43 protein-coding genes and 2 other RNA genes (1 of these 45 only partly in view) are annotated in these 57,671 nt (G+C 66.2%); 10 read left to right on the forward strand and 35 right to left on the reverse strand.

Annotated features, from left to right (window positions below; translation table 11 throughout):
* Positions 1-141: 141 nt before the first annotated feature.
* Both ACN0WF_RS01565 and ACN0WF_RS01570 read left to right on the forward strand, forming a co-directional pair.
* Positions 142-1,068 carry an ABC transporter ATP-binding protein gene (locus ACN0WF_RS01565; protein ID WP_417771008.1) on the forward strand — a complete coding sequence of 309 codons (927 nt, stop codon included), beginning with the start codon at positions 142-144 and terminating at the stop codon, positions 1,066-1,068.
* A complete protein-coding gene (locus ACN0WF_RS01570) occupies positions 1,065-1,826 on the forward strand; it encodes an ABC transporter permease (RefSeq protein WP_417771009.1) in 762 nt (253 codons plus the stop codon). The genes ACN0WF_RS01565 and ACN0WF_RS01570 overlap by 4 nt, the downstream gene beginning before the upstream one ends.
* Before the next feature lie 64 nt (positions 1,827-1,890).
* Here the strand turns inward: ACN0WF_RS01570 and ACN0WF_RS01575 are convergent, their stop codons facing one another.
* Together ACN0WF_RS01575 and ACN0WF_RS01580 are read right to left on the reverse strand one after the other, a co-directional pair.
* Complete coding sequence (locus tag ACN0WF_RS01575) at positions 1,891-2,685, reverse strand: thymidylate synthase (protein WP_417771010.1); 795 nt, start codon at positions 2,683-2,685, stop codon at positions 1,891-1,893.
* A 144-nt stretch (positions 2,686-2,829) separates the two neighbouring features.
* Entirely contained in the window at positions 2,830-3,333 is a 504-nt protein-coding gene (locus ACN0WF_RS01580; protein WP_417771011.1) for a YHS domain-containing (seleno)protein, read from the reverse strand.
* Positions 3,334-3,478: 145 nt separating this feature from the next.
* Here ACN0WF_RS01580 and ssrA point away from each other — a divergent pair.
* The 4 genes from ssrA to ACN0WF_RS01600 all read left to right on the forward strand — a co-directional run bounded on the left by ssrA (position 3,479) and on the right by ACN0WF_RS01600 (position 5,111).
* Positions 3,479-3,845: a transfer-messenger RNA gene (ssrA, locus tag ACN0WF_RS01585) on the forward strand.
* A 179-nt stretch (positions 3,846-4,024) separates the two neighbouring features.
* Positions 4,025-4,600, forward strand: a complete 576-nt coding sequence (locus ACN0WF_RS01590; protein ID WP_417771012.1) for an SspB family protein — start codon at positions 4,025-4,027, stop codon at positions 4,598-4,600.
* A 53-nt stretch (positions 4,601-4,653) separates the two neighbouring features.
* A complete protein-coding gene (locus ACN0WF_RS01595; protein WP_417771013.1) occupies positions 4,654-4,863 on the forward strand; it encodes a DUF4169 family protein in 210 nt (69 codons plus the stop codon).
* 14 nt (positions 4,864-4,877) lie between these two features.
* Complete coding sequence (locus ACN0WF_RS01600; protein ID WP_417771014.1) at positions 4,878-5,111, forward strand: ribbon-helix-helix domain-containing protein; 234 nt, start codon at positions 4,878-4,880, stop codon at positions 5,109-5,111.
* Between the two features lie 7 nt (positions 5,112-5,118).
* On the opposite strand, the gene ACN0WF_RS01605 is transcribed toward ACN0WF_RS01600, so the two are convergent.
* From ACN0WF_RS01605 to ACN0WF_RS01620, 4 genes are all read right to left on the reverse strand, one after another.
* A complete protein-coding gene (locus tag ACN0WF_RS01605) occupies positions 5,119-8,973 on the reverse strand; it encodes an AsmA-like C-terminal region-containing protein (protein ID WP_417771209.1) in 3,855 nt (1,284 codons plus the stop codon).
* A 42-nt stretch (positions 8,974-9,015) separates the two neighbouring features.
* Positions 9,016-10,431, reverse strand: coding sequence for an FAD-binding oxidoreductase (locus ACN0WF_RS01610; protein WP_417771015.1), 1,416 nt, complete (start codon positions 10,429-10,431; stop codon positions 9,016-9,018).
* Positions 10,432-10,620: 189 nt separating this feature from the next.
* Positions 10,621-11,844, reverse strand: coding sequence for a chloride channel protein (locus tag ACN0WF_RS01615; RefSeq protein WP_417771016.1), 1,224 nt, complete (start codon positions 11,842-11,844; stop codon positions 10,621-10,623).
* Positions 11,845-12,191: 347 nt separating this feature from the next.
* Positions 12,192-14,006, reverse strand: coding sequence for an aminopeptidase P family protein (locus ACN0WF_RS01620; RefSeq protein WP_417771017.1), 1,815 nt, complete (start codon positions 14,004-14,006; stop codon positions 12,192-12,194).
* Positions 14,007-14,282: 276 nt separating this feature from the next.
* Here ACN0WF_RS01620 and ACN0WF_RS01625 point away from each other — a divergent pair, with 276 nt between their 5' ends.
* Positions 14,283-14,501, forward strand: coding sequence for a hypothetical protein (locus ACN0WF_RS01625; protein ID WP_417771018.1), 219 nt, complete (start codon positions 14,283-14,285; stop codon positions 14,499-14,501).
* A 122-nt stretch (positions 14,502-14,623) separates the two neighbouring features.
* Here ACN0WF_RS01625 and ACN0WF_RS01630 read toward each other — a convergent pair whose 3' ends face one another.
* The 24 genes from ACN0WF_RS01630 to ACN0WF_RS01745 all read right to left on the reverse strand — a co-directional run bounded on the left by ACN0WF_RS01630 (position 14,624) and on the right by ACN0WF_RS01745 (position 49,868).
* Positions 14,624-15,514 (reverse strand): 50S ribosomal protein L11 methyltransferase, encoded by an 891-nt coding sequence (locus ACN0WF_RS01630; protein WP_417771019.1) that lies wholly within the window; start codon positions 15,512-15,514, stop codon positions 14,624-14,626.
* A 146-nt stretch (positions 15,515-15,660) separates the two neighbouring features.
* Positions 15,661-18,123: an ATP-dependent helicase gene (locus ACN0WF_RS01635; RefSeq protein WP_417771020.1), complete on the reverse strand. Its 2,463-nt coding sequence runs from the start codon at positions 18,121-18,123 to the stop codon at positions 15,661-15,663.
* Positions 18,124-18,299: 176 nt separating this feature from the next.
* Entirely contained in the window at positions 18,300-20,627 is a 2,328-nt protein-coding gene (locus ACN0WF_RS01640; RefSeq protein ID WP_417771021.1) for a methyl-accepting chemotaxis protein, read from the reverse strand.
* A 154-nt stretch (positions 20,628-20,781) separates the two neighbouring features.
* Positions 20,782-22,950 carry an NAD-dependent DNA ligase LigA gene (gene ligA, locus ACN0WF_RS01645; RefSeq protein ID WP_417771022.1) on the reverse strand — a complete coding sequence of 723 codons (2,169 nt, stop codon included), beginning with the start codon at positions 22,948-22,950 and terminating at the stop codon, positions 20,782-20,784.
* Positions 22,951-23,072: 122 nt separating this feature from the next.
* Positions 23,073-24,752: a DNA repair protein RecN gene (recN, locus tag ACN0WF_RS01650; protein ID WP_417771023.1), complete on the reverse strand. Its 1,680-nt coding sequence runs from the start codon at positions 24,750-24,752 to the stop codon at positions 23,073-23,075.
* Positions 24,753-24,830: 78 nt separating this feature from the next.
* Positions 24,831-25,697 (reverse strand): outer membrane protein assembly factor BamD, encoded by an 867-nt coding sequence (locus ACN0WF_RS01655; RefSeq protein WP_417771024.1) that lies wholly within the window; start codon positions 25,695-25,697, stop codon positions 24,831-24,833.
* A 369-nt stretch (positions 25,698-26,066) separates the two neighbouring features.
* Positions 26,067-27,023, reverse strand: coding sequence for a UDP-3-O-acyl-N-acetylglucosamine deacetylase (gene lpxC / locus ACN0WF_RS01660; RefSeq protein ID WP_417771025.1), 957 nt, complete (start codon positions 27,021-27,023; stop codon positions 26,067-26,069).
* A gap of 289 nt (positions 27,024-27,312) precedes the next feature.
* Complete coding sequence (gene ftsZ / locus ACN0WF_RS01665; RefSeq protein WP_417771026.1) at positions 27,313-29,145, reverse strand: cell division protein FtsZ; 1,833 nt, start codon at positions 29,143-29,145, stop codon at positions 27,313-27,315.
* 113 nt (positions 29,146-29,258) lie between these two features.
* Positions 29,259-30,581 carry a cell division protein FtsA gene (ftsA, locus tag ACN0WF_RS01670; protein ID WP_417771027.1) on the reverse strand — a complete coding sequence of 441 codons (1,323 nt, stop codon included), beginning with the start codon at positions 30,579-30,581 and terminating at the stop codon, positions 29,259-29,261.
* Positions 30,578-31,459, reverse strand: coding sequence for a cell division protein FtsQ/DivIB (locus ACN0WF_RS01675; protein ID WP_417771028.1), 882 nt, complete (start codon positions 31,457-31,459; stop codon positions 30,578-30,580). The genes ftsA and ACN0WF_RS01675 overlap by 4 nt, the downstream gene beginning before the upstream one ends.
* A gap of 20 nt (positions 31,460-31,479) precedes the next feature.
* On the reverse strand, positions 31,480-32,409 hold the full coding sequence (locus ACN0WF_RS01680) for a D-alanine--D-alanine ligase (RefSeq protein WP_417771029.1): 930 nt from the start codon (positions 32,407-32,409) through the stop codon (positions 31,480-31,482).
* Entirely contained in the window at positions 32,402-33,385 is a 984-nt protein-coding gene (murB, locus tag ACN0WF_RS01685) for a UDP-N-acetylmuramate dehydrogenase (protein WP_417771030.1), read from the reverse strand. Before murB ends, ACN0WF_RS01680 begins: the two co-directional genes overlap by 8 nt.
* Positions 33,382-34,800, reverse strand: a complete 1,419-nt coding sequence (gene murC, locus ACN0WF_RS01690; protein ID WP_417771031.1) for a UDP-N-acetylmuramate--L-alanine ligase — start codon at positions 34,798-34,800, stop codon at positions 33,382-33,384. Before murC ends, murB begins: the two co-directional genes overlap by 4 nt.
* On the reverse strand, positions 34,797-35,939 hold the full coding sequence (gene murG, locus ACN0WF_RS01695; protein WP_417771032.1) for an undecaprenyldiphospho-muramoylpentapeptide beta-N-acetylglucosaminyltransferase: 1,143 nt from the start codon (positions 35,937-35,939) through the stop codon (positions 34,797-34,799). Before murG ends, murC begins: the two co-directional genes overlap by 4 nt.
* A gap of 7 nt (positions 35,940-35,946) precedes the next feature.
* A complete protein-coding gene (locus ACN0WF_RS01700) occupies positions 35,947-37,104 on the reverse strand; it encodes an FtsW/RodA/SpoVE family cell cycle protein (RefSeq protein ID WP_417771033.1) in 1,158 nt (385 codons plus the stop codon).
* On the reverse strand, positions 37,104-38,504 hold the full coding sequence (murD, locus tag ACN0WF_RS01705) for a UDP-N-acetylmuramoyl-L-alanine--D-glutamate ligase (RefSeq protein ID WP_417771034.1): 1,401 nt from the start codon (positions 38,502-38,504) through the stop codon (positions 37,104-37,106). The genes ACN0WF_RS01700 and murD overlap by 1 nt, the downstream gene beginning before the upstream one ends.
* 5 nt (positions 38,505-38,509) lie before the next feature.
* Positions 38,510-39,595 carry a phospho-N-acetylmuramoyl-pentapeptide-transferase gene (gene mraY / locus ACN0WF_RS01710; RefSeq protein ID WP_417771035.1) on the reverse strand — a complete coding sequence of 362 codons (1,086 nt, stop codon included), beginning with the start codon at positions 39,593-39,595 and terminating at the stop codon, positions 38,510-38,512.
* A gap of 13 nt (positions 39,596-39,608) precedes the next feature.
* Positions 39,609-43,547, reverse strand: a complete 3,939-nt coding sequence (locus ACN0WF_RS01715) for a UDP-N-acetylmuramoyl-L-alanyl-D-glutamate--2,6-diaminopimelate ligase (RefSeq protein WP_417771036.1) — start codon at positions 43,545-43,547, stop codon at positions 39,609-39,611.
* A gap of 79 nt (positions 43,548-43,626) precedes the next feature.
* Entirely contained in the window at positions 43,627-45,339 is a 1,713-nt protein-coding gene (locus ACN0WF_RS01720; RefSeq protein ID WP_417771037.1) for a peptidoglycan D,D-transpeptidase FtsI family protein, read from the reverse strand.
* A 4-nt stretch (positions 45,340-45,343) separates the two neighbouring features.
* Entirely contained in the window at positions 45,344-45,703 is a 360-nt protein-coding gene (gene ftsL / locus ACN0WF_RS01725) for a cell division protein FtsL (RefSeq protein ID WP_417771038.1), read from the reverse strand.
* 4 nt (positions 45,704-45,707) lie between these two features.
* Positions 45,708-46,748: a 16S rRNA (cytosine(1402)-N(4))-methyltransferase RsmH gene (gene rsmH / locus ACN0WF_RS01730; RefSeq protein ID WP_417771039.1), complete on the reverse strand. Its 1,041-nt coding sequence runs from the start codon at positions 46,746-46,748 to the stop codon at positions 45,708-45,710.
* Positions 46,745-47,212 (reverse strand): division/cell wall cluster transcriptional repressor MraZ, encoded by a 468-nt coding sequence (mraZ, locus tag ACN0WF_RS01735; RefSeq protein WP_417771040.1) that lies wholly within the window; start codon positions 47,210-47,212, stop codon positions 46,745-46,747. Before mraZ ends, rsmH begins: the two co-directional genes overlap by 4 nt.
* A 713-nt stretch (positions 47,213-47,925) precedes the next feature.
* An RNA gene (gene rnpB / locus ACN0WF_RS01740) (RNase P RNA component class A) lies at positions 47,926-48,321 on the reverse strand.
* Between the two features lie 32 nt (positions 48,322-48,353).
* A complete protein-coding gene (locus tag ACN0WF_RS01745) occupies positions 48,354-49,868 on the reverse strand; it encodes a PLP-dependent aminotransferase family protein (RefSeq protein WP_417771041.1) in 1,515 nt (504 codons plus the stop codon).
* Between the two features lie 88 nt (positions 49,869-49,956).
* Between ACN0WF_RS01745 and ACN0WF_RS01750 the strand changes: the two genes are divergently transcribed.
* Both ACN0WF_RS01750 and ACN0WF_RS01755 read left to right on the forward strand, forming a co-directional pair.
* Positions 49,957-50,646 carry a pyridoxamine 5'-phosphate oxidase family protein gene (locus tag ACN0WF_RS01750; RefSeq protein ID WP_417771042.1) on the forward strand — a complete coding sequence of 230 codons (690 nt, stop codon included), beginning with the start codon at positions 49,957-49,959 and terminating at the stop codon, positions 50,644-50,646.
* A 5-nt stretch (positions 50,647-50,651) separates the two neighbouring features.
* Positions 50,652-51,299, forward strand: a complete 648-nt coding sequence (locus tag ACN0WF_RS01755; RefSeq protein ID WP_417771043.1) for an FMN-binding negative transcriptional regulator — start codon at positions 50,652-50,654, stop codon at positions 51,297-51,299.
* A 112-nt stretch (positions 51,300-51,411) separates the two neighbouring features.
* Here ACN0WF_RS01755 and ACN0WF_RS01760 read toward each other — a convergent pair whose 3' ends face one another.
* From ACN0WF_RS01760 to fumC, 5 genes are all read right to left on the reverse strand, one after another.
* Complete coding sequence (locus ACN0WF_RS01760; RefSeq protein ID WP_417771044.1) at positions 51,412-51,912, reverse strand: lytic transglycosylase domain-containing protein; 501 nt, start codon at positions 51,910-51,912, stop codon at positions 51,412-51,414.
* Between the two features lie 258 nt (positions 51,913-52,170).
* On the reverse strand, positions 52,171-52,932 hold the full coding sequence (locus ACN0WF_RS01765; RefSeq protein ID WP_417771045.1) for an N-acetylmuramoyl-L-alanine amidase: 762 nt from the start codon (positions 52,930-52,932) through the stop codon (positions 52,171-52,173).
* Between the two features lie 40 nt (positions 52,933-52,972).
* Entirely contained in the window at positions 52,973-53,671 is a 699-nt protein-coding gene (locus ACN0WF_RS01770) for a TerB family tellurite resistance protein (protein ID WP_417771046.1), read from the reverse strand.
* A 14-nt stretch (positions 53,672-53,685) separates the two neighbouring features.
* Positions 53,686-54,387: an SDR family oxidoreductase gene (locus tag ACN0WF_RS01775; RefSeq protein ID WP_417771047.1), complete on the reverse strand. Its 702-nt coding sequence runs from the start codon at positions 54,385-54,387 to the stop codon at positions 53,686-53,688.
* Positions 54,388-54,509: 122 nt separating this feature from the next.
* A complete protein-coding gene (gene fumC, locus ACN0WF_RS01780) occupies positions 54,510-55,910 on the reverse strand; it encodes a class II fumarate hydratase (protein WP_417771210.1) in 1,401 nt (466 codons plus the stop codon).
* 140 nt (positions 55,911-56,050) lie between these two features.
* Here fumC and ACN0WF_RS01785 point away from each other — a divergent pair, with 140 nt between their 5' ends.
* Positions 56,051-57,671, forward strand: the 5' portion of a protein-coding gene (locus ACN0WF_RS01785; RefSeq protein ID WP_417771048.1) for a putative bifunctional diguanylate cyclase/phosphodiesterase. Its footprint extends 665 nt past the window's final position; 1,621 of the gene's 2,286 nt are visible here — the first part of the coding sequence; it begins with the start codon at positions 56,051-56,053; the stop codon falls past the right edge of the window.

A 57,671-nucleotide genomic window follows, 5' to 3' on the forward strand; every position in this document is an offset into this window, starting at 1 on the left:
TCCCCCATGCGGCCTGTTGAACGCGGTTCGGCTTCCTATATTGTCGCGACAACACACAATCGGGATGACGCATGCCCGGAGCCTTCAGCAAGGCTTCGCGCCGTCGTCGCGCTCCGATCCACCCTTGCTTCAAGGCCAGCCATGCCGCCGATTCTCTCCGTCTCGGACCTGTGCAAGACATATGACACAGGCTTCGAGGCGCTCAAGCACATCAACCTGGACATAGAGCCTGGCGAGATCTTCGCCCTGCTCGGCCCCAATGGTGCCGGCAAGACCACGCTGATCAGCATCATCTGCGGCATCGTCAACGCCACCAGCGGCAAGGTCACCGTAAACGGCCACGATATTGCCACCGAGTTTCGCGCTGCACGCGCCGAAATCGGGCTGGTGCCGCAGGAGCTGACCACCGACGCCTTCGAGACCGTGCTCGCCACGGTCAACTTCAGCCGCGGCCTCTTCGGCAAGCGCAAGGACCCCGCTCTTGTCGAGCGGGTCCTGCGCGACCTGTCGCTCTGGGACAAGAAGGACAACAAGCTGTTCCAGCTGTCCGGCGGCATGAAGCGGCGTGTTCTGATTGCCAAGGCGCTCGCCCACGAACCTCGCCTCCTGTTCCTCGACGAACCGACCGCCGGCGTCGACGTGGAACTGCGCAAGGACATGTGGCGGGTGATCCGGCGCCTGCGCGACACGGGCGTCACCGTCATCCTGACGACCCACTACATCGAGGAGGCAGAGGATCTCGCCGATCGGGTCGGCGTGATCAACAAGGGTGAGATCATCCTCGTCGAGGACAAGGACGAGCTGATGCGCAAGCTCGGCCGCAAGGAGCTGATCCTGCAACTGGCCGAGCCGCTCGCCACCCTGCCGGAAAGCCTGGCCGGGCGGAATCTCGAGCTCACCGACGACGGGCAGTCGCTCGTCTACACGTATGATGCCCAGGGCGAACGCACCGGCATTACCGGCCTTCTTTCCGATCTCCAGGCCGCAGGCATCCGCTTCCGCGACCTCGACACACGACAGAGCTCCCTCGAGGATATCTTCGTCAATCTGGTGAGGGCACCGCAATGAACTTTCATGCAATCAAGGCCATCTACCGCTTCGAGATGGCACGCACGGGCCGCACCCTGTTCCAGAGCATCGTCTCGCCGGTGCTGTCGACCTCGCTCTATTTCATCGTGTTCGGCGCTGCCATCGGCTCGCGCATCTCGGAAGTCGACGGGGTGAGCTACGGCGCCTTCATCGTGCCGGGCCTGATCATGCTCTCGCTGTTGACGCAGAGCGTCTCGAACGCCTCTTTCGGCATCTATTTCCCGCGCTTCACCGGCACGATCTACGAGGTTCTGTCAGCGCCGATCTCCTACATGGAGATCGTCATCGCCTATGTCGGAGCGGCGGCGACCAAATCCATCCTCGTCGCACTCATCATCCTGGCGACGGCCCATCTCTTCGTGCCGCTGGAAATCCAGCATCCGTTCGGCATGTTCGCCTTCATGGTGCTGACGGCGATCACCTTCTCGCTGCTCGGGTTCATCATCGGCATCTGGGCGGACAATTTCGAGAAGCTGCAGTTCGTGCCGCTGCTGGTGATCACGCCCCTCGCCTTTCTCGGCGGCAGCTTCTACTCGATCTCGATGCTGCCGCCCGCCTGGCAGACGGTGACCATGTTCAATCCCGTGGTCTACCTGATCAGCGGCTTCCGCTGGAGCTTCTACGGCAGGGCCGATGTCGACCTCGGCACCAGCCTGATGATGACCGCTCTCTTCCTGGCCATCTGCCTCGCTGTCATCGCCTGGATCTTCAAGACGGGCTACCGGCTCAAGTCCTGATCAAACAAACGACGGGCGTCCCATGGGGGCGCCCGTTGTGCTTTCGCCATTGCCTGAAGGCTGCTCAGACGGCGACCGCCGCCTTGATGTGCGGATGCGGATCGTAATCCACAAGCGAGAAATCCTCGAAGCGGAACGCGAAGAGATCATCGATCCGCGTATTGATCTCAATGCGCGGCAGCGTGCGGGGCGCGCGCGAAAGCTGCTCGCGCGCCTGATCCATGTGGTTCAGGTAGAGATGCGCATCGCCAAACGTGTGGATGAACTCCCCTGGCGCATAGCCCGTCACCTGCGCCACCATCATGGTGAGGAGCGCATAGGAGGCGATGTTGAACGGCACCCCGAGGAACACATCGGCCGAGCGCTGGTAAAGCTGGCAGGAAAGCCGGCCATCGGCGACGTAGAACTGGAACAGGGCATGGCAGGGCGGCAGCGCCATCTCGTCGACCAGCGCCGGGTTCCAGGCAGAAACGATCAGCCGGCGACTGTCCGGGCTGCGCCGGATCAGCTCGAGAACATTGGCGATCTGGTCGATCGAGTGGCCGTCGGGTGCAGGCCAGGAGCGCCATTGGTAGCCGTAGACCGGCCCCAGGTCGCCGTTCTCGTCGGCCCATTCGTCCCATATGCGGACGCCGTTTTCCTTGAGGTAGCGAATATTGGTATCGCCGGCGAGGAACCACAGCAGCTCGTGAACGATGGACTTCAGGTGCAGCTTCTTCGTCGTCACCATGGGAAAGCCCTCGGCGAGATCGAAGCGCATCTGGTGCCCGAAGACCGATCGCGTGCCGGTTCCGGTCCGATCGGTCTTTTCCGCTCCCTCATCGAGAATGCGTTGCATCAGGTCGAGATATTGCCGCACGTCACAGTCCGTCCGCTTGTCCGAGGGCTTCCGCCGATTCCATCTGGGCTGGATGGTCGCCCACGGCCGCAGGTGCTGCAAGGGGCATGAGCACCCGCGATGCCGCTTTCCACGCCGCCGGCGACAGATCCCGCCGTCATTGGCTCACCTGCCGGCCAGATCCGGCCAGTTGTTGCGCGCCTTTTTTATGAAGCCCGAAATGTCGGTGCGCCATCTGGTCTGAACGCTATCGTCGTAGTTGAGGTAGAGCGTCCCGTCGACAATGTCCCAGTTGGCCGGATTGCCGCGCGCAAGCGATCCCTGCGCAACCGCCCAGGCGCAATAGCCGCCAAAAGCCGGCGCATAGCGTTGCGGGTCGGCCTCGAAGGCGGCGCGGTTCGCCTCGCTGGAAAAACGCCACTGCGCGCCCCGGTAGCGGAACACAATGGCCGGCGATCCCTCGACCGCTCTGCCTTGCGTGAAATAGGCGACCGGATCGTAGCCCCCGACAGCCGTTCCTTCCACGAGGCCGGTGTAGATCGGGCCGGTGTCCTCCCCCCCGAAACCGAACCAGCCCGCCGCCCGCGCAATCGCGATCGCGGCGACAGCCGCGATCACCACGCCAGCCAGCACGAGGAAAAAGACATTTCGCCGAACGGCAAGGGTCATCGGACGTGCTCCTTACACCAATGCGCGTGGCGTTCGCCGCACCGCGCTCGGCGATCCTAAACCCGTGGCGCAAGGCATCCCAGTTACGTCGGATCACAAGCGCGCGACCATCCGTCGCCCACAAGCAGTGCGAAGCGGGTTCCAGCCCCTTTTCAGCCGGCTCAAGTGCACCTATATTGCGAAGTGTCGGTGCAAGCCGACTATGACGATAAACGGACTGCGAAATAAGCCTATCGGACCCGGGGGCGGTACCCGGCGCCTCCACCCAAGCTCACCGGACCATGCGGTGGGGTGAGCTTCGGCGGGGGCGAAATAGGATCGACGAGGGTGTAAAGGCTGTTCTTTCGTTCGGCATGGTTCCGCCGTTATCGGGCCGTCTCAATAGTTGCAAATGACAACTATGCTATGGACAACGCTGTCGCCGCGTAATGCGGTGCCGGTAGTCCTTTAAGCCCTGTGGGGTAGCACCTACAGGCGGGGTCCGGAGGCACCTGGCAACAGAAGCCTCCACTTCTTTTCTTTCGCCCGCTCGATACGGGGCGTTCGCCCAGGACGCCAAGAGACACCGCCGACGGGAAATATGACGCTTGCCTGTCGAGAGTTGGGTGCTTCCTGTCGTGCAGGCCTTTTCAAGTCGAGCGCCGCGCGCCATGGTGGCGCCAACACCGATTCACTGCGACAGTTGCGAGCGATGGCCGAAGATCTGATCCGTTACGACATCGTCATCCAGGATGCGCTGCGCGGCGCCGTGCGCAAGATCCTGACCGAGGTGGCCCGTATCGGCCTTCCCGGTGAACACCATTTCTACATCGCGTTCGATACAAACGCGCCAGGCGTGCGCATCTCGCCCCGCCTGCACGAACGCTACCCGAAGGAAATGACGGTCGTTCTCCAGCACCAGTTCTGGGACCTGACCGTCACCGACCACGCCTTCGAGGTGGGCCTGTCCTTCGGCGGCGTGCCGGAGAAGCTCTTCGTCCCCTTCTCCTCGATCAAGGGGTTCTTCGACCCTTCCGTGCAGTTCGCGCTCGAATTCGAGCCCGGCAAGACGGCCGAGGAACTGCCGGAAGAGCTGGTCGAGGCGGCCCGCGAGCAGGAGCGCGCCGAGGCGATCCTGAGCGAGGTCGAACGCGAGACGGACAAGGCCGCTGCGACCGCGGCGGACGGCGCAACCGACACGAAAGCCGACGGCTCGACAGACGAGGACAGCAAGACGGAAGGCAGCGCGGATGTCGTTTCGCTCGATGCCTTCCGCAAGAAGACCTGATCTGATCGGTTGCCTCCGTCCCGAAAGGGCTCGGATATCACCGGGATAGCGCGATGAGCGGCGAAATCGTCAATCTCAGACAGGCCCGCAAGGCCCGTGCCCGCGCCGAGCGCGAGACGAAGGCTGCGGAACACCGCGTCCTCTTCGGGCGCACAAAGGCGGAGAAACGCCAGGACGCGCTGGAAGGCGACCGTCGCGAGCGCCATGTCGAGGGACATCTGCGCGAGACCGACACGCCGGATCCATCCGGCAAGACCTCCTGAGCCGGACGCCGTCCGTGTCCCTCGTCAAGCGCTCGCTCACCCTTCACGGTCACCGTACCAGCCTCGCGCTCGAGCCAGAGTTCTGGGGCGCGCTCGACGACATGGCCGAGGCGCAGGAGTTGAGCCTCCCCGCGCTGGTTGCCAGCATCGATGATGCCCGTCACATCGATCCGACCGGAGCCGACGCCTCCCTGTCGTCGGCCCTTCGCGTCGCAGCGCTTCGTCACTTCAGGAAATCGTCGCGATAGACCAGCTTCACCGGTCGGGCGTAGCGCCCACATAGACCGGAGGGTCGAGCGGCGGCAGCAATTGCATCGGCGCGCCCTCGCCAGCCCCGCGCTTTGCTGCCGAACCGGTGGTCTCGGGCGGGTTCGCCCTGTCGATGTCCTCCAGCGCGCGGCGAATGCGGTCGCCGAAGCCGGCGGCCGGCGAGGTGGCTCCCTGCCTCTGCGGCGCCGCGCGCTGCTTGCGCTGCGCTTCCTTTTCCGCCGCCTCGCGCGCGGCCTTTTCCTTCGCCGCCCGGTCCTGCTCGGCCTTCTGTGCCGCCGCCCGTTCCGCCGCCGCCCTGGCAGCCGCTTCCTCTTCCACCGCCCGGCGCGCATCCTCCTGGCGCTTGAGCTCGCGCTCTTGCGTCTCGCGCTCCTTGCGACGTTCGATCTCGCGCTGCCGTCGCAGCTCGCGCATCAACCGGTCGCGCTCGCCGATCTCCGCCTGCAAATCCTCGACGCGGCGCACCTCCTGCTCGAAGGCACGCAGGGTTAAAAAGGCCGTGAAGGGGGCAATATCGATGCCCCGCTCGGGCGCTGCAAGAGCCCCGGAGAAGACCAGCCCGACCTGCGGCTCCGCACCGGTAACCGCGTTCTCGCCCGGCTCGACCTTCAACGCGATCTCGCTTTGCAGGGTCTTTTCCTTGAGGTCCACCTGCGCGCCGCCGAAGACATTGGCCGACTTCGTATCGAGACGCAGCGTGTTGACCCGCAGCACGCCGCCGGCGATCGATCCGCTGGCCTCAAGCGCCTCGAAGGGCAGCACCCCGGCGTCCAGATGGCTCGCGAAAGCCTGGCGGATGGTGTCGTCCTCCAGCTTCATGCCGGCATCGACCGCCCGGATCACCAGAGCGAAGGCGTTCGGGTTGATCCTGCGGATCTCGCCATCCGAAACGCCGAGCGTCATGCCTCCGGCCAGTCCGGAGACGATGCCCGCGAGCGACCGCCCCGTACCCTCCGCATCGACTGTCAGGTCGAGGCGCCCGGTCGCAACAGCGCGCCCGCCGCGCCGCCAGACGAGCTCCGCAAGGTCCGCGCCTTCGAGTTTCGCCGACCCTGTCAGGCTCGCCTGCCCCCCGGACCTCTTGACCGCGTAAGCACCGGAGATCGCACCATCGGCGAATTTCCCGCCCGAAATATCGAGCGCGAGCGCCTCGGGCGTCAGCGTCAACCGGCCTTCGAGATCGACGATCTCCGGAAGGCCGGCCATTGCAAGCGCGCCAACCGAAAGATCGACGCCGATATCGAGATCCGGCAGCAGCGGCTGACCGAAGGCCGTGGTCGACCAGACGCCCGTCTCGGCGGAGGTCATCTCGTCCGGGCCAAGCACCAGATCTGTGGCGGCGGCAAGATCCAGCGTCGAAAGAACCAGACGGCCGCGCACCCGCGGCGCCATGCCCGTCGTCTTCCGACGCAGGTTGACGTCCAGTGCGCCATCGACCTCGGCCTCGGCGAAACGCCCGGCGATATCCTTCAGTGTGAAAGTGTCGCCCTTGCCCTCGAGCCCGGCGACGAGATCGACCGCACCGCTGCCCGTCGTCAGGGACGGCAGGCGTCCCGACAGGATCGCAAGCGACATGAGATCACGCGCCTTCGCGGTGACATCGGCCGAATAGACCGCCTCGCCGTCCTTCGGCAGGGTGATCTCGCCAACCGCGGCAAGGGATGCCTCCTTGCCGAGGTAGAAGCGCGCGGATCCCTCCAGCGCGTTCTGGGCGCGACCGGAGAGACTGAGCTCCAGCCGGGCATCGCCAACCGCGGCAACGGGCAGCACCGAAAGCCCGACCTGCGCCAGGAAGCCCGCGCCGTCCGCCGCGCTCAACCCGGCGCTCAGATCCAGGCGCGCCGCGCGCCAGGCGTCCAGCCGCCCGTCCAGGCCGGCGGAAATGTCGACAGCAGTGCCCCCCGCCGTGCCTCTGGCCGTGACGCCGGCAAGTGTCGTCGCACCAGCTCCCGCCCCGCTTGCTTCGCCGGTGAAGACGAGCTCAAGCCGCGCCGGCGACAATGCCTCGGCCCGGCTGGCGAGAAAACGTGCCGCCCCGGCCTCGGGAACCAGCGCCGAGAGAAGTCCGGCGACACCATCGAGCCGGTCCGCGTCGACGGAAACCGTCATCTTTCCCGAAGGTGTCGACGACAGGGAGGAAATCTTGCCCTCGGCAGCAATCCGCGCGCCGGCGAGATCGTCGATCGACAGCGTATCGATCGACAGCGTGTCGTTCGCGTAAAGGGCCTTCAGCGTCGCTCCCGAAGCGCTGAAGGCACCGGCCTTGACCTTTTGCGCGAAGATTCGCGCGGAGATCTCTCCGGCGATGTCCAGCCCCTTGTCCTTGCCACCCAGGAAAAGGCCGACGAGCAGACGCGCCTGATCTGCGTCCAGAAGTTCCGCATCGAGATCCGCTTCCAGCCGAGGCGGACCGCCCGCCGGCAACCGGTAGGAGATCGCGCCCCGCCCCGACTGGCCGGCGATCTCGAAGGACATATCCGTGAGCGACACGCCGTCAGAGGCTGCGGCCACCCTTGCATCGACCGCGAAGGGCTCGACGACGGCACCGGCGACACCGCCCTTTCGCCACCAGTCGGCAAAAAGATTGGGTTGGACGACCGAGGCGGCGAAACTGCCCCGGAACGCGGCTTTCGGGGTGAGTTCGATATCGCCCCGGGCGAGAAACTCGGTTCGCCCGGGCAGCTGTCCCTCGAGCGTGCGCACGCGCCAGCCGCTCGCCAGCCGGTCCGCCTCAAGCCGCACGTCCTGGATGAGGCCGCCGCCGGAGATCACCCCCGGCACGGCCAGCTTCACGGTCCCGGCGATGGCGGGATGCGGCAGAGCCTGCAGCGCGTCGAGAACGATGCCGCCGGCCTCCCTCGCCGATAGCGGCTCCTGGGGCCCGCGACCGGAGATCCGGTCGAGATCCAGCTGCTTGGCGCGGGCTTCGAGATCGAACCTGTAGGGCTCGGCAAGCGACACCGCGAGCGTGCCCTCAAGCGACACGGGACGCTCTTCCGGCCCGAAGGAGAACCGTGCCTCCTTCAGGTTCAACGTGGTCATGTCGAGCGCGAAGGCGCCCTCGCTCCGCCAGGCTTTCGTCTTGTCCTCATCCACCGTGACGGAGGCCAGCGTATAGCCACCCTCATAGGCGGGCCGGCCATCGTCGATGGCAAGTCGCCCGTCCATGACGAGGTCGACCGGCGTCGACACGGGAATGACGCTGGCGCGCAGCCGGAGCCCGCCCTCCGCGTCGCGACGGCCGGTCGTCAGCATCACGGTTGCCCGCTCGCCGCCCAGGGATGCCATGCCGTCGATCTTGAACGGTCCGAGCAACGAGCGCGCCGCAACGGTCAGATCGACATCCTCGATCCGATGGGTGCGCCCGCTGCGCGCATCGATGATGCTGAGTCGGCCGTCGCGGATCGTCGCCTGCTCGAGCATGACAAGGTCGGGGTCGAGATCGCGGATCAGCCCCGCGCGGTCGCGCGCGGTGAACCAGTCAAGACGCCCCTGCTCATCGATGGAAAGCCGCAGGCTGGGCGCGTCCATCGTCATGTCGATGACCCGGATCTCGCCCTTCAGCAGAGGCGGCAGCTCCACCCGCATGGTGAACCGGGAAACCGCGAGCAGCGGGTCTTCGGGTTCGCCGACGCGCACATCGGTGAAGGTCAGCGTCGGCGTGGGCAAAAGCCGCATTTCGGCCTCGCCCATCACCGCGACGCGGTGGCCGAGCATCTGCTCGCCATAGCGCTCGAACGTGGTCCGATAGGCGGTCCAGTCGACAAGGAACGGACCGACGAGAGCGGCCAGCAGCACGGCGATGAGCGTTACGCCGATCGTGATGTAGATCGAGTTCAGCGCTCTTCTCCCTCGTTCGAGCCGGCGTCCGGCCGCCCGGCCCTAGTCTGTCTTGAGGATCTTCCCCGGATTGAGAATGCCATGCGGATCGAGCGCGCGCTTGATCGTGCGCATCACGTCCAGCCCCGCCCCGTGTTCACGGTCGAGATATTTCATCTTTCCCTGGCCCACGCCATGCTCGCCGGTGCAGGTGCCTCCCATCTCGATGGCGCGCCAATTGAGGCGCTCGACGAAGGCTTCGGTCGCCTCGATTTCCTCCGGCTTCTCGACGTCGACGAGCACCAGGACATGGAAATTGCCATCGCCGACATGGCCGACGAGCGGAGCAATCAGCCCACTCTCCTCGATGTCGCGGTAGGTCTCGCCGATACAGTCCGCCAGCCGCGAGATCGGCACGCAGACATCGGTCGAAACGCCCTTGCTGCCCGGCCGCAGGCCAAGCGAGGCCCAGTAGGCGTTGTGCCGCGCCGTCCAGAGCTTGTTGCGATCCTCGGCCTGCGTCGCCCAGACAAAGGTTCCGCCGCCGTTCTCGCCGGCGATCTCGCCGAACAGCTCGCTCTGCTCGCGCACCCCCGCCTCGGTGCCGTGAAACTCGACGAAAAGCGTCGGCGTCTCCTCGAAATCAAGCTTCGAATACGCATTGCAGGCGCGGATCTGCAGCGTATCGAGAAGTTCGATACGTGCGACCGGCAGCCCAAGCTGGATCGTCTGGATCACCGCGTTGCAGGCGCTTTCCAGATCCGGGAACGGGCATACGCCGCCCGACATGGCTTCCGGAATGCCGTGCAGGCGCAGCGTCACCTCGGTGATGATGCCGAGCGTGCCCTCGGAGCCGATCATGAGCCGCGTAAGATCGTAGCCGGCCGATGACTTCTTCGCCCGCCCGCCGGTATGCACGATCCGTCCGTCGGCCATCACCACCGTGAGCGCCAGGACCGCATCCTTCATGGTGCCATAGCGCACCGCGTTGGTGCCGGAAGCACGCGTCGCGGCCATACCGCCAAGGCTTGCGTCGGCGCCCGGATCGATCGGGAAGAAAAGCCCCGTGTCGCGCAGATATTCATTGAGCTGCTTGCGGGTAACGCCCGCCTGCACGACGCAGTCGAGGTCTTCCGCATGAACCTCGAGCACCTGGTTCATGCGCGACAGATCGACGGAAATGCCGCCTGCGGGCGCATTCACATGCCCCTCGAGCGAGGACCCAGTGCCGAAGGCGATGACCGGAACGCGATGTTCTGCGCACACGGAAACGACCTCGGCCACCTCTTCCGTCGTCTCGGCGAAGACGACGCCGTCGGGCGCCTGATTCGGCAACCAGGTCGTGGTGTGCGCATGCTGCTCGCGCACCGCCTGTGCGGCGGAGAACCTGTCACCGAAGCGCTGGCCCAGGATCTGAAGGACAAGCGCGATTCCCGCTCCATTGCGGTGGACTTCGGCCTGAAGGGTGGCAAGGGACATTGAGAAACTCCCAGGAATGACGCTGCGTGCCGTCCGGCGCGCTGCCGGTCGGGATCGGAGGCACCATCGCCCCGCACGTCCCACCCGGACCGGATTTCCCGCAGACTAGCAAAAAACCATAATCCGGGCCAAAGACTTCCGACCCGCACCAGTCCCCGCCCGAAGACAGCGACAAGGTGCGGGCCGGGCCTAACGGACCGGCCGTGTCGAGGTCGATTCCACCCATTTCACGAAGATGCGCGCCTGTGCCTGATAGACGCCTTCCTTGCACATGACCTTGGACGCCGCGTTGGCGATCAGCGCGCAGGCCATCAGCGGCAACAGCATGTGATTGTTGTCGGTCATCTCCATGACGATGACGAAGGCGGTGATCGGCGCCTGCACCACGCCCGTGAAATAGGCGACCATCCCCAGAAGCACGATCACACCGATCGGCACATTGGGGAAAAGCAGCGAAAGATCGGCGCCAAGGCCCGCCCCCACCGACAGCGACGGCGAAAAGATGCCGCCGGGAAGACCGCTGATCGCCGAGGCGACGGTCGCCAGAAACTTGAGCGGCGCATAGATGAAGGAGAGTTCCGACCGTCCGTGCAGGGCCTCGCGTGCGGCCTCGTATCCCGTGCCGTTCACCGCGCCGCCGGTCGCCAGGCCGCAGAGCGCGACGACCATGCCGCAGATCACCGCGAAGGCCACCGGGCGCGCCTTGATGAAGCGCCCGATCCGCCCGGGGCAGCCAAGCGTCACCAGAAGCAGGACGCGCGAGAAGGCACCGCCGCAGATCCCGCCGATGACGCCGATCACGGGAACGGCCAACCAGCCCCAGCCGAAATGCAGCACGTCGTGGGTCGTGCCGAAATAGATGTAATTGCCGAACACCGTCAGCGGCACCATGCCGGCGAGAATCACCGTTCCGATGATCAGGCCGCTGGTGCGCATCTCGAACGACCGGCTCATTTCCTCGATGGCGAAGACGATACCGGCAAGCGGCGTGTTGAACGCGCCGGCGATGCCCGCGGCCGAGCCGGCGAGGATAAGTCCCTGCTGCCGTCGCGGCGAAATCCGCCCGGTGAGGAACATGATCGCGGCGCCAATCTGCACCGTCGGCCCCTCGCGCCCCGTTGACGCTCCAACGGCAAGACCGGCCGTGGTCATCAACAACTTGCCGACCGCAGATCGCAACCCGACGAGCTTGACGCGGTCCCGAGGGCTCTTCAACTGACGCGCGGCGATGGCCTGAGGGATGCCGGAGCCCTGCGTTCCCGGGAAATAGCGGTTGGTCATCCAGACCACCAACCCGAAACCGACAGGCGTGACGAAAAGCCCGCTGTAGGGAGATATCTCGAGAAAAGCCCGAAAGACGTCCTGCGCCTTGTCGGAAATCACCGCGAGCGCCATGCCGCTCAGCCCGACCATGAGGCCGCCAACGCCGAAGATGATCCTTCGCTGCCACTTCCGCGACAGCGCACGAAGGTATCTGACGGGGTGAACTAGGAGATATCTATAAGCCATAGGCTCCTTGTCCCCGTCTTGCGGCCGGATCGGCCCAGGGACAAACGCTTTCTAGGGGTTTCGGATCGAATTTGACGCGCTGCCAGCGCCACATGCGAGCTAGCTTGCGGTATACTTGGAATTCCTCCCGGAATCCATATCAAGATGCTGGTTTTAAAAACGCGAAACCTCCGTTCCGCGTTTCCACGACCCGAGACGTCGTCTTGCAGCACGCAGCCGCCGCGCTTGTGGCGGCAGCGTGCTGCGGTGTGTCAAAGCGGGGCCGTCACAGCCTCGAGCCAGGTCCGCGTCTCAGCGTCCACCAGCGGCCCGATGTCGGCCAGCACGCGCGCGTGATAGGCATCGAACCATGCGCGCTCTTCGCCCGTCAGCATGTCTCCCAGGACCAGACGCCGGTCGATGGGCGCGAGCGTCAACGCCTCGAAGCCAAGCATCGGCCGCTCGCCGCCTTCGATCATCGCGGCCGGGGTGACCAGTTCGAGATTCTCGATGCGAATGCCATGCGAGCCGTCGCGGTAATAGCCAGGCTCGTTGGACACGATCATGCCCGGTTCCAGCGCGACATGACCGGTCTTGGCGATGCGCTGCGGCCCCTCGTGCACAGAAAGATAAGACCCCACGCCGTGCCCGGTGCCATGGTCGAAGTCGAGCCCGGCCTTCCACAGCGCGATGCGGGCCAGCGCGTCGAGCTGCGCACCGCTCGTTCCCGCTGGGAACCGCGCGGTGGCGATGGCGATATGCCCCTTCAGCACCAGCGTGAAATGGCGCTTCATATCCTGCGTTGCGGCACCGACCGCAATGGTCCGGGTGATGTCGGTCGTACCGTCCTGATACTGGCCGCCGGAATCGATCAGGAACAGACTGTCCGGCGGGATCTGCAGGTTGGAGCGCCGATCAACGCGATAGTGGCAGATGGCCGCATTGGGGCCCGCAGCCGAGATGCTGTCGAAGGAGATTTCCTTCAAGGCACCGGTTTCGGCGCGGAACGACTCGAGCTTCTCGGCAACCGCGATCTCGTCGAGAGGTCCCTCGGCCACCGCGCCGTCGAACCAGGCGAGGAACCGGCAGAATGCAGCGCCGTCGCGCAGGTGCGCCGCCCGCGCGCCAGCAATCTCGGCCGCGTTCTTCACAGCCTTCGCCCGCGTCACCGGGTCCGCCCCGGTCACGACCCGGCCGCCAGCCGCGGCAACCGCCTCGCCCAGAGCGGCTCCGGTCCAGTCGGGATCCAGCATGACCGCCGCACCACTGCCACCAAGCTCCGCCAGCGCCGGTATCAGCGCCTCGGGACCATCGATCACGGCAAGTGCTTCCAGATGATCGCGCGAGACGTTGGTGAGCTTGCGCGCGTCGATGAAGATGCGCGGGCGCCCTTCCGCCGGCAGGACGGCGAAGGATAGCGGCAGAGGCGTATGCTGCACGTCGCTGCCGCGGATATTGAAGAGCCAGGCGATGGAATCGGGCTGGGTCAGCACGAAGGCATCTGCCCTTGCGGCGGCCACCGCCCGCGCCATGCGGTCGATCTTGGCCGCGGCTTGCTCGCCGGCGAACGCATCAGGATGCACCGTGACGGTTCCAAGCGGCGACGCCGGCCGGTCGGACCAGACCGCATCGAGCGGATTGTCGTCGACGGCAACCAGTTCGGCTCCCGCGTCCGCACAGGCATCGGCGAGGCGCCTGGCGCCATTGATCGTGTGAAGCCGAGGATCATAGCCGATACGCGCGCCTGGCTTCACCGTTTCGGCGAGCCATGTCGCGGGTGGGGTCTCGATCAGGTGCTGCGGCGCGAAGACCGAGGTATCGACCTGCTCGCGCACCTGGATGGTGTAGCGACCGTCGACGAAGATGGCCGCCTCCCGGGCGAGAACAACGGCCATGCCGGCGGAACCGGCGAAACCCGTCAGCCATTCCAGCCGGGCCTCGCTCGGCGGCACATATTCACCCTGGTGGGCATCGGCGCGCGGCACCAGGAACCCGTCGAGACCGCGGCGGGCAAGCTCATCCCGGAGCGCCGCGCACCGCGCGGAACCCGTACTGGGATCAATCATCGTGTCGAAGGACTGGAACATGACGAGACGCTAGCGAGAAAACGAGGTCCGCGAAAGGGGAAACACGGTCTCACAGCCCCGGCTTTGCACGCGTTCTGTGCAGCGGATGCACAGCTGCTGTGCGCCTTGCACAGACTTTGGATGTTGCATCGCAAAATTTCTAATTCGCACATGCAGCAATCGCAGCACTGCCATGCACTTATCGCACTTTTCGCAGAGCTCGGTTCCCCCCATATTGGACTTGTGAGTTTGAGGGAGGAACCTCTCTAGAAGAGACCTCGAACCGGAGTAAAGATCATGGCCATTGCCACCACGACTGCACTTGCCGGCGTATCGCACGGCACCTCGAAGAGCCTGTTCCGCAAGGCCATGGATTCCATGGTTGCGGCGCGCGAGCGCCAGGCTCGCCGCTATGTGAACGGCTATCTGCTCTCGCTCGATGATGCGACGCTTGCCGCCTACGGCTACGAGCGTGCCGAGCTTGAGCGTCAGGGCGGATTGTCCGCGGCGTTCTGATCCGGCGCAAGGCGCGCTAAGCGCCCTGCACCCGGCAGACAACAAAAGAACCCGGCCTTGCGCCGGGTTTTTTTGTGCCTGAACGCCGCCCGGACCACCCGGGCCGGCGCGCCGCGTGTGCGTCACACAAGGTGACGCCCACGCATCAGCGTCAACGTCAGCCAGCCGTCGCGGTCCTGCCTGCGCACCAGGCGGAACCCCTGCGCACCATAGGCAAAGAGGATACGCGGTCCGTCCTCGACCCGCAGCCCGGACAGCACCAGCGTCGCATCATGCGCCATGCGCCGGGACAGACCATCCGCCATGCGCATCAGCGGCCGCGCCAGAATGTTGGCGACGACAAAATCGAAGGGCCCCTCCTCGTCGAAGACCCGGGCGTCGACGCCCGCCGCCGTCGCCACCTTCAGCAAGGGGCCGGCGAGATTCGCCACCGCATTGGCGCGCGCGGTTTTGGTCGCCACCGGATCGATGTCGGTTGCAAGCACCTTCTGCCGGGAAAGCCGTGCCATGGCGATGGCGAGCACGCCGGTCCCCGTACCCAGATCGAGCATGCGCGCATAGCGCCGCCGCGTCAGCAGCCGATCGATCTCGATCAGGCAGCCCGCCGTTGTGCCGTGATGCCCTGTCCCGAAGGCCAGCGCGGCCTCGATCTCAATGGAGACGCCATTGTCGGGCCGTTTGTCGCGGTCATGCGCCCCATGCACGAAGAAACGTCCCGCGCGCACCGGCTTCAGCCCTTCCAGGCTCTTGGCGACCCAGTTGATGTCTTCAAGCTCGACCGCCTCGACAGGCGCGGCGAAGGCATCCGCGCCAAGTCGGTCGCGCACCAGATCGGACGCCTCGCCGGCACTCATGTCGAAGAGCAGGATCTCCGCCGTCCAGTCGCGGCCGTCGGCGGACGCCTCGAACACGGTCACCGGGTTGCCATCGTCCTCGAAGTCTCGGGACAGCAACTCATAGATGCGCTTTGCCTCGATCTCCTGGGCGGTGATACGGACGCGGATGGTCGACATGAGGGCTCCGGGGCTTCCTGCGGATGGGGCGGGTTGCCCGCCTATAGACCCGCGGACGGCCATCGGCAACGGCCTTGGCAGGGAGAGGGGGCGGCGGGCGCTCCGATAGTCCCCCAAAGGGTGCGCCCGGCGTCGGCGGACACGCGTCAGTGCCGCTCGACGAAACCGTCCAGGACCTTCTTCCGGCCAGCTTTTTCGAACTGGATCGTGAGCTTGTTTCCCTCGATGGCAACGATCTCGCCATAGCCGAACTTGATGTGGAAGACCCGCTCGCCCGTCGCGAAGGAGGACGGCTCCTCGGCAACCGACTTCACCACAAGGTCCCCCTCAATGGTGCGCGGGCCACCGCTGCCGCGCCGCTCGTTGCCGCTCAACCGACCGGCAAACCCGCCGCGCGTCCCCGCACCGCCTCCTCCCGAAGACTGGGAGCGCTGCGCCCGCTGCCATCCCGGCGTCGAATAGCTCGACTGGAACGGATCACGCGTGTCGAAGCGGCTCGCGCCGTAACCGCCGCCATAGCCCCCATAGGACTTGGACGGCTCGACCACGTCCACATGGTCGGCCGGCAACTCGTCGAGAAAGCGCGAGGGAATCGTCGATTGCCAGCTGCCGTGAATGCGCCGGTTGGAGGCGAACCAGATCTTGGCACGCCGGCGCGCCCGGGTCAGGCCGACATAGGCAAGGCGGCGCTCCTCCTCCAGGCCGGCGCGACCGGATTCATCGAGCGCGCGCTGGTGCGGAAAGAGCCCCTCTTCCCAGGCGGGAAGGAAAACCGTGTCGAACTCCAGGCCCTTGGCCGAATGCAGCGTCATCAGCGACACCGCCTCGGCGTTGCCGTCCGCGTCCCTGTCCATCACCAGCGAGACATGCTCCAGGAACCCCGCCATGGACTCGAACCCGTCCATCGAGCGGATCAGTTCCTTGAGGTTGTCGAGCCGCCCCGGCGCCTCGGCGGAACGGTCGGCGCGCCACATCTCGGTGTAGCCGCTCTCGTCGAGCACGATCTCGGCCAGCTCGGTATGCGGCATGCCCTCGAGCTGATCCCGCCAGCGGTCGAAGTCGGCAAGCAGCATCCTGAGCGTCGTGCGCGCCTTTGGCCTCAGCTCTTCCGTCTGGCAGAGATCGGCTGCCGCCTGCATCAAGGGCATCCGGTTCGCCCGTGCATGGGCATGAACGAGCTTGAGGCTCGCTTCGCCGAGGCCGCGCTTCGGCGTGTTGACGATGCGCTCGAAGGCCAGGTCATCGGCCGGCTGAACGATCGCGCGGAAATAGGCAAGTGCGTCGCGGATCTCCATGCGCTCATAGAAGCGCGGCCCGCCGACGACCCGATAGTTGATCCCCAGCGTGACGAACCGATCCTCGAACTCACGCATCTGGAAGGAAGCGCGCACCAGGATCGCCATCTGCTCGAGGCCATGGCCCTTCGCCTGCAACGCCTCGATCTCGTCGCCAATGGCCCGCGCTTCCTCCTCCGAATCCCACACGGCGGCGACCGAGACGCGCTCGTCATCCCCCTCGTCCTCAAGGTCGGTGAACAGCGTCTTGCCGAGACGGCCCTCGTTGTGGGCGATCAGATGAGAGGCGGCAGCCAGGATGTGGCTCGTCGAGCGGTAATTGCGCTCCAGCCGGATCACCTTGGCGCCCGGGAAATCGTGATCGAAACGCAGGATGTTGTCGACCTCGGCCCCGCGCCAGCCATAGATCGACTGGTCGTCATCACCCACGCAGCAGATGTTGGTGTTCCCCTGTGACAGCAACCTCAGGAACATATACTGCGCGATGTTGGTATCCTGATACTCGTCCACCAGCATGAAGACGAAGCGGCGCTGGAAGTCCTTCAACACGTCCGGATTTTTGCGGAACAGCGTGATGACATGCAGCAGCAGATCGCCGAAGTCGCAGGCGTTCAGGATCGACAGCCTGTCCTGATAGAGCGCATAGAGCTCACGCCCCCGACCGTTGGCGAAGCTGCGGGCCTCTCCTTCTGGCACCTGTTCGGGGGTCAGGCCGCGGTTCTTCCACCCGTCGAGCAGCCCGGCGAAGGCACGCGCCGTCCAGCGCTTGTCGTCAAGCCCTTCGGCCTGGATGATCTGCTTGATCAGCCGGATCTGGTCGTCCGTGTCGAGAATGGAGAAACCGGACTTGAGACCGACGAGTTCCGCATGGCGGCGCAGGATCTTGACGCAGATCGAATGGAACGTGCCCAACCAGGGCATGCCCTCGGCGCTGTCGCCGATCAGCCGCTCGATGCGCTCCTTCATCTCGCGCGCGGCCTTGTTGGTGAAGGTCACCGAAAGGATCTGGCTCGGAAACGCACGTCGCGTCGCCAGAATGTGGGCGATGCGCGTGGTCAGGACCTTGGTCTTGCCCGTGCCCGCGCCGGCAAGCACCAGAACGGGTCCGTCCAGGGTCTCCACGGCCTCGCGCTGCTCCGGGTTCAGCCCCTCGAGATAGGGCGTCGGCTGCATCGGCTCCGCCGGTCGCGCCATGGCCGCCCGCGCCCGCGCCGCGATACCACTGCCCGCGGGCACACCCCTGTCGTCGCGCCCCGATGGCACCGGCTCGGCATCTCGGGCGGAATGTCGGCTGTCGACAGGGAAATTGGCCATGCGGTCTCGGATCTCGATGGGTCAGGGTCACTCAAACCGGAACCGCGGATCGGGATTCGACCTCGCGCGATTCTGTTCTCTCTTTGGACCAATATAGCAACTTGTCCCGTCAATTGGAGGGGCGCAATTGCTCGCGCCCCTCCACTGCCCGGTCTGACTCCATTGTTATTCGAAAATCAGGCCGCAATGAGTGATGCCAACGCTTCCGCAGGTTCATCGAAGCGAAGATCGTAGAAGGTCCCTTCGGCCGAGGAAACGCGCGCGGAAACGACCCGCCCATCGGCAAGCTGAAGCTTCAGCGGCTGATCGGTCGCGATGCCCGCTGCGGAGGTAACCCTTGCCGCAAAGGCATCCGCCGCGCCGATAACGGCCTGATAGCGACGCCCCATGGCGGTAACGATCACCGCTTCTCGCATCTGCGCCTGCACCGCGGCCCGACGCGCCTGCAGATCGCGCGTCACATCGGCAAGGAACGTTTCCACCTCTCCGGCAAGCTGCCTCGTCACCTCGGCAAGGCTCGCAGAGACGGAATTGACGTCACCTGCAACACTCGCCGTCTCGCCGATGGCCGACGTGACGGAAGTCACATTGTCGGCAACCGTGTCCGTTCCCGTCGAGGCGGCCAAGGCGGATCCTGCAATCTCCTGCGTCGCCGCGCGCTGCTGCTCGACAGCGCCGGCAATCGTCGACGTCAGCTCGCGGATCTCCGACATCGCTGCCGCGATGTCGCCGATGGAATCGACTGCCCCACGCGTCGACGACTGGATGCCGGTGATCTGCGAGGCGATGTCCTCCGTCGCCTTTGCGGTCTGTCCAGCCAGGCTTTTCACTTCGCTTGCGACCACCGCGAAGCCCTTGCCGGATTCACCCGCGCGTGCCGCCTCGATGGTGGCGTTGAGCGCCAGCAGGTTGGTTTGTTCCGCAATGTCGCGAATGAGATTGACCACAGACCCGATCTGCTCGGCGGCATCCGACAGGGTTGCCACCTCTGCATTGGTCGCGGTTGCCCGCGTCGACGCCGAGGCCATGAGATCGCTCGCCTTGACGGTCTGCGAAGCGATCTCGGCAATGGACGCCGAGAGCTCCTCTGCCGCCGCAGCCACCACCTGGATGTTGCCGGAGGCGGCTTGCGTGGCAGCGCTCGCCGACGAGGCGTCGGTCGCGGCGCGGCTCGCCTCCGAACTCAGTGTTTCAGCGGAGCTTCGCATGTCGACGGCCTTGGAACCCGCCACATCCAGCGTCGAAGACACGCTGGAGCGGAACCCCTCGATCATGGCCTCGATGGAGGCCTGCCTGTCGCGTTCGCGCAGGCGTTCATCCTGCAGGCGGCTTTCCAGGTTGATGCGCTCAACGGCATTTTCCCGGAAGATCTCGATGGCTCCGGCCATCGCTCCGATCTCGTCCGCCCTGCCGGTGTTGGCGATGACAATGTCCGTGTCATTGGCAGCCAGACGGCGCATCACCTCCAGCAATCCCGTTATCGGCGGAACGATGGAGCGATAGACCCACACGGAAAACGCCATGGTGGCCAGCGCGAGAGCTGCGATCAGCCCAAGCCTCCACAAGAAGGAGCGCCCGCCCGCCGCCACGCCCATGGCAGCCTCGGAAGAGATGGCCCCCGCCAACGCGTTCTCGACCCGCTTCAGCGCCTCGATACGGACGGTGCTGCCCTTGAACCACTGCGGTCCGGTCACAGCCGAGATATCGCCGCCAAAGGGAGCCGCGTAGGCAAGCTGTCGCAGTGCCGCCACATCGGCTTCGACCGGACCGGCAAGTGCGCTTTCATACGTCGCCACCATGTCTGGCGAGGCAAAACGCCGGTAGGTATCCAGATAGGTGTCCTGCATCGCGCCGAGGCGCACGAAATTGCGGAATACCTTTTCGTTGAAAACGCCAGCGCCGAAACCGGCCGCACCCATTGCCCTCTCGATGCCCGCCCGCTCCTTCGCCTGGATCAACGCATTGTAGGCAATCACGGAGCGCAGGGTGTCGCCGTCCTCGACGAGGCCGGACATGCTCGAGATCATGTCGAGAAGATTTGAAATGATCGGCGTGTAAAAGCCCGCGACATCGGCAACCTCGAACGTCAGGGAATCAACGCTCCGGCGTGCCTCGGCAAGCCTCTTGAGCTGTCCGGAGACGGTGGCATGCGGTCGCGAGAACCCATCGATGGCAAGTCGCCCCGTTGGCTCCGGCACGCCCGAGACATAGGTTTCCAACGTCTCATCGGTGGCCCTGCGCTGGGAGCGGATCTCGTCAGCGAAGGCGCGCCCCTTCGATCCGACATATCCAGCCGACGCACCGCGCTCCTTTTGAAGCTGGTGCACCAGTTCCGATATCACGGGAGCAACGTTAAGGAAGTCCGCCACCATCTTGCGCTCCTGCACGGAGCGATAATCCCGCATCAGCTCGATCGAGCTGACGACAAGCAGCGCGGCAAGCGGAATGATGCTGATCGCGGCCAGGCGCAGACCAATCGAACCGGACAGCAGTCGACGAAACATAGTTCTCTCCAGATTTCACTCGGGCCACACGCCCGTGACGAAAGTCTGGCAATCGGAGATTGAAATTCTTTTAAGGGAACCGCCCCAAAAAATAGAAAAGCCATTTAAAACAATAAATTACGTCATTCTACATAAGTAGAAGAACTGCTCTTTCTCACGCCTTGGACATGGCAATCCAGGCGTCTTCATCGATGACATCGACACCGAGCTCTTCCGCCTTCTTCAGCTTCGAGCCCGCGCCCGGGCCGGCGATTACGAGATCGGTCTTCTTCGAGACCGATCCCGAGACCTTGGCGCCCATGGCCTCGGCACGTGCCTTCGCCTCGTCTCGGCTCATCTTCTCCAGTGTCCCGGTGAAAACCAGGGTCTTTCCCGCCACGGGGCTAGAGCCCGCCTCGGCCCTCTCCAGGGCTTGCGGCCTGATCTCGTGGAGCAGAGCCTCCAGAGCGTCACGGTTGTGCCCTTCCGCGAAGAACTCGACGACCGCGCGCGCCACCGTCTCGCCGATGCCGTCGATGCTGTTGAGCTCGGCCCAGGCATCGGACTGCGGATCGCCCGCCGCCGTCATCGCCGCCGCGAAGCTCGCCCAGTCGAGATAGTGGCGGGCAAGGAGCTTGGCGTTGCCCTCGCCCACATGGCGAATGCCAAGGGCAAAGATCACCCGGTTGAGCGGCATCTCGCGCCGTGCCTCGATGGCAGCGAAGAGATTGGTGACGCTCGTCTCGCCCCAGCCGTCACGGTTGCGAAGCTTCTGAAGCGACGAGGCCTTGTCCCGCATCTCGATGGTGAAGATGTCGGCCGGCTGGCGGATGCCGCCCTCTCCGAGCGGCAGTTCGAAAAAGAACTCCACCTGTTTGTCGCCCAACCCTTCGATGTCAAAGGCGTTGCGCGACACGAAGTGCTTGAGTTTCTCCTTGGCCTGGGCCGCGCACACGAGCCCTCCGGTGCAGCGGCGCACCGCGTCTGGGCGCCCGGTCTTGGGATTGATATCGCGCACGGCATGGCTGCCGCAGACCGGGCATGCGCTCGGGAAGGCAAAGGCCACGGCATCCGCCGACCGCTTGTCCAGATCGACATCGACGATTTGCGGGATGACGTCGCCGGCGCGCTGGATGCGCACGGTGTCGCCGATGCGAATGTCCTTGCCGCCGCGGATGGGCTCCCCGTCCTGGCCGATGCCCTTGATATAGTCCTCGTTATGCAGGGTCGCGTTGGAGACGACCACACCGCCGACGGTGACCGGCTCGAGTTTCGCCACGGGCGTCAGCGCACCCGTCCGCCCGACCTGGATCTCGATGTCACGCAGGATGGTGAAGGCCTGTTCGGCCGGAAACTTATGCGCGATCGCCCAACGCGGCGCGCGTGAGACAAAGCCGAGTCGGGACTGGAGATCGAGCCTGTCCACCTTGTAGACCATGCCGTCGATGTCATAGCCGAGAAGCGCCCGCTCCTCCTCGATGCCGTGATAGGCCGCAAGCAGCCCCTCGACGTCGTCGCATCGCGTCATCCGCGAATTGACCGAAAAGCCCCAGTTCCCGAAAGTCTGGACCATCTCGTACTGCGTCTCGCAAGGCATCTCGCTCATCTCGCCCCAGGCATAGGCGAAGAACCGCAGCGGACGGGCGCGCGTCACCTCCGGGTTGAGCTGGCGCAACGATCCGGCGGCCGCGTTGCGCGGATTGGCGAAGGTCCGGCCGGACTGGATCTCCATACGCGCATTGAGCGCCTGGAAATCCTCGTGGCGCATGTAGACCTCGCCACGCACCTCCACCACCTCCGGGGCGCCCTCGGGAAGCTCCCTCGGAATGTCATCGATGGTCAGCGCGTTCTGCGTGACATTCTCGCCCACGGTGCCATCACCCCGGGTCGCGGCGCTGACGAGCTTGCGCTTCTCGTAGCGCAACGACAGCGACAGCCCGTCGATCTTCGGCTCTGCCGTGATGGCGATCGCGCCCTGCAGCGGGTCGATCTTCAGGAACCGGCGGAGACGCCCGACGAAATCGCGAACGTCGTCGTCCTTGAAGGCATTGTCGAGGGACAGCATCGGCACCTTGTGGGTGACCTTGCCGAACCCCTCCGCCGGAGCGCTGCCGACCCTGAGCGTCGGACTGTCGGAGCGCACCAGATCCGGGAACCGCGCCTCGATGGCGTCATTGCGCCGCTTCAGCGCGTCATAGTCGGCGTCGGAAATCGTCGGCGCGTCCTCGCCGTGATAGCGCCGGTCATGCTCGGCAATCTCGTTGGCAAGCCGCTCGAGCTCGGCCGCGGCCTCCTCCAGGGTCAGATCTTCCGGGGAGCGGTCGGTCAGCATCTTGTCGGCCATGGCGGTCTCGTCGGGAAAATGGGTGAGCGTCTCGCACGAACCGACAATATGGAGCGCCACCGCGACGCGGGAAACACCGCTTTCGCCTTTTCCCCCGCCATGCCTCGCCGGAGCGCCCGGCGTCAGCCGGCGTCGGAAAGCAGCCGATCGGCGGCGGCGCGCGCCTCGTCGGTGATCGTCGCACCGGCCAGCATCCGCGCGATCTCCTCGCGGCGGTGATCCACATCGATGCGCTTCACCCGCGTCGCCACACGCTCCTCACCACCATCCTCGCGCGCGTCTTCCTTCATGATCAGGAAGTGGCCTGCCGCGCGCGCCGCGACCTGCGGCGCATGGGTGACGGTCAGCACCTGCACGCGCCGGGCAAGGCGGGCAAGCCGGGCGCCAATGGCCTCGGCAACCGCGCCACCAACGCCTGTGTCGATCTCATCGAAGACCAGCGTCGGGGCCGATCCCTTGTCGGCAAGCGACACCTTGAGCGACAGCAGGAAGCGCGACAGCTCGCCGCCCGAGGCAACCTTCATCATCGGGCCCGGCCGGGTGCCCGGGTTGGTCTGCACCCAGAACTCGGCCTGGTCTATGCCCTCGCGGCTGCGGTTTTCCGGGTCGCTCTCCAGATTGACGATGAAGCGGGCGCGCTCGAGCCTGAGATCGGGAAGCTCCAGTGCAACGGCCTCCTCCAGCGCGCGCGCGGCTTCATGTCGTCGGGCGGACAGGTCGGCGGCGGCGCGATCATAGCGCGACACCGCCGCGCGCACCGCCTCTGCGAGCCCGGAAAGCGCCTCCTCGCCGGCATCGAGCGCGGCAAGGTCGGCCTCATAGCGTGTGCGCAGCCCCGGAAGCTCGTCGACCAGCACCTGATACTTGCGCGAGGCCGCCCGCAGCGCGAACAGCCGCTCCTCGGTGCGCTCGAGCGCCTGCGGGTCGAACTCGCTCTCGCGCAGCGCCGTCTCGAGCCCCGCGCGCGCATCCTCGAGACGATCGAGCGCCTCGGCAAGATGTCCGACGGGCGCGCCGAGAACCCCCGGCGCCTGTTCGGCCTTGCGCTCCAGCCGCCGCCACAGTGCCGCGATCTCGGAGATCGGAGAGCCGTTGCCGTTGAGCGTCTCGAAGGCCTCGCCCAGATCGGTGGCGATCTTCTCCACCTGCATCATCGACTGGCGAATCTCGGCAAGCTCGTCTTCCTCGCCGGCCTGCGGCGCCAGCGTCGCAAGTTCCGCGCTCGCGGAACGCAGGAAGTCCGCCTCGCGCCGGGCGGCCGCGATCCGCTCTTCCTGAACCTTGAGCTCCCGCTCCGCCGCGCGCAGCGCCCGGTAGGCATCGGCGACATCGCCGGCAAGCCCCTCGGCGCCGGCGAACATGTCGAGAAGCCGGCGATGCTCGGCCGGATCGGTGTAGGCGCGGGATTCGTTCTGTCCGTGGATCTCGACAAGAAGCCCGCCGGCCTGGCGCAGCAGCGCCACGCTGACGGGAGAATCATTGATGAAGGCGCGGCTGCGCCCATCTTCCGCCTGCACCCGGCGCAAGATGACGTCGCCATCCGATTCGAGATCATTGTCGGCAAGGAGCTTGCGCACCGGGTGCGTCATCGGCACGTCGAAGGCCGCAGTCACCTGTCCCTGCGGCTGGCCGTTGCGCACCAGCCCGGCATCGCCCCGCCCGCCAAGCGCAAGACTCAGCGCATCAAGCAGGATCGACTTGCCCGCGCCGGTTTCGCCGGTGAGCACCGACATTCCGTCCGCGAACTCCAGATCGAGCCTGTCGATCAGCACGATATCGCGGATTGCAAGCGTGACGAGCATGCGAGCTTTGACCGGATCATGTGTGGAGCCCGCGCAGTCGCGCAAAGCCGGAGAGGCTACGACGCCTCGAGTGAACGCCTAGAGAGAGATACCGCTGAACGCACGGCTGATCCAGCTCCCCGAGTCCTCGCTCGGCGAATGACCGCCGGTCTTCAGCAGCGTGTAGGCGTCCTTGTACCACTGGCTGTCGGGGAAATTGTGCCCGAGCACGGCAGCAGCCGTCTGCGCCTCGTTGACCACGCCGAGCGCGTAGTAGGACTCGGTCAGCCGGTAGAGCGCTTCCTCGATGTGACGGGTCGTCTGGTATTCGGTGATGACCACCTTGAAGCGGTTGATCGCGGCGATGTACTGCCGGCGCTTCAGGTAGAAGCGCCCGACCTGCATCTCCTTGCCCGCGAGCTGGTCGTGGGCGATGCGGATCTTGGTGCGCGCGTCCTCGGCATACTCGGATTCGGGATAGCGCTGGATCAGCTCGCCAAACGCGGCGAGCGAGCGCTTGGTCATTTCCTGGTCGCGCGTCACGTCCGGGATCTGCTTGTTGTACGATTGGCCGATGATATAGAGCGCGTAAGCGCTGTCCTCGCTGCCCGGATAGAGCGTCGTGAACCGCTTCGCCGCGGTAATCGCCTCGTCGAACTTGCCCTGGCTGTAATTCAGGTAGGCAAGATTGATCAGCGCCTTCTTCGAATATTCCGAATAGGGGTGCTGCTTGTCGATTTCCTCGAACTTCTTGCGCGCGTCGGAAAGCCGACCCTCGCTGCGCAGCGCCAGGCCCTCGTTGAACAGGACCGCAGGCGGCGTCTCGTTGGCGGCGAAATCTTCATCGTCCTTGGTCGAGGAGCAGGCCGCGAGCACGACGGTTGCAAGGACAAGAACAGCTGCCCGCGACGCACGCCGCGCATTGGCCACCGTGTTGCCTGCCTTGGTCTTCGGCTGAAACGCCATCACCTGCCTTTACTCCTCACATCCGGTTCGGCGAACGCTTGCGCCCTTGTCCGCCCCGCCGGTTTCGTCTGAACGCGTGGACCGCGGCCTCACAAGACTGTCGATCACCGATGCCGCTTCGCGGCCAAACGGTTTCCTCGACCGCAGCCGAGGCCACCGTCTTGTAACGGAAAAACCCCGGACACGTCACGCCATGTGAGTGGGATTTGTCGCTTTTTTATGGCCGCGAATGAATGCAGGGCGGACCGTCCCCCCTCATCGCGTCACAAGCGCAGGCTGACACGCGGAGATCCTGCAGACATTGGCACATGCCCACCCCCAAGGAGGCGGGCACCCAAGCGGCACGCCCGCGTGCGAAGCGTGCGAAATTCAGGATGCGCCGCTGGCGACCATCAGGCGCGGCGCGGACATCTGAGAGGCCGTGATGGATGCCTCGGCATCGACGCCGCTCTCGACGATCTCATAGGCGCCCTGCCCAGCCTTCTCGAACAGCTCGACGAGGATGGCGTGGTTCATCCGGTGACCGCCCTTATACGAGCGGTAGGCGCCAAGGATCGGCAGACCGGCAAGCGCCAGATCACCGATGGCATCCAGCATCTTGTGGCGCACGAACTCGTCGCGCCAGCGCGTGCCTTCCGGATTGAGCACCTTGCCGTCGGAAATCGCGACGGAATTCTCCAGCGACGACCCCATGGCGAAGCCCATGCTCCACAGCTTCTCGACTTCCTGAACGGAGCCGAAGGTACGGGCCCGGGCGACTTCGGTGCGGAAGGCCTGCGGCGCAAGATCGAGAACCATCGCCTGACGACCGATCACCTCGGCGTCGAAGTCGATGGTCACATCGAAGCGCGTGCCGTCGAAGGGACGCAGCTCGCACCAGGCGCTGCCCTGGTCGACGCGGACGGGACGAAGGATCCGGATGTAGCGGCGCGCGGCGGCAAGACGGCGCAGGCCCACCGCATCGATGGCCTCGACAAAGGCGAAGGCGCTGCCGTCCATGATCGGCATTTCGGGACCGTCCATCTCGACGACCGCATTGTCGACCCCCAGGCCGCGCAGCGCCGCCATCAGATGCTCGACAGTGGAAACGCCGCCGGCCTTCGGATCGCCGAGGACGGTGCAAAGGGCGGTGGCGGTGACGGCGCGCCAGTGCGCGGGGATCTCGATCTCGCGGCCGGTCTTTGGATCACGGCCGACGAAGACGATACCAGTACCCGCATCCGCCGGGTGCAGCGATACGGACGCTGCGTCGCCCGAGTGCACGCCGATGCCCTCGAGAGTGACGGATTGGGCGAGCGTCGTCTGCCGATCGGCTCTGGATTTCATGACTGCATGTCCTGTCTGCCGTAAACCTGTCCTCTGGGAACAGGGCCTCGCCGAAAACCGGGCGAGGTGTGGATCGAACCATTGCAGGCGCAATGATTCTCATTCGCTGGCAGGACCATACAATCACGAGCGGACAGGTCAGAAATAAAGCTTTGTTACGGTATGTAACGAAATGCGGTGCGGCAAGCCTCTGGAAAGATGCGACTTTTTGCCCGGGAAACAAATTCGGGCGATCTGGCCAATGGCCAGATCGCCCGACGAGGGAAAGTCCGAGGGTCTGCGAGCCGGCCTAGTTGGCCTGACGGCGCAGGAACGCCGGAATTTCGAGCTGGTCTTCCTCGCTCATGGTGCGCGGCTGAGGAGCCGAACGACCGGTCAGATCGAGCTGGCCGGCTGCCCCCTGCTGGGCCGGGCGCGGCGCTGCCGGACGCATGGCCGGAGCCTGGGCGGCGCGCGGTGCCTGAGCCGGCGCCTGACGCGGAGCCTCGGCGGCAGGACGCGGGGCCTGGGGCTGAGGAGCCTGAGCCTGGGGCGCATGGGCCGGACGGGGCTGCACGGGTGCCTGCGCCTGCGGGGCGTGGGCGGCCGGATGATGCTCCATCTCCTCCTCGTCCTCACGACGCGAGAGACCGGTGGCGATGCGACGCAGGAGGCTCATCGGACGACGCTCCTCGACGTGCTCGTCCTCTGCCTCGCGCACGTGAGCCCGCATCTCGCGCTGAGCCACATGCGGAAAGTCCTCGATGGAGGGCATGCGCGTGGGCTGCGGAGCGACCGTCTCGGCCGCCGGCGGGATGTAGGGCTCGACGACCGGAGCCTCCTCGACCGGAGCCTGAAGAGCGCTCTCGTCGAGATCGGCGAGCGGCGCTTCGTGGGTCATCATCTCCGGAGCGGGATTGAAGCGGGCGATTTCCACGTCCGGGTCGGTCGAAGACTTGACCGGCTCGGGAATCGCAAGCTCACGCTCGATACGCTCGGCCGTGGCCGCACGGGCCTGCGGTGCACCGCCGGGGCGCTGCACGGGAGCCGCCGGGCGCTGCTGAGCACGCGGCGCGGGGTCGGCCGCGGCAGGCGCGGGAGCCGGCTCCGAGTTGGTCTTCAGACGCTCGGTCAGTTCGGCCATGCGCGTCTCGGCCGGAGACAGGTCCTCGCGCAGTTCCTTGTCGATGCCGGTCGCCACGACCGACACGCGGATGATGCCGTCGAGGCTCTCGTCGAAGGTCGCGCCAAGGATGATGTTGGCATCGGAATCGACTTCCTCGCGAATGCGGGTAGCCGCCTCGTCGAGCTCGAACAGCGTCAGGTCGTTGCCGCCGGTGATCGAGATGAGCAGCCCGCGGGCGCCCTTCATCGACGTCTCGTCGAGCAGCGGGTTGGCAATCGCCGCCTCCGCGGCCTGCATGGCGCGCTTGTCGCCGGAGGCCTCGCCCGTGCCCATCATCGCCTTGCCCATGCCCCGCATTATGGAGCGGACATCAGCGAAGTCGAGGTTGATGAGCCCCTCCTTCACCATCAGGTCGGTGATGCAGGCAACGCCGGAATAGAGCACCTGGTCGGCCATCGCGAAGGCATCGGCGAAGGTGGTCTGGGCGTTGGCGATGCGGAAGAGATTCTGGTTCGGAATGACGATCAGCGTGTCGACCGCATTCTGAAGCTCGGTGATGCCGGATTCGGCGATGCGCATGCGACGCGCACCCTCGAACTGGAACGGCTTGGTCACCACGCCGACGGTCAGGATGCCCATCTCGCGCGCGGCGCGGGCAATGACCGGAGCCGCACCGGTGCCGGTGCCGCCACCCATGCCGGCGGTAATGAACACCATGTGCGAGCCGGACAGGTGATCATTGATCTCGTCAATGACCTCCTCGGCGGCAGCCGCACCCACGTCCGGCTGCGAGCCGGCACCGAGACCCTCGGTCACGGCGACGCCCATCTGGACGACGCGCTCGGCGTGGTTGCTGGCCAGAGCCTGGGCATCGGTGTTGGCAACGACGAAGTCGCAGCCCTGAAGACCGGCCTGGATCATGTTGTTGACGGCATTGCCACCGGCACCACCGACGCCAAAGACGGTGATCCGTGGCCTCAGCTCCTGGAGATCGGGCATTTTAAGATTGATGGTCATGGTTTCCTCGCGACCCCTGGGACGGCCTTCCGGTCGTCCACTTTAACCCTCGGTTCCCTCGTGGTGGTGCCGCCCTGTTTCGGGAGACACCTCTTCCGAGGCGGTTTCCCGCCTCAGAAGCTCTCGCGTATCCAGTTGCCGACCCTGGCCAGAGTGCTGGAGCCGAACGACCAGCGCCCCAAAGCGTGGCGCGGTTCGAACTGCTCGACCTGGGCGACTTGCGGATAGATCAAAAGGCCGACAGCGGCGGCGAAGGCGGGACCCTTCGCTGCTTCCGGCAGACCTGCGACGCCAAGCGGCCGGCCGAGCCGGACCTGACGTCCAAGAACGCGCCTGGCGACTTCCGTCAGGCCCGTGAGCTGGCTGGCGCCGCCAGTCAGCACGATCCGCTTTCCGACCCGCCCGGCAAAGCCGGAGGCCGTCAGCCGGTCGCGCACCAGCTCAAGGATTTCCTCGACGCGCGGCAGGATCACCCGCGTCACCATCGCCCGGGGGATCTGGTGCGGCAGATCGCTGTCCGCGTCGACCGGCGGTACCGAGATGAGGTCCCGCTCGTCCGACTGGCTCCGCAGGGCGGAACCCTGCAGCGTCTTGATCCGCTCCGCGTCCGCAAGGCGCGTGGAAAGCGCCCGGGCGATGTCCATGGTCACGTGATGGCCGCCGACGGCGATCGCATCCGCGTGAACCATCTGGCCTTCGACGAAGACCGAGATCGTTGTGGTGCCGCCGCCCATGTCGACGCAGGCAACCCCAAGTTCCGCCTCGTCCTCCACAAGCGTCGAAAGACCGCTGGCAAAAGGCGTGGCAACCATCGTCTCCACGGCCAGATGGCCGCGGTTGATGCAAAGCTCCAGGTTCCGCACCGGCGCAATCTCGGCCGTCACGACCTGCATGTCGACGCCAAGACGCTGGCCGAGCATGCCGCGCGGATCGCGCATGCCGCGGTTGCCGTCGAGCGTGTAGGCGATCGGCAGGGCGTGCATGACCGCCCGCCCCTCGGCCACCGTGTGTGCGCTGCCGGCGGCCAGCACACGCTGGATGTCCGCCTCGCAAACCTCGTCGCCGGAAAGCCCGACGCTCGCCGAGATGATCTCCGAGCCGAGCCGGCCGCAGGTGACGTTTGTGATCAGCGATTCCACCGTCACACCGGCCATGCGCTCGGCCGCGTCGACCGCGAGCCGGATCGCCTGTTCGGCCTCGTCCATGTCGACGACGACGCCGGACTTGAGGCCGCGCGAGCGCTGGTAGCCGTAACCCAGCACCTCGATGGAATGCGTCCGCCCCGGCAGCACGCAATCGTCGCTGCGCGGGCTGAGCTTGGCGATCAGGCAGCAGACCTTGCTCGATCCGATGTCGAGAACCGAGACGACCACCGCCCGGCGGGCGGGCAGCGGCCGCATGCGCGGAAGATAGATGGGAGCGCTGCGCCGGCTCATGTGTCAGCTCCCCTGAGACGCTTGGTACCGATCACATTGACCCCGGCCTTGCGGCGCACCGCCGCCTCGTCGGTAAGGCGCACGACCACCCGATCCTCGAGGCGCATGTCGACCATGGTGATATCGCGCGTCAGGAGACCGTTCTCGGCATCCATCTGCAGCACATCGGCAAGCGCGCGCTCCACACCCGTCTCCGGCAGGCGCACGGTGATGCCATTGTCGAGAACCAGGTCCCAGCGGCGGTCGGAAACCAGACGCGCGGCGCGGACCCGCGAGCGCAGCTCCGGCACCTTGGCCAGCGCGTCGATCACCTCCTTGCCCCGGTGCTGGGCGCCATGGCCGATCAGCATCAGCAGGTTGGCATAGCGCCCGTCAACGTCGTCGCTGATCACCCGGCCATCGCCGTCGATCACCGACAGCTGCTCGCCGCGCTGCCACAAGGCATAGGCCTCGCGCTCGGCGATGCGCACCTGCAGCGTGTTCGGGTAGAACTTCTGCACCGAGACGTTCTGGATCCAGGGAATGTTCTCCAGCCGGCCGCGCGCGGCCGTCGCATCGAAGAGCGCGAGCGACGCGCCGTCCTGGATCTCCAGCGCTTCGAGAATTTCGAATTCCGAGGTCTCTTTTTGTCCGGAAAGCTCGACCTTGGCGATTTCGAAGCCGGCCGCCGACGTCAGTGATTCGCTCACCATGCGCCCATAGCCGCCAAGCACGACTCCGTAAAGAATGGTTGCCGACAGGAACGCAAGCGCGCCCGCCGTCCCTGCCCACGAGGGCAGATCCTGAAGAAGTCCGGCCGCGCGCCACAGGGGGCGGCGATGCAAACGGGGCACACCCCGACCGCGCGGCGCGAGCGCCGCCTCGATCGGCAGGACCATGTCCTCTCCCCGTTTTGCCTTCAGCGTCCGCAACTTGCGTTCTCCACCATCCAACTTGTCAGCTCTTCGAAGGAATGACCCGCGTGTGCCGCGATCTCGGGCACGAGCGATGTCTCCGTCATTCCCGGCTGCGTGTTCACTTCAAGGCAGATCAGCTCGCCGCCACCTGTGGGTTGCTCGTCGAACCTGAAATCCGCCCGAGTCACACCCTTGCAACCGAGCGCGCGATGCGCCTTGAGACTAAGTTTCTGTACTTCTTGGTAAACAAATGGTGAAATTTCCGCCGGAAGGATGTGTTGCGAGCCTCCGGGCGCGTATTTCGCATCGAAATCGTAGAAGCTGTGGCCCACAGGCACCATTTCGGTGACCCCCAGCGCCACGTCCCCCATGACGGCGCAGGTCAAATCGCGGCCGGGGATGTAGCGTTCGACCATCACCATGTCGCCATGCGCCCAGTCATCGCGGAAAAGTTCCTGCGGCGGATGGGCGGCGTTTTCCTGGACGATCAGCACGCCAAAGGACGAGCCCTCGCAGACCGGCTTGGCGACATAGGGCGGCTTCAAGACGTGCTCCCGCGCCGCTTCCAGCCTGTGGACAACCCTGTGTTCAGCGACGGGAATACCAGCCGTTTTCATCACCGCCTTGGCCTTTGCCTTGTCCATGGCGAGCGCGGAGGCGGCGACCCCTGAATGGGTGTAGGGGACCCCAAGGATCTCCAGAACTCCCTGGATGCAGCCGTCTTCTCCAAAGGGGCCATGCAGCGCGTTGAAGGCGACGTCCGGCCTCATGTCCGAGAGCACTCTGGCGATATCTCGTCCCACGTCGACGCGCGACACTCTGTAGCCCGCCCGCTCGAGCGCCGCCGCACAGGCCTCGCCGGAACTGAGGCTGACGGACCGCTCCGCCGACCAGCCGCCCATCAAGACGGCAACGTGCTTTGGCTTAGCCATGGACTGCGGTCTCCTTGTCATTGCGCCCGAGAAACGGCGCGATCTCGACACCCTCCGGAAGAAGGCCGAGACGCTTGATTTCCCATTCGAGCGCGATGCCGCTCGCTTCCAGAACCCGGGCACGCACGGTCTCTCCGAGCCGCTCCAGGTCCTCGGCGCTTGCTTCGCCGGTGTTGATCATGAAATTGCAGTGCATGTCGGACATGCGTGCCCCGCCAATCTGGAGCCCCCGGCATCCCGCCGCGTCGACGAGCTTCCAGGCTGAATTCTCCGGCGGGTTCTTGAAGGTGGAGCCGCCGGTCTTCTCGCGGATCGGCTGGGCTTTTTCCCGATGCTCGACGACCGCCGCCATTTCGGCGCGGATCGTCTCGCGCTCGCTCGGCGTCCCCTCGAAAACCGCTTCGGTGAAGATGGTGTCGGCCGCCACCTCGCTGTGGCGGTAGCGATAGCCCATGTCCTCGCGCGTCAGACGCACGATCTCGCCCGCCCGCGTCACGGCGGTCAGTTCGACCATCGTGTCACGGGTTTCCGAGCCATGCGCGCCGGCGTTCATGCGCAACGCACCGCCGACGCCGCCGGGAATTCCCGCATAGAAGGCGAAGCCCCCGAGGCCGGCTTCGGCGGCGGCTTCCGCGACACGCTTGTCCGGCACCGCAGCGCCAACGCGAATGCGGGTCTCACCCTCGACGGCAACCCCGCCAAACCCCTTCGCCCCGAGACGAATGACAACACCCGGCAGGCCGCCATCGCGCACCAGCAGGTTGGAGCCGAGCCCGATCGGCAGCACCGGCACGCCGGCGGGCAGATGCCGCAGGAACAGCGCCAGATCCTCGGTGTCGGCCGGCTGGAACAGCAATTGCGCCGGCCCGCCGACGCGAAACCAGGTCACCGGCCCCACAGGCTGGTTCGCCGTCAACCGGCCCCTCAGGCCGATACGGTCGAGCCCATGGGCCTCGACGAGGTCGGGAAAGCTCATTTCTCCGCTCCCGCGAGCGCCTGCGACAACCCCTCGGGAAGCGCCTGGGCCCACTGCGAGATGCTGCCGGCCCCCAGGCAGACGACATAGTCGCCTTCTCCGGCGATCCGCGCGACGCAGGCCGCCAGTTCCTCCTCGCCGCCGATCACATGCACGGATCTGTGGCCGCTGGCGCGAATGCCATTGGCGAGCGCCTGATGATCGATGCCCTCGCGCGGCGGCTCGCCGGCGGCATAGACAGGCGCGCAAATAACGTGGTCGGCATCGTTGAAACAGGTCGAGAACTCGTCGAAGAGGCTCTCCAGCCGCGAGTAGCGATGCGGCTGGACGACAGCGATCACCTTGCCCGGCGCGACGCTGCGGGCGGCGGCAAGCACCGCGCGGATCTCGACCGGGTGATGGGCGTAGTCGTCGTAGACGTCGATGCCACTGGCACTGCCGGTGTGCGAGAAGCGCCGCTTCACCCCCCTGAATCCGGAAAGTCCCTGGCGGATCGCCTCGGCCTTGATCCCCAGCTTCCAGGCGACCGCCACGGCGGCACTGGCGTTGGAGATATTATGGCGTCCGGGCATCGGCAACGTCAGCCCCTCGATCAGTTCGCTCGTGCCGGCAATGCGGTCGCGCAGTTCGAGCGAGAAGACGGACTGGCCGTTTTTCGCTGTGATGTCGAAGATGCGCACGTCAGCCTGGCGGTTCTCGCCATAGGTGATCACCTGACGGTCCTCGATGCGTCCGACCATTGCCTGCACCTCCGGGTGGTCGAGGCACATCACCGCAAAACCATAGAAGGGCACATTCTCGACGAACTGGAGGAACGCGTCGCGAACACCGTCGAAACTGCCGTAATGGTCCAGATGCTCCGGGTCGATGTTGGTGACGACGGCAATGTCGGCCGGCAGCTTGACGAAGGTGCCGTCGGACTCGTCCGCCTCGACGACCATCCAGTCGCCCTTGCCCATGCGCGCGTTGGTGCCATAGGCGTTGATGATGCCACCGTTGATCACGGTCGGGTCGATGCCGCCGGCATCCAGCAGCGCAGCGATGATCGACGTGGTCGTCGTCTTGCCGTGGGTGCCTCCGATGGCGATCGCCTGCTTGAAGCGCATCAGCTCGGCCAGCATCTCCGCCCGTCGCACCACCGGCAGGAAACGCTCGCGCGCGGCCAGGAGCTCGGGATTGTCGCGTTTGATCGCGGAGGAAACGACGACGACGCGCGCTTCCTCAAGATTCTCCGCCGCATGGCCGATCTTGACGTCGATGCCCTTGTCGCGCAGGCGCTTGACGTTCGCGCTCTCGCTGAGGTCGGAGCCCTTCACCGTGTAGCCGAGCGTATGCAGCACTTCGGCGATGCCGCTCATGCCGATGCCGCCGATGCCGACGAAGTGAACGGGCCCGATATCCTGGGGCATCTTCATGAAAAGTCTCCATCACGATTGTCAGCCGCGGCAAGCGCCGATATCGGCTTGCGGGCGGCGACGTGTTCGACGAGATCGGCGAGGCGGCGGACCGCATCCGGCCGGCCCGCCTCGCGCGCGGCATCCGCGGCCGCGGCAAGGCGCCCGGGCGCCTCCATCAGTTCGCTCAACAATCCGGCAAGACGTGGGCCGTCGATCTCCGACTGGGCCAGCGGCCAGGCGCCACCGGCCGCTGAAAGCACCTCTGCGTTCCTGCCCTGGTCGTTATCGAGGGCATGCGGCAACGGCACGAGGATCGACGGTCGGCCAATCACCGCGAGTTCCGACACGCTCGATGCGCCCGACCTGCAGACGACAAGATGCGCATTGGCGATCCGCTCCGGCATGTCGGCGAAAAAGGGCGCAAGCTCGGCTTCGACGCCCAGTGCTTCGCAGGCGGCACGGACCCGCTCCAGATCCTCGGGGCGGCACTGCTGCACCAGCCTCAGGCGGGCACGCACGGGTGCCTCGAGGCACTGAAGCGCCTCAGGCATGATGTCGGAAAAGAAACGCGCGCCCTGCGAGCCGCCGAAGACGAGAAGCTCGAACCGCTCTCCCGGCGAGGCCGGCACATAGGTGCGAACGGCGGCAAGCACGGCGTCGCGCACCGGGTTGCCGGTGCGGATCATCCGCGCCCGCAGGTCCGACACGCCGGCGCCCTGCAGCGGAAAGCTCGTGGCGATGGCGACAGCCCGCTTCGCCAGCATCCGGTTGGCCCGGCCCATCACCGCGTTGGCTTCGTGCAGCACCGTCGGAATCCCGGACAGATAGGCCGCAAACATCGGCGGGAACGTCGGATAGCCGCCGAAGCCGACCACCGCGTCGGGCTTGACCCGTGACAGGATCGAGCGGGCCTGCAGCGTGCCTCTTGCCAGACGCCACAGCGTGCGGGCAAGGGCGACCGGTGAGCGGCCCGACAGAGTCGCCGAGGCGACCACATGCGTCTGCCGCGCGGGGAAATCACGTCCCATCTCGCCGACGCGCGCGTCCGTCGCCAGATCGACCGTATAGCCGCGCCGCACCAGCTCGCTGGCCAGTGCCTGCGCGGGAAAGAGATGACCGCCGGTTCCCCCGGCGGTGAGAAGGATCGTCCGCGTCATTGCGCCCTCACCCAAGGCTCGAAGGCGACAGCCGCGAGACGACGACGCTGTCGTGGCGCACCGCCTGCGGGCGGCGACGGGTCAGCGCCAGCACGAAGCCCATGGACAGCGCCGAGGCGAACAGCGACGAGCCGCCGTAGGAGATGAACGGCAGCGTCATGCCCTTCGCCGGCATCAGGTTGAGATTGACCGCCATGTTGATGCAGGCCTGAACGCCGAACAGGATCATCAGCCCGGCAGTGGCAAGACGGCCGAACGGATCCTCGTCGCGCGCGGCGTGGGACAGCCCGCGCAGCACAACGAAGCCGAAGACCAGCAACAGCACGATGCACAGCACGATGCCGAACTCCTCGGCGGCGACGGCAAAGATGAAATCGGTGTGGCTCTCCGGCAGGATGCGCTTGATCGTGCCCTCGCCCGGACCGCGACCGAACCAGCTTCCCGACACGAAGGCCTCGATGGCGCGGTCAACGTTGAACGTGTCGCCCGAGCCCGGATCGAGGAACCGGTTGACGCGGCTTTGCACGTGCGGAAGCAGCATGTAGGCGGAGACAACGCCACCGGTGCCAAGCACCCCGATCGGAATGATGGCGATCCACGGCAACCCGTTCAGGAACAGCAGCGCCCCGAAAACGAGGGTCAGAAGCATGGTCTGCCCGAAGTCGGGCTGGGCGATCAGCAGCGCCGCCGACATGATGTAGAGCAGGATCGAGAACAGCGAGCCTGGAACCTCCGGCCGTCGACCGCTTTCCGACAACAGGAAGGCGACCAGGACGATCAGTCCCGGCTTCAGGAATTCGGAGGGCTGGAGGGTAAAGCCGAGAATGCTGATCCAGCGGCGCGAGCCCTTGGCCTCGACGCCGAGAAACAGCGTCGCCACCATCATGATCAGCGAGAACGCGAAGACGGCCAGCGCCACCCGGCGCACCATCCGCGGCCCCAGCGCCGAAACGCCGAGCATGATCGCAATCGCCGGCAGCAGGAAAAAGGCCTGCCGCTTGACGAAATGATAGCTGTCGATGCCCAGACGTTCCGCCACTGCGGGACTTGCGGCGAAGGACAGGACGACACCGCCGATCATCAGCAGCACGAAGCCCGCCAGCAGGAAGCGGTCGACGGTCCAGAGCCATTCGGCGAACGGGCTGCGATCTGCACGACTGACCATCAGGCAACCTCCTGTCCGGACTGGTTCTTCGCCACCTTGGCGACGGCGTCGGCAAACGCCTCTCCCCGGACTTCGAAATTCGGATACTGGTCGAACGAGGCACAGGCGGGCGACAACAGCACCACCGGCTCCGCGTGCGGGTCGGACATCGCATCGGCCGCCGCGGCCGCAACGGCCGCATCAAGCGTGCCGCAGACGGCGACGTCGGTCGCCCCCTCAAGCGTCCCGGCAAAGGCCTCCGCAGCCTCGCCGACAAGATAGGCTTTCACGATTCGGTCGAAATAGGGACGCAGGCTCTCGATGCCGCCCGCCTTTGCCCGACCGCCTGCGATCCAGTAGATGCGCGCGTAGCTGGCGAGCGCGCGCTCGGCCGCGTCCGCATTGGTCGCCTTGCTGTCGTTGACGAAGAGCACGCGCCCGCTGCGGGCGACAACCTGCATGCGATGCGCAAGGCCGGGGAAACTCGCAAGCCCCTTCCGGATCTCGTCCTCGCCAACGCCGAGCGCCCGGCATACGGCAACCGCCGCCGCGGCGTTCTGGGCATTGTGCGCGCCGCGCAGCGACACGATCGCCGAGAGATCCGCGAACTCCCGCTCCCGTCCCTCCTCGGCGATGAAAAGCACAGCGCCACGCGCGAACACGCCGGTTTCCACCGGATGCTGCGCCGAAATGCGCAACACCTTGCGCCCCGCCGCCTCGACCCTGTCGGCGACCGCGCGGGCGTGGTCGTCGTCCGTGCCGACGACACAGGTGTCGCTTGCCGCGATCAGCCGCTCCTTCACGGCCGCATAGGCCTCCAGCGTGCCGTGCCGGTCGAGATGGTCCGGCGACACATTCATCAAGACGCCGATAGAGGGCGCGAGCCCCGGCGACAAGTCGATCTGGTAGGACGAACACTCGATGACGTGGATCCGCTCCGGTGACGGCGCGCCCAGCTCTAGAACCGGCACGCCGATGTTGCCGCCCATCGCCGCATCACGGCCGGCCGAGATCAGCAGATGCGTGATCAGCGCGGTCGTCGTCGACTTGCCGTTGGTACCGGTGATGGCGACGAGCGGCGCGCCCGGCGCGATGCGGGCGCGCTCGCGGGCGAAAAGCTCGATGTCGCCGATCACCTCGACGCCATGCCGTTTCGCAAGCTCGACCGTCCAGTGCGGGGCGGGGTGGGTCAGCGGCACGCCCGGCGCAAGCACGAGCGCGGCAAAGGCGCTCCAGTCCGCCGCGCGCAGATCGGCGAGCGCAATGCCGGCCGCGGCCGCGGCCGCGCGCGCCTTCTCGCCGTCGTCCCAGGCAACCACCGAGGCGCCGCCGGCAACAAGCGCGCGCGCGGCGACAAGGCCCGAGCCGCCAAGCCCGAACACTGCCACCGTCCTGCCGCTGAAACTCCTGGCCTCGATCATCGTCCTTACCTCAGCTTCAGCGTGGCAAGGCCGACGAGGGCGAGCACGACGGCGATGATCCAGAAGCGGATCACGACCTGGCTCTCCGTCCAGCCGAGATGTTCGAAGTGATGGTGGATAGGCGCCATCTTGAAGACGCGCTTGCCGGTGAGCTTGTAGGAGGCGACCTGCACGATCACCGAGAGCGCCTCGACCACGAACAGGCCGCCGATGATGGCGAGCACGATCTCGTGCTTCGTTGCAACGGCGATGGCGCCGATCATGCCGCCGAGCGCCAGCGACCCTGTGTCCCCCATGAAGATCGCCGCCGGCGGCGCATTGAACCACAGGAAGCCGAGGCCGGCACCGATCACCGCGCCGCACAGGACCGCCAGGTCGCCGGCTCCTTCCACGTGGTGGATCTGCAGGTAGCCTGCGAAGACCGCGTTGCCGGTCAGGTAGGAAATCAGCCCGAAGGAGGCGGCGGCGATCATCACCGGCACGATGGCAAGGCCGTCGAGACCATCCGTGAGATTGACCGCATTGCCCGCGCCCACCACCACGAAGGCGGCGAACGGAATGAAGAACAGGCCGAGATTGAGCGTCAGGTCCTTGAAGAACGGAAAGCCGATGGACGTCCCCGCCCCGTCGGTTTCCAGCAAGGTCACCGCCAGCGCCGCGCCGCCGGCGATCAAAAACTCGAAGGCCAGCCGGAAGCGGCCGCTGAAGCCGCGGTGCGAGGCCTTCGTCACCTTCAGGTAATCATCGTAAAACCCGATGGCACCGAAGCCGACGGTGACGCCGAGGACGATCCATGTGTAGGGGTTGGTCAGGTTCGCCCACAAGAGCGTCGCGACCAGCATGCCGGAAAGGATCATCAACCCGCCCATGGTGGGCGTGCCCTTCTTGGTCAGAAGGTGGCTCTGCGGGCCGTCGGCGCGGATCGGCTGGCCGTGTCCCTGACGCAGCCTCAGCGACGAGATGATCGCCGGGCCGAACAGAAACACGAACAGCAGCGCCGTCATGATCGCCCCACCCGTGCGGAACGTGATGTAGCGAAACACGTTCAGCGCGGAGAACTGATCGGAGAATTCTACGAGGAAATAAAGCATCTCTCAGGCGTTCCTATTCGGCACCATCGTCGTCGACAGGGAACTCGCGCCGAAGCGCATCGACCAGCGGTCCCATCCGGGTCCCGAGGGATCCCTTGATCATGATCACGTCGCCGGGGCGCAGCTCTTCCAGAAGCAGCGGGCGCAGGCTCGCCGCTTCTTCCGAATAGGCGCCGCGCACATGCTTCGGCAGCACTTCCCACAGCGCATGGGAGCGCCGCCCGACGCAGTAGACGAGGTCGGCCCGGCAGTCGGCGACAGGACCGCGCAGGGCGGCGTGCAACTGCAGCTCCGCCGCGCCCAGTTCCAGCATGTCGCCGATCACGGCAATGCGCCGGCCGGACGCGCTCGTCGGCGTTTCGCCGAGCAGGCGCAGCGCCGCGCGCATAGAGGACGGATTGGCGTTGTAGCTCTCGTCGATCAGCGTCGCCGTGCCGCTGCGCAGCTTGAGCACCGACTGCGCGCCACGCCCCTTGGGGGCATGGAAGTCGGCGAGCGCCAGGCCGGCGAGCGCCAGATCGCCACCGAGTTCGGCGACGGCGGCGAGCACTGCCAGCGAATTCGTCACGAGATGGCTGCCCGGCGCGCCGATCTTGTAGGTGATCTCCTGATCGAAGATATGCCCCGAGATGGAGGTGCAGCCGGTCTGCGCGGAAATGTGTTCGGCCTGCGCGTCGGCGGGCCCCTCGCGCCCGAAGGTCGCCATGCGCCGCACGCCGGCGATCTTGGCATGATAGCTGAGCAGGTCGAACTGGTCGTTGTCCCGGTTCAGGATCGCCAGTCCGCCAGGTTCCAGACCGGAGAAGATCTCCGCCTTGGCCTGGGCGATCCGTTCGACCGAACCGAAGAACTCCAGATGAACCGGCCCCACCGTAGTGATGATCACGGCATGGGGACGCACCAGTTCGACGAGCGGCGTGATCTCGCCGGCGTGGTTCATCCCGATCTCGAAAATGCCGAAGTGGCTTTGTGCCGGCATCCGCGCCAGCGTCAGCGGCACGCCCCAGTGGTTGTTGAACGAGGCAACCGGCGCGTGGGTCGGACCCGACCGGTCCAGCGCCAGCTTGAGCATGTCTTTGGTGCTGGTCTTGCCGACCGAGCCAGTGACGGCGACGATGCGCGCCGTCGAGCGCGCCCGCGAGGCCCGCGCCAGATCACGCAGCGCCTCGAGCGGATCGTCGACGACCAGATAGCGCCCTCCGGCCGTCAGGCTCGAATGCCGCGCCCAGGAGACGATGGCGAGCGCCGCGCCTGCTTCCAGAGCCGCATCGGCGAAATCGTGGCCGTCGAAACGCTCGCCGGCAATGGCGACGAAGGCATCCCCCGGCGCGACCGAGCGGCTGTCGATGGAGATGCCAGTGATCTCCCCGACATCGCAGCCGATCGCTTCGCCGTCGGTCGCCTCGATCATTTCCGCAAGCGTCCACAGCGGCCGATCCGGGTCGACATGCGCCCAGTCACCGAATGCTTCCGGATGGGGCTCGGTGCCCGTGCGCGTCGCCATGGCAAAGGCCCCACCGGTCGCGGCGGCAGCCGCCGCGATCATCCGCGCCGAAGAGGACACCGGCTCCGGCTTCTCCGCTTCGTGCAGCGCGGCAACCTCGTCCTGCGCGACAGCGTCCTCATTCCCGTCATCCGTTTCGTCGGGCGTTTCGGCCGGCACGATTTCCGGTGTGTGCGCCTCCGCCTCGCCAGCGGCCGCCACGCTCTGCTCGAAGCCGGCGTGGTCGTCCCGCACATCATCCTCGGGCTCGACAAACTCGGGCTCGAGGAGATCGGGCTCGAGGAGATCGGGTTCGCGGCGTTCGATTTCCTCGTCGGCGTCCGCTGGGGCCGCGACGACCAGCTCGCTCGAGGCATCCTCATCGGCTACGGCTTCGTGCTCCACCTCGCCGTCGAAGAGAAAGTCGTCCTCTTGCGCACCAGCAACGGCCGCACTGTCCTCGGCGACACCGTCGTCTTCGTCCGCAAGGTCAGCATCCCCAAGCTCGCGGTCGAACGACGCGGTCTCATCGCCGGCCGGCATCGAGGTCTCCTCGTCTGCGTATGCGCCAACGGAGGTTTGCGAGCCATGCCCCATGATTTCGGCGAAAAGCGCCTCCTCGGCGGCGATCTCATCGGCGGAATAGTCGACGCCCGCCTCGCTCTCCAGCGCCTCGGGCTCCGGGTCGCCGGTGGCAAGGAAGGTGCCCTCGTCCTCGGCGACGGTCTCGCCGTCGGCGGAAGCAGGCAGCTCCGGCAAACCGTCGGCATCTGCCTCCGGCTCCGTGCGTGCCGGCGTTTCGTCACCGACAAGCCCCTGAAGCAGGTCCTCGAAATCGAGCGAAATCTCCGGCAGGGCGCCAGCCTCCGCCGAAGCCGGCTCGTCCCGCCCGGTATCCGCCTCGTCCGCGCCCGCGACCGTCTCGTCGCTTGCCAGGTCCAGCTCGAAGTCCAGGTCGCCGTCCTCGCTGCCCTCTTCCCGGAAGGCCTCGAAGAGCGCCGCTTCGGCTGCCGCGTCGATCGCGGCGCGCGCCACCTCGTGATCGGAGAAGGGATAGACGGTCCCGCCGACGATCTGGCCGGTCTCATGTCCCTTGCCGGCAATGCACAGCACGTCGCCGTCCTGCAGCATACCGACGGCCGCCTCGATGGCCGCGTGGCGGTCGCCGATTTCCAGCGCGCCGGGAGCGGCCGCCATGATTTCGGCACGGATTTCCGTGGGATCCTCGCTGCGCGGATTGTCGTCGGTGACGATGACAATGTCCGCCTGGCGGGCGGCGGCCTCACCCATCAGCGGACGCTTGCCCTTGTCCCGGTCGCCGCCGGCACCGAAGACAACGATGAGCCGCCCGCGCGTGAACGGGCGCAGTGCGGCGAGCGCGGTGTCGAGTGCATCGGGCTTGTGGGCGTAGTCGACGAAGACGAGCGCGCCGTCATCCGTCTCCCCGATCCGCTCCAGACGACCGGGCGCGCCTTCCAGATGCTCGAGCGCCTCAAGAGCCGCATCCAGATCGACGCCGACACAAACGGCAAGCCCGGCCGCGATCAGCGCGTTCGACACCTGGAACCGGCCGGCGAGCGGCAGGCGCACCTCGCGCATGCCGCGCTCGGTCTCCAGCGTCAGGATCTGGGTGAAGCCCTCATGACGGATCTCGACAAGGGCGAGGTCCTCGCCTCCCTCGCCGACCGTATAGACGGGATGCCCCGCCGCCCGTGCCGCCAGGATCACCCGTTCGGCATACGGCGCGGACGGTTCCACGACCACGGGTTTGTCCGCGTCGAGCAGCGTCTCGAACAGACGCAGTTTCGCCGAGAGGTAATCCTCGACGTCGGCATGATAGTCGAGATGGTCGCGACCGAGATTGGTGAAGGCGGCGGCGGACAGCGAGAGCCCGTCGAGCCGGCGCTGGTCGAGCCCGTGGCTCGATGCCTCCAGCGCGGCATGGGTAATGCCGTCGTGCGCCAGCCGGGACAGCACCTCATGCAGCGTCACCGGATCGGGCGTCGTCAGCCCGCCGTAGTTGGCGCCGCGGCTGGTGACCGTGCCGATGGTTCCAAGGCTCGCGGCCTCGAAGCCGGCGAAAGCGAAGATCTGGCGCAGGAAGACCGCCACGGAGGTCTTGCCACTGGTGCCGGTTACGGCCACGAGCGTTTCAGGCTGGGCGGCGTGGAACCGCGCTGCGAAAAGCGCAAGCTCGCGCCGCGGATCGTCGCTGACGATGATCGGACAGGCTTCGGCGTGGGGTGTGCGAAGCGCGGCATAGGGCGTGTCGCTGCCCACCAGAAGAGCACAGGCGCCAGCCGCGCGCGCGGCCTCGACATAGGCGCTGCCGTCAACGCTCGAGCCTTTCAGCGCGGCGAACAGGAACCCCTGTTCCACCGTCCGGCTGTCTGCGGACAGGCCGGCGATTTCCGTTTCGAACTCGGCCGCGGCGAGCGCCTGTTCGCCGGTGAGGTCCTTCAGCAGCATGTCTTGCGCCAATATCCGTTTTGCGTCGTCATCAGGACCCGGCGGAACTTTGGTGCGACCCCGTTCCGCGCGCGTCCGGTCAGTAGGAAATCGAAACTGTCTCGGCCTTGTCTCCGAACTTGGGCAACACCCCGAGCATCGGGGCAATGCGCCGAATGATCGCCGACACCGTCGGCGCGGCATTCAGACCCGCCGTCGCGCCAATCCCCTCGCGCTCGGACTTCGGCTCGTCGATCACGACAAGAACGACATACTTTGGATCATCCATCGGGAATGCAGAAAGGAAAGAATTGCGGCGCTTGTTGGATACATAGCGGCCGTTTTCGATCTTCTCCGCCGTCCCGGTCTTGCCGCCGACGAGGTATCCCGGCACCTTCGCGCGCCGGCCGGATCCCTGCAACACGTTGAGGCGGAACAGGTAGCGCATGATCTGGCTGGTCCGCGGGCTGACCACCTGCTGCGCCAGCTTTTCCGCGTCCGCCATCGCCCTCGGCATGAAGGTCGGCGGGATCAGCTTGCCGCCGTTGATGAGTGCCGCCGCCGCCGTCGCCGTCTGCAGCGGCGTCACCGAGATGCCGTGGCCGAAGGAGATCGTGATCGCGGCAAGCTCGTTCCACTTCGGCGGCAGCAGCGGCGTCGCGACTTCCGGCAGCTCCGTCTTGAGCCGCGTCGTCAGTCCGATGCGTTCCATGAACGCGCGCTGCTGGTCGATGCCCGCGGCCAGCATCATCTTGCCGGTGCCGATGTTGGACGAATAGATGAAGGTCTCGGCGACGGAGAGCATCCGGCGCTTGCCGTGGAAATCATCGATGGTACGCCCACCGATGCGGATCGGGCGGGTCGCGTCGAAGCTGTCGTCCATCGTGACCCGACCGCTGTCGAGCGCCATGGCGACGGTGAAGCCCTTGAACACCGAGCCCATCTCAAACACGCCGCCGCTGGCCCGGTTCATCCGCTTCTGGTCGAGAGCCTGGGCGCGGTCGTTCGGGTCGAAGTCCGGCAGCGACGACATCGCCACCACTTCTCCGGTGTTTGCGTCGAGGACGATGCCGATCGCCGCAATCGCCCTGTAGCGCTCCATCGCCTTGGACAGTTCGTCGCGCACGACATGCTGGGCGCGCAGATCGATCGACAGCGCCACGGGCTCCATCGAGCGGTCGCTGGCGAAGCCGAGCTTCTGCAGGTCGCCGAGCCAGGCCCTGTCGACGGCAAGCTCCATGCCGGAAATGCCCTGATTGTCGACGTTCACCGACCCGACGATGTGGCTCGCGGTCGGCCCACCCGGATAGAAGCGGCTGTTTTCCTCCAGGAAGCCGATGCCCGGAATGCCAAGATCGTGCAGCCTGTTGCGCTGGCGCGGCGTCAGCTCGCGCTTCAGCCAGATGAAGCCCGCATTGCTTGCAAGCCGGCGGCGGACCGCATCGGTGCCGAGCTCCGGCAGCACACTGGCGATACCCTCGAGCGCCTCGTCGACGTCGATGATCTTGCGCGGCTCGGCATAAAGCGAGGCGGTCTTGATATCGGTTGCCAGGATCTGGCCGTTGCGGTCGACGAGATTGGGACGTGACGCGGCAACACTGTCCTGCGCGGAGATATAGGAGGCCGTGGTCGCCTCCTCGCTCATGCCCAGCATCACCAGACGCGAGCCGATGGCGACGAAGACGAGGGAGAACATCGCCATCGCCATGTAGACCCGCGCCCGCGTGGCAGCGCGCGAGGGCGCGCGCGGCACGCGACGTTCGCCGACGGCGCGGCGCTGCAGGAAGGACACGGGCTGCTCGGTCACGGCCATGGCGCTACCTCACCACCGGGGCGGACGTGCCGGCATAGCCGCCGAGCGTCGCATTGCCGTCGATCGGCTCGAACTCGACCGGCTTCACGGGAATGTCCTCGATCCGCGTGATCTGCTCGACGGCGAGCGGCTCCAGATGGAGATAGTCGTTGTAGCGGTCGACAAGCCCCTGCAGACGGCTCGGATCGTTGAGCAGACTCCATTCCGCCTTGAGCAGCTGGATACGCTCCCGCTCGCCCTCGATCTGGCGCTGAAGCGCCGCGACATGCTCGGCCGAGCGCTCCGCATCGTGCTTCATGTTGTAGACCGTCGCGGCCGCCCCGAGGACGCCGGCAACGAGAATGAGATTGGTGAAACGCGCCATGGCCTCAATCTCCAACCGAAACGATGGAAGCAACACGCGGCGCGCCAAGCGCCGTGCCGTCGATCTCGCGCGCCGGGGCGTCGGTGCGCCGACCCGCACGCAGCTTCGCCGAGCGCGCCCGCGGGTTGCGTGCGGTCTCCGCCTCCGAAGGCTCCACCGCCCCGCGGCTGATCAGCTCGAATGTCGCCGGCGGCACATCGACCTCCGGCAGATGCCGCGATCCGCCGGCGCGCGTGCGGCTGCGCTCGGCAAAGAAGCGCTTGACGATGCGATCCTCGAGACTGTGGAAGGTCACGACGACGAGACGGCCGCCCGGCACGAGCGCACGCTCGGCCGCGGCAAGCGCTGCCACGATCTCGTCGAGCTCGCCGTTCACGCAGATGCGCAGCGCCTGGAAGGTGCGGGTCGCCGGATGGATCTGCTTGCCCTTGCTCGGACGCCCGACCACCTTCTCGATGACGGCGGCAAGATCGGCCGTGCGGCTGAAGGGCTCTTCCTTGCGACGCTCGGCGATGGCGCGCGAGACGGCGGAAGCGCGCTTTTCCTCGCCCAGCATTCCGATGAGGCGCGTGAGGTCGCGCTGCGGCATGGTGTTGACGAGATCCGCCGCGCTCGGACCGGCGCAGTCCATGCGCATGTCGAGCGGCCCGTCGAAACGGAAGGAGAAACCGCGCTCCGCCTGGTCGAGCTGCATGGAGGATACGCCAAGGTCGAGCACCACTGCATCAACGCCGGCAAGACCGAGGCCCGCCACATGTGCGTCCAGCGCGGAAAAGCGCCCCTGCACCAAAGCGAGACGACCGCCGGAAGCGGCAGCGAGATCGGCGCCGGCGGCGATGGCCGTCGGATCACGGTCGATACCGACGACGCGCGCGCCGGTCTCCAGCAGCGCACGGCTGTAGCCGCCAGCACCGAAGGTGCCATCGACGACGGTCTCGCCCTCGCGCATCGCAAGAGCCGCGACGACCTCGTCGAGAAGAACGGGAATGTGACGATCGTCGTTTGCCGTTTCGGCAGCATCGGTCCGCTCGCGGGCTGCCATCATTGCGACACCCCCGCAGCGCCGCCGCCGGCCGCCCGCGCAATTGCCGCCATGGCGAGCTTCATCGCCTCGGCGCGGTGGGCGCGAAAACGCTCCGGCTCCCAGAGCTGAAACTTGTACCCCTGCCCGACGAAGGTCACGCGGTCGGCGATGCAAGCATGGTCGCGGATCATCTCCGACAGCATCACCCGTCCGTCTCCATCGATCTTCAAGGTTTCGCTCGCGCCGTAAAGCGCCGTGGACAAGGCGTCGTGGTCGGCGGTCAGCGTCGCCAGGCCATCGAGACGTTTCTCGATTTCGCTGATGAGCTGGTGACCGCCCGCATCGACCGCCGTGTGGTGCAGGGAGGGGAAGCAGTAGAGACCTTCGAAGCCGTCGCGGGTAAGCACCTGGCGGAACGGAGCCGGGACGGAAACCCGCCCCTTGGCGTCGAGTCGATTTGTGTAGTGCGACACGAAGCCGGACATAGATTCTCTCGCCCCACCACCGGAACTCACGATCCCGGCCTAACGCCATCCCCCGACACCTGGAAAACCCGATACGACGCACCCTGCGCATGGCACGATCGCTCGGCCCGTGCGCTGGTTTCGCGGGCCATGACAGCCCGGCCGCCTCAACTCGAAACGGGATGATTTGGGATAGCATGGGACCTCATGGGCGTCAATGGAATCCAGCGGTAAGAGCCCCCTCCTGTCGCCCCGCGACGCACCCTGAAAAGGTTATCCACGATTAAGCTTAATATTGAGTTGAGATGCCCCGGACCGGCGAAAAGCCGCGATTTCTGCCGGTGCGCTCAATCAATCGCGTTGATGAAAAAGGGGTTTTGCACATTGCGAGGCGAGTTGCGGCAGCCTGCCGCCGCCGCCCCGGCGACGGCGGCAGGCGCGAGACACAGCCGCAAGACGGCTGCGGCCGGTCTCCGGCATCCGGTGTCGCACGGACAGGGTTTTCGCGCTTGTCGCAGTGCCAACGCGCACACCGCCGCATCGCGCATACGGCGCACCGACCACCATTGCGGCATCCCGGACCGGCGCGAAGCGAGAGAAAGAGCGCGAGGAAAGTGGCCAAAGCCGGCCGGCCGAATGGCTGTGGGACGCCGTCCCATGCCCCGGTGGGGCACCATCCCATGCTCGGCACACGCCGCCATCGGTCGGAAGAAATGCAGGTATCGAGGGGGAGAAGTGTCAGCCGGCCTTTAAGCCGGGTTCTGTAAGGCGTGGCGCGAAGCCACGCGCGACGGCCATTCATCTTGGGCGTTCGTTGCCGAACGCCTCACGCAACCTACCCGGACGGCTGGCCTGGAAAAAACCGGACGCCTTTCGGCGTCCACGCCGTCCCTATTCGGTTTTGCTCCCGGTGGGGTTTACCATGCCGCTTCCGTTGCCGGTCGCGCGGTGGGCTCTTACCCCACCCTTTCACCCTTACCGCGGCCGAAGCCACGGCGGTTTGCTTTCTGTGGCACTTTCCCTAGGGTCGCCCCCGCCGGGCGTTACCCGGCACCGTTTTTCCATGGAGCCCGGACTTTCCTCCCCCGCGGCGTTTCCGCGCTTGCGGGAGCGGCCGTCCGGCCGACTGACCCGCGACAGGTATGCGGGGCACGCGCCCGGGTCAAGCGACACGACAACCCCGCCCCGTCATTTCATCCAAAGGAGGTGCATAAGCCTCCTGCCCCCCGGTTTCCGCCAGCGCCTCTGCGATGGCAATGGCGCAAGCCTCGGCGTCTCCCTCACGCGCATTGGCGAAGCCGACGACGAGGCCGCAGACATCCGCCTCCAGCGCGTAGGCAGACAGCGCCGCGACACCGAAGCCGCGCCGGTTGGCCGCTGCCGCCACCGCCTTGTCGTTGCAAGGCATGTTGAAGCGCACGGCGCATTGCACGCCACCGACCGGATCAGAGAGCCCGACCGCATTGCCCAGGCGCGACCTCAGCGCGGCTGCCAGCGCGCACCCGCGCTCCTCGTAGGTTTCGCGGATACGCCTCAGATGCGCCCGGTAGCGCCCGCTTTCGATGAAGTCGGCGAGCGCTGCCTGTGTCGCCACATTGGCGAAATGCCCCGTCACCCGCAGCGTCCGCGCGAGCGCCGGAGCAAGATCTTCAGGCACCACCATATAGGCGCAGCGCAACCCCGGAAGCATCGCCTTGGAAAAGGTGCCCAGATAGACAGTCTGGCCGTCGTGCCCCAACCCCTGCAAGGCCGCGAGCGGCCGACCGGCAAAGAGAAACTCGCTGTCATAGTCGTCCTCGACGACAAGCCCGCCGCAGGCCCGCGCCCGCTCGAGCACCATCAACCGCCGCTCGAGCGGCATGCGCACGCCGAAGGGATACTGGTGCGAGGGCGTGACATAGATCAGCCGCGGCGGCGGATCGAGCGGCATGACGCTGGGGTCCGCCCCGTCTGCATCGACGGGCATCGGGCGCACCGAAAGCCCGGCCGCCAGGAAGGCGGCCCGCGCGCCCAGATATCCCGGATCCTCCAGCCAGACGGTGTCGCCGGGGTCGGCAAGAATGCTTGCCAGCAGGAAAAGGCTCGCCTGCGTCGACGGGGTAACGATGATCCGCTCCGGCGAGGCGCGCAGCCCGCGCTCCTCCACGAGGTAGCGCGCAAGCGCCTGCCTGAGCTGCCCGTAGCCGGCGATCTCGTCATAGAAGAGCGCCCCGCCACGCAACCCCCGCGTCGCCCGGCGCAGGGTGCGCGCCCATTCGTCCTGAGGAAAGCAATCAAGCCCCGGGGTGCCGGGCTCCAGCTTGCCGCCCCTCTTGCGCTCCGTCGCCCCCCAGTGGTCGACAGCCATGGCGAGCCCGCGCGCCGACAGGCCGGCGGATGGCGCGGGCGCGCTGCCTGCCTGCGTGCCGCCAAAGCGGGGCGGCAGCCGCTTCTCGTCCAGAATGCGCGGCGCCGCCCCCTTGCGCACGGACACCACGCCTTCCGCCACCAGCAGCTCATAGGCGGCGTTCACCGTGTTGCGAGAGACCGAGAGGGAAGCAGCCAGCGCACGGCTGGAGGGCAAGCGCCCGCCCAGCGCGAGACGGCCGTCGGAGATCGCCGCGCGCACGCCGCGATAGATCTGCTCGGGCAGCGGCACCGCGCTCCCCCGGTTCAGGATCAGCAAGCCTTCCAGCATAAACCTGCCCCTCGATATTCATGAAACTGGACCTTTTCAGGAACCACTTTGATGACACACTCCGCGAGAAATCGCAAAGGATGCCTGCATGCCCCTATCGAACGCCTCGCAGTCCCGCCCGCCCGCATATGCCCGCACCCGCGTCCGCAACCGGGATATCTCCGACCGCGACGCGGCCCGCGACGTCCTGAGCGCCGGCCGGATCGCCCATGTCGGCTTCATCGCCGAGGGCCGGCCAATGGTGATCCCGATGATCTATGCGCTCGTGGGCGACACGCTCTATCTGCATGGCGCAAAAGCGACGCGCATCATCAAGGCGAACCGCGAGAACGCCCCGCTCTGCGTGACAGTCACGCTGGTGGACGGCATCGTCGTCGCCCGCTCCGCCTTTCACCATTCGATGAATTATCGTTGCGTGATGGTGCATGGCGACGCGCGCCACGTCACCGACGCCGAGGAGCGCGGCCAGGCGCTGGCCGCGCTGACGGACCATCTGCTTCCAGGACGGTGGGACGAGGTGCGCCCGATGACGGCCAAGGAGAACGCCGCGACCGGCATCCTCGCACTGGGGATCGACTGCATGAGCATGAAGATGCGTGACGGTCCCCCCAACGACGATGAGGACGACTACGCCCTGCCGATATGGGCCGGGGTCATCGAACTGCGCGAGGAGGCAAGCGCCATAATCGACGACCCGCGCCTCGCCGCCGGCGTGGATCGGCCGGCGTCGGTCGCCGGCTACCGCGCTGCTGGCGCAGCGACGGACGAAAAGGACTGACGTGCATGTACGCGATAGAGCAAAGCCGGGAGACCCGGCGCGAGGTGCTGCTGGCCGCGATCCGGGAGATCGGCCTGTGCACATTGGTGACGGGCGCGGGCGGGCTCGCCGCGACACTCGTACCCCTCGCCATCCGCGAACGGGCCGGCGGAACCCTGTCGCTTGTGGGGCACTTCGCCCGCGCCAACCCGCACTGGCGCGGGGTCGGTGCGGGTATCGAGGCGCTTGCCCTCTTCCAGGGCCCACACGCCTATGTCTCGCCGGGCTGGTATGCCACAAAACGCGAGACCGGAAAGGCGGTCCCGACCTGGGCCTATGTGGCGGTGGAGGCGCGCGGCACGCTGCGTCTCATCGAGGAGCCCGAGCGGCTTCGGCAGGTGCTCGCCGAACTGACGCACGACCGTGAGAGCGGCCGCCCCGCCGCCTGGTCGCTCGACGAAGCTCCCGCCGACTACCTCGCCGCACTCATGCGCGGCATCGTCGGCTTTGAGCTTGAGGTCTCGACGCTTTCCGGCGTGTGGAAGCTGAACCAGGCGAAACCCGCCGCGGACCGGCAAGGCACGGCCGACGGCCTGTCCCGCGAGCCCGGCGCCAACGCCCGCATCCTCTCGGGGATGGTGCGCGACGGCCTCGCGGCAGCGGAGGAGGAGTAGCCGCGAAGCCGGGATTGCCGTCCGGCTTCCATCACGCGCCGCCGTCGACAACGGGCCCGGCCTCTTGCGAAGCTTGCGCCACGGGCCCCGGCGCGGAACCCGGACCGATACTTCAGGACCGGGCCATGATGCTCCGGACCTTGGCGCAATAGCGCTTGCTCACCGGGTTCATCCGCTTTGCGAAATGACCGGCGTTGTAGCGCAGGATCGTGCCGCAGAGGTCGCCACCGGCCCGCTTGCGGGCGCCGGCGAGATACTTCATGCCGTAGGTGATGTTTGTCTTCGGATCGTAGAGCGCCTTGGCGCTGCCGCTGAAGCCGACGCCGCGCGCGGTCTGCGGTTTGATCTGCATGAGACCGATCTCGCCGTGGCGGCCACGGGCACGCGGATTGTAGTTGCTCTCAACCTTCACAATGGCATGAGCAAGCTCCACGGGGATGCCGTGCTTGCGCGCCTCGGTGCGGATGATGTCGTCGTACTTGGCGCTCCTGGCGCCGGCTTCGAGGATCGACGGATCGACCGTCGTGGTTCCTGTCGCCGCCGTCTGGCATGCGCCCAATCCGAGCGCCAGCGTCAGCACGCCGATGAGGCGCGCAAGGTTTGCAAATGTCATGTGCCCGACCTTTTGAGAGTTCGTGGTTTTGTCTCGAGGCGCGGGGGTATGACGCTGCGGTAGGACGAAAATCCGGCAGGGAAAGTCACGAAATATTACAAGAACACCGATGAAATACGCACAAAATGTGGAGATACCGTCAAAATTGACAGGACCTGGGCAGGCTTATGTTGCAATGCGGCAAAGACGGGGCGAGACCTTGCCGCGCCTGCCTGAAACGCGGCGGCGCGCGCGTTTCCGAACCGTGGTCAACCGGCCTCAAACGACCGCGGGACGCTCGCAGAGCAGCCGGTGGAGCGTCGTGATCGTCGACATGTCGGCGATGCCGTCGACCCTTTCAGGCCGATGGTGACGCTGGAAAGCGGCAACCGCCAGACGCGTCGCCGTGCTGTAGTCGCCGTCGATGGCCATCTCGAAACCCAGGAGCGCCAGCATCGACTGCAACGCCTCGACCGGCTGCCCCTTGTCGCCTTCCTGCAGATAACGCCCGCCGGAAATCGGTTCCGGCACGACCCAACTCCCAACGCCCGAAGCCGCCAGCCGGTTCCATGGAAAGAGCTCGCCCGGGTCGACCTTGCGCGCCGGAGCCACGTCGGAATGGGCCAGCACCCGCCAGGCCGGAATGGCGTGCCGGGCACAGATGTCGCGGCACAACGCGATCACCGCCTCGATCTGCGCGTCGGGGAACGCACGGTAGCCGTAGTCATGTCCGGGATTGACGATTTCGATGCCGATGGAGCGCGCGTTCACATCCCGCTCACCCGCCCAGTAGGAGGCGCCCGCGTGCCAGGCGCGCCGCGCTTCCGGCACCATCTGCAGAACCGTTCCGTCCTCGTCAACGACATAATGCGCGGAGACCTCGGCGCGCGGGTCGCACAGCCTGCGAACCGCCGCCTCGGCGCTTTCCATGCCCGTGTAGTGCAGGATCAGCATGTCGATGGGCGCGCCCTCGGGGCGCTCGCCATGGTTCGGCGACGGCTGGAGGCGGGCGGGGAGAGAGGTATCTGTCTTGACGCCCATGGTCAGCGGGTTCCGTTCGGTGGATCTGGATCTGTATCTGTCAAATGCCGCGTTCGGCCGCGACCTGCGCATAGGCGGCGTTGAGCGCCGCCATCCTGTCGTTGGCGATGCGCACGAATTCCTCCGGCACACCGCGCGCGATCAGCCGGTCAGGGTGGGTCTCGGCGACGAGCCCGCGGTAGTGCCGCTTCACGTCCGCGTCGCTTGCCTGCCTGTTGATGCCGAGCACCACATAGGGATCGCCCTGGCTGCGGGTGTGGCGGGCAAGGATCTGGTTGAAGCCCCGCGCGTCGAGACCGAAGATCTCGCCGACGCGAGCCAGATAGGCGACCTCATGCTCATGCACAACGCCATCGGCCTTGGCGATGTGAAACAGCACGTCGAGAATGTCGACGCGGATCTCCGGATCGTCGGGAAACAGCGCCGCCAGCCGCTGCGCATAGGTCTCGAAGCCGGCGACATCCTGCTTGGCGAGATTGAACAGGCGCGCCACGTTGCGCTCCTCGCCACGCGGGATCTCGAACACGTCGAGAAAGGCGATCTCCTCGTCCCCCGTCACGACGCCGTCGGCCTTCGCCATCTTCGCCGCGAGCGCGATCATCGCCACCGTGAAGGCAACGGACCGTTCCCCGCGCCCCTCCCCGGCCGAGATTATGTAGGCGATGATCCTGTCAACCGCCTCGATGCCGCCGGCGCCGATTGCGGCAACGACCGCGCTGATCCTTTCCCAGATGCTCATCCGTCGAACACAGCCTAGACCGACCGGGTGATACCGCCGTCGACGCGGAGGTTCTGTCCGGTGATGTAGCCAGCACCTGCTGACAACAGGAATGCGACCGTGTCGGCCACCTCCCCGACGGTGCCATAGCGGCCCATCGGGATGCGCGAACGCCGGTCCTCCTTCTCGGGCAGGCTGTCGATGAAGCCCGGCAGCACGTTGTTCATGCGAATGCCGTCCGCCGCATAGCGATCGCAGTAGAGCTTGGTGAACGCGGCAAGGCCGGCGCGGAAGACGCCCGATGTCGGAAACATCGCCTCTGGCTCGAAGGTCGCATAGGTGGAGATGTTGACCACCGCGCCCTTGCCCGCTTTCAGGAAATGCGGGGTCACCGCCCGGCACATGCGCACCACGTTGAGCAGATAGTGGTCGAGACCCAGGTGCCAGTCCTCGTCGGAAATCTCCAGCACGGCGCCCTTGGGGCCGTGCCCGGCGCTGTTGACCACCGCATCGATGCGCCCGAAGCGCTCCGCGCTGGCCGCCACGAACCGGGAGATGTCGTCCGCCTCAAGCACCGAGCCGGTCATGCCGAAGCCGCCGAGTTCCCGCGCCAGCGCCTCACCCTTGCCGGAGGAGGAGAGAATGGCGATCCGCGCGCCGCCCTCAGCCAGTCGCCGGGCAATCGCGGCGCCCATGCCGCTGCCGGCCGCCGTCACCAGAACCACCTGACCGTCCATCGCCTTGCCTCCTACCCGCTTTCGCCGCTGTCGGGCATCATCGCCTCCACACGGCGCAGGCCGCGATTCGTACCCTTCGCATCGTCCCCGTCAGAGGCGACAGCGCAAGATTTTTTCGCGCCTCAGTCCCGCGGCATTTCAGGCATCGCGCCCGTCATCTTCGCCGGATCGACAATCCGGTCGAAGGTTTCGGCATCCACATAGCCGAGTTCGAGAGCCGCCTCGCGCAGCGTCAACCCGTCGTGGTGGGCGTGGTGGGCGATCTTCGCCGCCTTGTCGTAGCCGATCTCCGGCGTCAGTGCGGTGACCAGCATCAGCGAGCGGCCGACCGTCTCGGCAAGCTGCGCCTCGTTCGCCTCCATGCCCTCGATCGCGAAGCGCGAGAAATGCTCCATGCCGTCGGCGAGCAGCCGGCAGCAGGTGACAACATTGGCGCCGATCATCGGCTTGTAGACATTCATCTCCAGAAGCCCGGCCGCGCCCGCCTGCGCCGTCGCCGCATCGAGGCCCATGACCTGCTGGCTCAACATCGCCAGCGCCTCGCATTGGGTCGGGTTGACCTTGCCCGGCATGATCGACGAGCCCGGCTCGTTCTCCGGCAAGTGCAATTCGTTGAACCCGGCGCGCGGGCCGCAGGACAGGAGCCGTATGTCGTTTGCAATCTTGTTGAGCGAGACGGCAAGCGTTCGCAGAACACCCGAGGCCATGACCATAGCGTCATGCGACCCCATGACCGCGAACTTGTTCGCCGCCGCGCGAAACGGCAATCCGGTCTGCGCGGCAAGCGCCTCGGCCACACCCGTGTCGAACCCTGCCGGCGCGTTCAGCCCGGTGCCCACCGCCGTGCCGCCGATGGCAAGTTCCATCAGCCCGTCGCGGGCAAAGACGAGCCGCTTGCGGTTGTCGTCGAGGAGCCCGACATAGCCGGCGAACTCCTGGCCCAGCGTCATCGGCACGGCGTCCTGCATGTGCGTCCGGCCGATCTTGACCAGATCGCGCCAGGCTTCCGCCTTGTCGCGCAACGCCTTGCGCAAGGTGGCCAGCGCCGGCAAGACGCGGGTTTCGATCATCAGCGCGGCGGCGATGTTGAGCGCCGCCGGCACCACGTCGTTCGACGACTGCGAGCGGTTGACGTGATCGTTCGGATGCACCGGATTCTTGGAGCCGAGCACGCCGCCGACCATCTCGATGGCACGGTTGGAGATCACCTCGTTGACGTTCATGTTGGCCTGCGTTCCCGAGCCGGTCATCCAGACGCGCAACGGAAACTCGCTGTCGAGATGGCCGCCGATGACCTCGTCAGCGGCCGCCACGATCAGCCGCGCCAGCTCACCGTCCAGCACGCCAAGCCTGGCGTTGACCTCGGCCGCCCCGCGCTTCAACCGCGCCAGCGCATGAATGATCTCGAGCGGGAAAAGATCCTGGCCAATGGCGAAATGATGGCGCGACCGTTCCGTCTGCGCGCCCCAGTAACGGTCGGCGGGAACGTCGATCGCTCCCATTGAATCCGTCTCTCGCCGCATTGGATCTCTTGTCATGAAACACCTCTCGTCCTTGCTGACGTAGCGCGTGAAAGCCTCGATTCAGGGTCTGGAAACTTTGCCCGGCCATACTCTTTGCCGGCCCGGTCAGGAATGAGGCGACCGCGCGGGGGATTTGCATTTTGCGCAATATTAGATCAGTCGCAGGCCTGCTGTTCGGATTTTCGGTGGTGATCGCCTTCGCCATCGCGATCTACACCGCCAATGTGTTCTTTTCCAATGCACTTTACATCCGCGACGCCCGCGAAGCCGCCAAACGCATTTCCTGGGAACTCGGCGAATACCTGGACAGGGGGCGGGCCCCACGCCTGACGGCGGATCTCGCCCATGAAGGATACGCGCGCAAGCCTGACCTGCTCGGGACGCCGCCCATGCTGCGCTCGACCCTCGACGGCCTCGATGCCCGCCGCAACGCGTCGGCTGCGACCGACATGCGGATAGACCGGTTCGTCAACCACCTGGAAAGCCATGAGGATGTGAGCACCGTCGCCATCGTCTGGTTCGCCGGGCACGACGGCGAAGCCGCCGACGTACTGCTGCCGCGCGCGTCTACCGACGTCCTCGCACGCGCCCACGCCCAGTTGCGCACCCTGGTGCGCGACGTGCGCGCCACCGCCGCCCCCGCCGTCGACGTCGGCAAGAGCGTTCTCGGGCTGGGCGGAGGGATGTCGCTGATCGCCATCCCCATCGCACAGGAAGGCCAACTCGCGGGCACCGTGGTCGTGACCTACGACCAGAAGAACACCGGCGTCTTCCTGACCGACATCCTGCGTTTCGGCGTCGCCATCGTCGTCACCCTTCTGTTCGTTGCCATGGGCCTTGCCGCGCTGTTCGTCTGGATGCGCTTCCGCGACCGGCTGAACGCCAGCAAGACAATCCAGTTCCTTGCCCATCACGACGCGCTGACGAGCCTGCCCAACCGCACGGTCTTCAACACCAAGCTGACCGAGGCCTTGCGCCTGGCCCATGCCAAGGCGAGCAACATCGCCGTCATCCTGATCGACCTCGACAAGTTCAAGGACGTGAACGACACCCATGGCCATGCCGCCGGCGACCTTTTCCTGCAGATCGTGTCCGACCGGCTGAGCGCGGTCTTCTCGCGGCACCTGGTCGCCCGTCTTTCGGGCGACGAGTTCGCCGTGTTGCTGGCGACCGACGCCGACCGCGAAAGCGTGACCCGGCTCGCCGAGGCCATGCTCGCGGCAACCGAAATGCCGACGCGGATCGACGGCAAGGACATTCCCGTTTCCGTCTCCATGGGCATTGCCCAGGCAACGGATGCCGCTTGGCGCGCGTCCCGCCTGCTTCATTGCGCCGACCTGGCGCTCTACCGCGCCAAACATGACGGCCGCTCGACCTACGCCTGGTACACGGCCGACATGGATGCTGATGCCAAGGAGCGCAAGAAGCTCGAGACCGACCTGCGCAAGGCGCTCAAGGAAGACCAGTTCCGCCTGCTCTACCAGCCGCAGTTCAGCCTCGGCGACCTGAAGCTGACCGGTTATGAATCACTGCTGCGCTGGGAGCATCCCGAACGCGGAACCATCTCCCCGGCGATCTTCATCCCGATCGCCGAAGAGGCCGGCCTGATCGAGGACATCGGCTTCTGGGTGCTGCGCCGTGCCTGCGCGGAAGCCGCCGCCTGGAATGACCAGAGCCTCTCCGTCTCCGTCAACGTCTCCGCCGCGCAATTCAAACCCGGCAACACCGAGCTTCATGTCTTCGAGGCGCTTCAGGCAAGCG

The sequence above is a fragment of the Stappia sp. genome (assembly GCF_048268045.1).
Lineage (GTDB): Bacteria > Pseudomonadota > Alphaproteobacteria > Rhizobiales > Stappiaceae > Stappia.

Coding starts and splice junctions, on each gene's coding strand:
- ACN0WF_RS01565 (WP_417771008.1), top strand. CDS start 142: ATGCCGCCGATTCTCTCCGTCTCGGACCTGTGCAAGACATATGACACA.
- ACN0WF_RS01570 (WP_417771009.1), top strand. CDS start 1,065: ATGAACTTTCATGCAATCAAGGCCATCTACCGCTTCGAGATGGCACGC.
- ACN0WF_RS01580 (WP_417771011.1), bottom strand. CDS start 3,333: ATGACCCTTGCCGTTCGGCGAAATGTCTTTTTCCTCGTGCTGGCTGGC.
- ACN0WF_RS01590 (WP_417771012.1), top strand. CDS start 4,025: ATGGCCGAAGATCTGATCCGTTACGACATCGTCATCCAGGATGCGCTG.
- ACN0WF_RS01595 (WP_417771013.1), top strand. CDS start 4,654: ATGAGCGGCGAAATCGTCAATCTCAGACAGGCCCGCAAGGCCCGTGCC.
- ACN0WF_RS01610 (WP_417771015.1), bottom strand. CDS start 10,431: ATGTCCCTTGCCACCCTTCAGGCCGAAGTCCACCGCAATGGAGCGGGA.
- ACN0WF_RS01615 (WP_417771016.1), bottom strand. CDS start 11,844: ATGGTCGGGCTGAGCGGCATGGCGCTCGCGGTGATTTCCGACAAGGCG.
- ACN0WF_RS01620 (WP_417771017.1), bottom strand. CDS start 14,006: ATGTTCCAGTCCTTCGACACGATGATTGATCCCAGTACGGGTTCCGCG.
- ACN0WF_RS01625 (WP_417771018.1), top strand. CDS start 14,283: ATGGCCATTGCCACCACGACTGCACTTGCCGGCGTATCGCACGGCACC.
- ACN0WF_RS01630 (WP_417771019.1), bottom strand. CDS start 15,514: ATGTCGACCATCCGCGTCCGTATCACCGCCCAGGAGATCGAGGCAAAG.
- ACN0WF_RS01635 (WP_417771020.1), bottom strand. CDS start 18,123: ATGGCCAATTTCCCTGTCGACAGCCGACATTCCGCCCGAGATGCCGAG.
- ACN0WF_RS01640 (WP_417771021.1), bottom strand. CDS start 20,627: ATGTTTCGTCGACTGCTGTCCGGTTCGATTGGTCTGCGCCTGGCCGCG.
- ligA (WP_417771022.1), bottom strand. CDS start 22,950: ATGGCCGACAAGATGCTGACCGACCGCTCCCCGGAAGATCTGACCCTG.
- recN (WP_417771023.1), bottom strand. CDS start 24,752: ATGCTCGTCACGCTTGCAATCCGCGATATCGTGCTGATCGACAGGCTC.
- ACN0WF_RS01655 (WP_417771024.1), bottom strand. CDS start 25,697: ATGGCGTTTCAGCCGAAGACCAAGGCAGGCAACACGGTGGCCAATGCG.
- lpxC (WP_417771025.1), bottom strand. CDS start 27,023: ATGAAATCCAGAGCCGATCGGCAGACGACGCTCGCCCAATCCGTCACT.
- ftsZ (WP_417771026.1), bottom strand. CDS start 29,145: ATGACCATCAATCTTAAAATGCCCGATCTCCAGGAGCTGAGGCCACGG.
- ftsA (WP_417771027.1), bottom strand. CDS start 30,581: ATGAGCCGGCGCAGCGCTCCCATCTATCTTCCGCGCATGCGGCCGCTG.
- ACN0WF_RS01675 (WP_417771028.1), bottom strand. CDS start 31,459: ATGGTCCTGCCGATCGAGGCGGCGCTCGCGCCGCGCGGTCGGGGTGTG.
- ACN0WF_RS01680 (WP_417771029.1), bottom strand. CDS start 32,409: ATGGCTAAGCCAAAGCACGTTGCCGTCTTGATGGGCGGCTGGTCGGCG.
- murB (WP_417771030.1), bottom strand. CDS start 33,385: ATGAGCTTTCCCGACCTCGTCGAGGCCCATGGGCTCGACCGTATCGGC.
- murC (WP_417771031.1), bottom strand. CDS start 34,800: ATGAAGATGCCCCAGGATATCGGGCCCGTTCACTTCGTCGGCATCGGC.
- murG (WP_417771032.1), bottom strand. CDS start 35,939: ATGACGCGGACGATCCTTCTCACCGCCGGGGGAACCGGCGGTCATCTC.
- ACN0WF_RS01700 (WP_417771033.1), bottom strand. CDS start 37,104: ATGGTCAGTCGTGCAGATCGCAGCCCGTTCGCCGAATGGCTCTGGACC.
- murD (WP_417771034.1), bottom strand. CDS start 38,504: ATGATCGAGGCCAGGAGTTTCAGCGGCAGGACGGTGGCAGTGTTCGGG.
- mraY (WP_417771035.1), bottom strand. CDS start 39,595: ATGCTTTATTTCCTCGTAGAATTCTCCGATCAGTTCTCCGCGCTGAAC.
- ACN0WF_RS01715 (WP_417771036.1), bottom strand. CDS start 43,547: ATGCTGCTGAAGGACCTCACCGGCGAACAGGCGCTCGCCGCGGCCGAG.
- ACN0WF_RS01720 (WP_417771037.1), bottom strand. CDS start 45,339: ATGGCCGTGACCGAGCAGCCCGTGTCCTTCCTGCAGCGCCGCGCCGTC.
- ftsL (WP_417771038.1), bottom strand. CDS start 45,703: ATGGCGCGTTTCACCAATCTCATTCTCGTTGCCGGCGTCCTCGGGGCG.
- rsmH (WP_417771039.1), bottom strand. CDS start 46,748: ATGATGGCAGCCCGCGAGCGGACCGATGCTGCCGAAACGGCAAACGAC.
- mraZ (WP_417771040.1), bottom strand. CDS start 47,212: ATGTCCGGCTTCGTGTCGCACTACACAAATCGACTCGACGCCAAGGGG.
- ACN0WF_RS01745 (WP_417771041.1), bottom strand. CDS start 49,868: ATGCTGGAAGGCTTGCTGATCCTGAACCGGGGGAGCGCGGTGCCGCTG.
- ACN0WF_RS01750 (WP_417771042.1), top strand. CDS start 49,957: ATGCCCCTATCGAACGCCTCGCAGTCCCGCCCGCCCGCATATGCCCGC.
- ACN0WF_RS01755 (WP_417771043.1), top strand. CDS start 50,652: ATGTACGCGATAGAGCAAAGCCGGGAGACCCGGCGCGAGGTGCTGCTG.
- ACN0WF_RS01760 (WP_417771044.1), bottom strand. CDS start 51,912: ATGACATTTGCAAACCTTGCGCGCCTCATCGGCGTGCTGACGCTGGCG.
- ACN0WF_RS01765 (WP_417771045.1), bottom strand. CDS start 52,932: ATGGGCGTCAAGACAGATACCTCTCTCCCCGCCCGCCTCCAGCCGTCG.
- ACN0WF_RS01770 (WP_417771046.1), bottom strand. CDS start 53,671: ATGAGCATCTGGGAAAGGATCAGCGCGGTCGTTGCCGCAATCGGCGCC.
- ACN0WF_RS01775 (WP_417771047.1), bottom strand. CDS start 54,387: ATGGACGGTCAGGTGGTTCTGGTGACGGCGGCCGGCAGCGGCATGGGC.
- fumC (WP_417771210.1), bottom strand. CDS start 55,910: ATGCGGCGAGAGACGGATTCAATGGGAGCGATCGACGTTCCCGCCGAC.